Annotated in this window: 55 protein-coding genes and 1 tRNA gene (2 of these 56 only partly in view); 24 read left to right on the top strand and 32 right to left on the bottom strand. The window is 62.5% G+C overall.

Annotated elements, in window-relative coordinates:
* The 6 genes from acs to QF118_RS18030 all read right to left on the bottom strand — a co-directional run.
* Window positions 1-1,483, bottom strand: partial view of an acetate--CoA ligase gene (acs, locus tag QF118_RS18055; protein WP_282300425.1) — the 5' portion only. 464 nt of this gene lie to the left of the window's left edge; the window shows 1,483 of its 1,947 coding nt (coding positions 1-1,483); the start codon lies at window positions 1,481-1,483; its stop codon lies off the left edge, out of view.
* 91 nt (window positions 1,484-1,574) lie between these two features.
* Window positions 1,575-2,330, bottom strand: coding sequence for an ABC transporter ATP-binding protein (locus QF118_RS18050; protein WP_282300424.1), 756 nt, complete (start codon window positions 2,328-2,330; stop codon window positions 1,575-1,577).
* Between the two features lie 12 nt (window positions 2,331-2,342).
* On the bottom strand, window positions 2,343-3,098 hold the full coding sequence (locus QF118_RS18045) for an ABC transporter ATP-binding protein (protein WP_282300423.1): 756 nt from the start codon (window positions 3,096-3,098) through the stop codon (window positions 2,343-2,345).
* Window positions 3,099-3,110: 12 nt separating this feature from the next.
* Window positions 3,111-4,313, bottom strand: a complete 1,203-nt coding sequence (locus QF118_RS18040) for a branched-chain amino acid ABC transporter permease (RefSeq protein WP_282300422.1) — start codon at window positions 4,311-4,313, stop codon at window positions 3,111-3,113.
* A 4-nt stretch (window positions 4,314-4,317) separates the two neighbouring features.
* Entirely contained in the window at window positions 4,318-5,328 is a 1,011-nt protein-coding gene (locus QF118_RS18035; RefSeq protein ID WP_282300421.1) for a branched-chain amino acid ABC transporter permease, read from the bottom strand.
* A 162-nt stretch (window positions 5,329-5,490) separates the two neighbouring features.
* On the bottom strand, window positions 5,491-6,882 hold the full coding sequence (locus tag QF118_RS18030) for a substrate-binding protein (RefSeq protein ID WP_282300420.1): 1,392 nt from the start codon (window positions 6,880-6,882) through the stop codon (window positions 5,491-5,493).
* Window positions 6,883-7,100: 218 nt separating this feature from the next.
* On the opposite strand from QF118_RS18030, the gene QF118_RS18025 reads away from it, so the two are divergent.
* From QF118_RS18025 to QF118_RS18005, 5 genes are all read left to right on the top strand, one after another.
* Window positions 7,101-8,399, top strand: coding sequence for a helix-turn-helix transcriptional regulator (locus tag QF118_RS18025; RefSeq protein WP_282302509.1), 1,299 nt, complete (start codon window positions 7,101-7,103; stop codon window positions 8,397-8,399).
* Window positions 8,400-8,537: 138 nt separating this feature from the next.
* A complete protein-coding gene (locus QF118_RS18020; RefSeq protein WP_282300419.1) occupies window positions 8,538-8,909 on the top strand; it encodes a response regulator transcription factor in 372 nt (123 codons plus the stop codon).
* Window positions 8,902-9,210 (top strand): hypothetical protein, encoded by a 309-nt coding sequence (locus QF118_RS18015; protein WP_282300418.1) that lies wholly within the window; start codon window positions 8,902-8,904, stop codon window positions 9,208-9,210. The genes QF118_RS18020 and QF118_RS18015 overlap by 8 nt, the downstream gene beginning before the upstream one ends.
* Window positions 9,207-11,879 (top strand): ATP-binding protein, encoded by a 2,673-nt coding sequence (locus QF118_RS18010; protein ID WP_282300417.1) that lies wholly within the window; start codon window positions 9,207-9,209, stop codon window positions 11,877-11,879. Before QF118_RS18015 ends, QF118_RS18010 begins: the two co-directional genes overlap by 4 nt.
* A 159-nt stretch (window positions 11,880-12,038) precedes the next feature.
* A complete protein-coding gene (locus QF118_RS18005; RefSeq protein ID WP_282300416.1) occupies window positions 12,039-13,157 on the top strand; it encodes a FliM/FliN family flagellar motor C-terminal domain-containing protein in 1,119 nt (372 codons plus the stop codon).
* Window positions 13,158-13,163: 6 nt separating this feature from the next.
* Here QF118_RS18005 and QF118_RS18000 read toward each other — a convergent pair whose 3' ends face one another.
* The 4 genes from QF118_RS18000 to QF118_RS17985 form a co-directional block, all read right to left on the bottom strand.
* Entirely contained in the window at window positions 13,164-13,595 is a 432-nt protein-coding gene (locus tag QF118_RS18000; protein ID WP_282300415.1) for a protein tyrosine phosphatase family protein, read from the bottom strand.
* A 10-nt stretch (window positions 13,596-13,605) separates the two neighbouring features.
* A complete protein-coding gene (locus QF118_RS17995; protein WP_282300414.1) occupies window positions 13,606-14,043 on the bottom strand; it encodes a DUF6691 family protein in 438 nt (145 codons plus the stop codon).
* Window positions 14,043-14,468 (bottom strand): YeeE/YedE family protein, encoded by a 426-nt coding sequence (locus QF118_RS17990; protein ID WP_282300413.1) that lies wholly within the window; start codon window positions 14,466-14,468, stop codon window positions 14,043-14,045. Before QF118_RS17990 ends, QF118_RS17995 begins: the two co-directional genes overlap by 1 nt.
* A 124-nt stretch (window positions 14,469-14,592) precedes the next feature.
* Window positions 14,593-15,456 carry an MBL fold metallo-hydrolase gene (locus QF118_RS17985; protein ID WP_282300412.1) on the bottom strand — a complete coding sequence of 288 codons (864 nt, stop codon included), beginning with the start codon at window positions 15,454-15,456 and terminating at the stop codon, window positions 14,593-14,595.
* Between the two features lie 156 nt (window positions 15,457-15,612).
* On the opposite strand from QF118_RS17985, the gene QF118_RS17980 reads away from it, so the two are divergent.
* The 3 genes from QF118_RS17980 (at window position 15,613) to QF118_RS17970 (ending at window position 18,362) form a co-directional block, all read left to right on the top strand.
* Window positions 15,613-15,933 (top strand): TraR/DksA family transcriptional regulator, encoded by a 321-nt coding sequence (locus QF118_RS17980; protein ID WP_282300411.1) that lies wholly within the window; start codon window positions 15,613-15,615, stop codon window positions 15,931-15,933.
* Between the two features lie 53 nt (window positions 15,934-15,986).
* Window positions 15,987-16,199 (top strand): hypothetical protein, encoded by a 213-nt coding sequence (locus tag QF118_RS17975; RefSeq protein ID WP_282300410.1) that lies wholly within the window; start codon window positions 15,987-15,989, stop codon window positions 16,197-16,199.
* 201 nt (window positions 16,200-16,400) lie between these two features.
* Entirely contained in the window at window positions 16,401-18,362 is a 1,962-nt protein-coding gene (locus QF118_RS17970) for an enoyl-CoA hydratase/isomerase family protein (RefSeq protein ID WP_282300409.1), read from the top strand.
* Between the two features lie 19 nt (window positions 18,363-18,381).
* On the opposite strand, the gene QF118_RS17965 is transcribed toward QF118_RS17970, so the two are convergent.
* A complete protein-coding gene (locus tag QF118_RS17965; RefSeq protein WP_282300408.1) occupies window positions 18,382-18,597 on the bottom strand; it encodes a hypothetical protein in 216 nt (71 codons plus the stop codon).
* Window positions 18,598-18,735: 138 nt separating this feature from the next.
* Here QF118_RS17965 and QF118_RS17960 point away from each other — a divergent pair, with 138 nt between their 5' ends.
* On the top strand, window positions 18,736-18,993 hold the full coding sequence (locus QF118_RS17960; protein WP_282300407.1) for a DUF2312 domain-containing protein: 258 nt from the start codon (window positions 18,736-18,738) through the stop codon (window positions 18,991-18,993).
* A 219-nt stretch (window positions 18,994-19,212) separates the two neighbouring features.
* Here QF118_RS17960 and QF118_RS17955 read toward each other — a convergent pair whose 3' ends face one another.
* The 7 genes from QF118_RS17955 to QF118_RS17925 all read right to left on the bottom strand — a co-directional run bounded on the left by QF118_RS17955 (window position 19,213) and on the right by QF118_RS17925 (window position 26,324).
* Window positions 19,213-20,583: an FGGY-family carbohydrate kinase gene (locus QF118_RS17955; RefSeq protein ID WP_282300406.1), complete on the bottom strand. Its 1,371-nt coding sequence runs from the start codon at window positions 20,581-20,583 to the stop codon at window positions 19,213-19,215.
* On the bottom strand, window positions 20,580-20,894 hold the full coding sequence (gene rhaM / locus QF118_RS17950; protein ID WP_282302508.1) for an L-rhamnose mutarotase: 315 nt from the start codon (window positions 20,892-20,894) through the stop codon (window positions 20,580-20,582). Before rhaM ends, QF118_RS17955 begins: the two co-directional genes overlap by 4 nt.
* Window positions 20,894-21,877 (bottom strand): ABC transporter permease, encoded by a 984-nt coding sequence (locus QF118_RS17945; RefSeq protein ID WP_282300405.1) that lies wholly within the window; start codon window positions 21,875-21,877, stop codon window positions 20,894-20,896. The genes rhaM and QF118_RS17945 overlap by 1 nt, the downstream gene beginning before the upstream one ends.
* Window positions 21,874-22,857, bottom strand: coding sequence for an ABC transporter permease (locus QF118_RS17940; RefSeq protein WP_282300404.1), 984 nt, complete (start codon window positions 22,855-22,857; stop codon window positions 21,874-21,876). The genes QF118_RS17945 and QF118_RS17940 overlap by 4 nt, the downstream gene beginning before the upstream one ends.
* 7 nt (window positions 22,858-22,864) lie before the next feature.
* Window positions 22,865-24,391 carry a sugar ABC transporter ATP-binding protein gene (locus QF118_RS17935; protein WP_282300403.1) on the bottom strand — a complete coding sequence of 509 codons (1,527 nt, stop codon included), beginning with the start codon at window positions 24,389-24,391 and terminating at the stop codon, window positions 22,865-22,867.
* A gap of 86 nt (window positions 24,392-24,477) precedes the next feature.
* The gene (rhaS, locus tag QF118_RS17930) at window positions 24,478-25,422 is read right to left on the bottom strand and encodes a rhamnose ABC transporter substrate-binding protein (protein ID WP_394357099.1); all 945 of its coding nucleotides are present in this window, start codon (window positions 25,420-25,422) and stop codon (window positions 24,478-24,480) included.
* A gap of 95 nt (window positions 25,423-25,517) precedes the next feature.
* Window positions 25,518-26,324, bottom strand: a complete 807-nt coding sequence (locus QF118_RS17925) for a DeoR/GlpR family DNA-binding transcription regulator (protein WP_282300401.1) — start codon at window positions 26,322-26,324, stop codon at window positions 25,518-25,520.
* A 189-nt stretch (window positions 26,325-26,513) separates the two neighbouring features.
* On the opposite strand from QF118_RS17925, the gene QF118_RS17920 reads away from it, so the two are divergent.
* The gene (locus QF118_RS17920) at window positions 26,514-28,616 is read left to right on the top strand and encodes a bifunctional rhamnulose-1-phosphate aldolase/short-chain dehydrogenase (RefSeq protein ID WP_282300400.1); all 2,103 of its coding nucleotides are present in this window, start codon (window positions 26,514-26,516) and stop codon (window positions 28,614-28,616) included.
* A 24-nt stretch (window positions 28,617-28,640) separates the two neighbouring features.
* Window positions 28,641-29,879, top strand: a complete 1,239-nt coding sequence (locus QF118_RS17915; RefSeq protein ID WP_282300399.1) for an L-rhamnose isomerase — start codon at window positions 28,641-28,643, stop codon at window positions 29,877-29,879.
* A gap of 283 nt (window positions 29,880-30,162) precedes the next feature.
* Here the strand turns inward: QF118_RS17915 and QF118_RS17910 are convergent, their stop codons facing one another.
* Genes QF118_RS17910 through QF118_RS17900 form a run of 3 tightly spaced genes read right to left on the bottom strand, consistent with a single transcriptional unit; the run spans window position 30,163 to window position 31,489 of the window.
* Window positions 30,163-30,789: a LysE family translocator gene (locus QF118_RS17910; RefSeq protein WP_282300398.1), complete on the bottom strand. Its 627-nt coding sequence runs from the start codon at window positions 30,787-30,789 to the stop codon at window positions 30,163-30,165.
* A gap of 14 nt (window positions 30,790-30,803) precedes the next feature.
* Window positions 30,804-31,082, bottom strand: coding sequence for an anthrone oxygenase family protein (locus QF118_RS17905; protein ID WP_282300397.1), 279 nt, complete (start codon window positions 31,080-31,082; stop codon window positions 30,804-30,806).
* A complete protein-coding gene (locus tag QF118_RS17900; protein WP_282300396.1) occupies window positions 31,082-31,489 on the bottom strand; it encodes a hypothetical protein in 408 nt (135 codons plus the stop codon). The genes QF118_RS17905 and QF118_RS17900 overlap by 1 nt, the downstream gene beginning before the upstream one ends.
* 62 nt (window positions 31,490-31,551) lie before the next feature.
* Between QF118_RS17900 and QF118_RS17895 the strand changes: the two genes are divergently transcribed.
* Complete coding sequence (locus tag QF118_RS17895) at window positions 31,552-32,175, top strand: TetR/AcrR family transcriptional regulator (RefSeq protein ID WP_282300395.1); 624 nt, start codon at window positions 31,552-31,554, stop codon at window positions 32,173-32,175.
* Window positions 32,176-32,445: 270 nt separating this feature from the next.
* Here QF118_RS17895 and QF118_RS17890 read toward each other — a convergent pair whose 3' ends face one another.
* On the bottom strand, window positions 32,446-33,327 hold the full coding sequence (locus tag QF118_RS17890) for a hypothetical protein (RefSeq protein ID WP_282300394.1): 882 nt from the start codon (window positions 33,325-33,327) through the stop codon (window positions 32,446-32,448).
* A gap of 82 nt (window positions 33,328-33,409) precedes the next feature.
* Here QF118_RS17890 and QF118_RS17885 point away from each other — a divergent pair, with 82 nt between their 5' ends.
* The 8 genes from QF118_RS17885 to QF118_RS17850 all read left to right on the top strand — a co-directional run bounded on the left by QF118_RS17885 (window position 33,410) and on the right by QF118_RS17850 (window position 42,920).
* Complete coding sequence (locus QF118_RS17885) at window positions 33,410-35,062, top strand: ABC transporter permease (RefSeq protein ID WP_282300393.1); 1,653 nt, start codon at window positions 33,410-33,412, stop codon at window positions 35,060-35,062.
* A gap of 140 nt (window positions 35,063-35,202) precedes the next feature.
* Window positions 35,203-35,841, top strand: coding sequence for a paraquat-inducible protein A (locus QF118_RS17880; protein WP_282300392.1), 639 nt, complete (start codon window positions 35,203-35,205; stop codon window positions 35,839-35,841).
* On the top strand, window positions 35,838-36,452 hold the full coding sequence (locus QF118_RS17875; protein ID WP_282300391.1) for a paraquat-inducible protein A: 615 nt from the start codon (window positions 35,838-35,840) through the stop codon (window positions 36,450-36,452). Before QF118_RS17880 ends, QF118_RS17875 begins: the two co-directional genes overlap by 4 nt.
* A complete protein-coding gene (locus tag QF118_RS17870) occupies window positions 36,453-38,900 on the top strand; it encodes an MlaD family protein (protein WP_282300390.1) in 2,448 nt (815 codons plus the stop codon).
* Window position 38,901: 1 nt separating this feature from the next.
* Window positions 38,902-39,477, top strand: a complete 576-nt coding sequence (locus QF118_RS17865) for a PqiC family protein (RefSeq protein ID WP_282300389.1) — start codon at window positions 38,902-38,904, stop codon at window positions 39,475-39,477.
* Between the two features lie 818 nt (window positions 39,478-40,295).
* Window positions 40,296-41,336 carry an SIR2 family protein gene (locus QF118_RS17860; RefSeq protein WP_282300388.1) on the top strand — a complete coding sequence of 347 codons (1,041 nt, stop codon included), beginning with the start codon at window positions 40,296-40,298 and terminating at the stop codon, window positions 41,334-41,336.
* 158 nt (window positions 41,337-41,494) lie between these two features.
* Window positions 41,495-42,043 carry an Arm DNA-binding domain-containing protein gene (locus tag QF118_RS17855; RefSeq protein WP_282300387.1) on the top strand — a complete coding sequence of 183 codons (549 nt, stop codon included), beginning with the start codon at window positions 41,495-41,497 and terminating at the stop codon, window positions 42,041-42,043.
* On the top strand, window positions 41,988-42,920 hold the full coding sequence (locus QF118_RS17850) for an IS5 family transposase (protein WP_282299042.1): 933 nt from the start codon (window positions 41,988-41,990) through the stop codon (window positions 42,918-42,920). Before QF118_RS17855 ends, QF118_RS17850 begins: the two co-directional genes overlap by 56 nt.
* Here the strand turns inward: QF118_RS17850 and QF118_RS17845 are convergent.
* The 6 genes from QF118_RS17845 to QF118_RS17820 are packed head-to-tail and all read right to left on the bottom strand — an operon-like array spanning window position 42,901 to window position 48,726.
* Window positions 42,901-43,599: a restriction endonuclease gene (locus QF118_RS17845; protein ID WP_282300386.1), complete on the bottom strand. Its 699-nt coding sequence runs from the start codon at window positions 43,597-43,599 to the stop codon at window positions 42,901-42,903. The genes QF118_RS17850 and QF118_RS17845 overlap by 20 nt on opposite strands.
* An 18-nt stretch (window positions 43,600-43,617) precedes the next feature.
* Window positions 43,618-43,764, bottom strand: a complete 147-nt coding sequence (locus tag QF118_RS17840; RefSeq protein ID WP_282300385.1) for a hypothetical protein — start codon at window positions 43,762-43,764, stop codon at window positions 43,618-43,620.
* Between the two features lie 13 nt (window positions 43,765-43,777).
* Window positions 43,778-44,716, bottom strand: a complete 939-nt coding sequence (locus tag QF118_RS17835) for a GIY-YIG nuclease family protein (RefSeq protein WP_282300384.1) — start codon at window positions 44,714-44,716, stop codon at window positions 43,778-43,780.
* Between the two features lies 1 nt (window position 44,717).
* The gene (locus QF118_RS17830; protein WP_282300383.1) at window positions 44,718-47,978 is read right to left on the bottom strand and encodes an Eco57I restriction-modification methylase domain-containing protein; all 3,261 of its coding nucleotides are present in this window, start codon (window positions 47,976-47,978) and stop codon (window positions 44,718-44,720) included.
* A 15-nt stretch (window positions 47,979-47,993) separates the two neighbouring features.
* On the bottom strand, window positions 47,994-48,299 hold the full coding sequence (locus QF118_RS17825) for a hypothetical protein (protein ID WP_282300382.1): 306 nt from the start codon (window positions 48,297-48,299) through the stop codon (window positions 47,994-47,996).
* Window positions 48,300-48,303: 4 nt separating this feature from the next.
* Window positions 48,304-48,726: a helix-turn-helix domain-containing protein gene (locus QF118_RS17820; RefSeq protein WP_282300381.1), complete on the bottom strand. Its 423-nt coding sequence runs from the start codon at window positions 48,724-48,726 to the stop codon at window positions 48,304-48,306.
* A 141-nt stretch (window positions 48,727-48,867) separates the two neighbouring features.
* On the opposite strand from QF118_RS17820, the gene QF118_RS17815 reads away from it, so the two are divergent.
* The 3 genes from QF118_RS17815 to QF118_RS17805 are packed head-to-tail and all read left to right on the top strand — an operon-like array spanning window position 48,868 to window position 50,438.
* Window positions 48,868-49,074: a hypothetical protein gene (locus QF118_RS17815; RefSeq protein ID WP_282300380.1), complete on the top strand. Its 207-nt coding sequence runs from the start codon at window positions 48,868-48,870 to the stop codon at window positions 49,072-49,074.
* 15 nt (window positions 49,075-49,089) lie between these two features.
* Complete coding sequence (locus QF118_RS17810; RefSeq protein WP_282300379.1) at window positions 49,090-49,326, top strand: hypothetical protein; 237 nt, start codon at window positions 49,090-49,092, stop codon at window positions 49,324-49,326.
* Complete coding sequence (locus QF118_RS17805; RefSeq protein WP_282300378.1) at window positions 49,326-50,438, top strand: tyrosine-type recombinase/integrase; 1,113 nt, start codon at window positions 49,326-49,328, stop codon at window positions 50,436-50,438. Before QF118_RS17810 ends, QF118_RS17805 begins: the two co-directional genes overlap by 1 nt.
* Window positions 50,439-50,469: 31 nt before the next feature.
* Here QF118_RS17805 and QF118_RS17800 read toward each other — a convergent pair.
* Window positions 50,470-50,544: transfer RNA gene (locus tag QF118_RS17800), tRNA-Phe, on the bottom strand.
* Window positions 50,545-50,692: 148 nt separating this feature from the next.
* Here QF118_RS17800 and mnmH point away from each other — a divergent pair.
* Window positions 50,693-51,751 (top strand): tRNA 2-selenouridine(34) synthase MnmH, encoded by a 1,059-nt coding sequence (gene mnmH / locus QF118_RS17795; RefSeq protein WP_282300377.1) that lies wholly within the window; start codon window positions 50,693-50,695, stop codon window positions 51,749-51,751.
* Here mnmH and selD read toward each other — a convergent pair.
* The 3 genes from selD to QF118_RS17780 all read right to left on the bottom strand — a co-directional run.
* On the bottom strand, window positions 51,741-53,897 hold the full coding sequence (gene selD / locus QF118_RS17790; protein WP_282300376.1) for a selenide, water dikinase SelD: 2,157 nt from the start codon (window positions 53,895-53,897) through the stop codon (window positions 51,741-51,743). The genes mnmH and selD overlap by 11 nt on opposite strands.
* A 132-nt stretch (window positions 53,898-54,029) precedes the next feature.
* Window positions 54,030-54,560 carry a chemotaxis protein CheD gene (locus QF118_RS17785; protein ID WP_317133885.1) on the bottom strand — a complete coding sequence of 177 codons (531 nt, stop codon included), beginning with the start codon at window positions 54,558-54,560 and terminating at the stop codon, window positions 54,030-54,032.
* Window positions 54,560-55,067 carry the 3' portion of a CheB methylesterase domain-containing protein gene (locus QF118_RS17780; protein ID WP_282300375.1) on the bottom strand. 419 nt of this gene lie beyond the right edge of the window, so the window shows 508 of its 927 coding nt (coding positions 420-927); its start codon lies beyond the right edge, outside the window — the gene reads right to left on this strand; the stop codon is at window positions 54,560-54,562. Before QF118_RS17780 ends, QF118_RS17785 begins: the two co-directional genes overlap by 1 nt.

Here is a 55,067-nt window from a genome sequence, read left to right as displayed (position 1 = left end):
AATAGCCTTTGTAATCAGAGAAGTAGGTCTTTTCGAACCGCTCGTGATCACCCCAGACCGTGCGCATCTGGCCCGGCCAGCTGTCCTTGATGCACAGCACGCCCTCGGTCGGGCTGGCGTGGATTTCCTCGCCCGATTGCGGGTCCAGAACCACCGGCTGAACGCCAAAGAACGGCTTCATCGCCGCGCCCGGCTTGGTCGCATGGGCGCCCGGCAGCGGGGTCAGCAGGTGGCCGCCGGTTTCGGTCTGCCACCAGGTGTCGACGATCGGGCAGCGGCCGCCGCCGACCACGTCGTTGTACCAGTTCCAGGCCTCGGGGTTGATCGGCTCGCCGACGGTGCCAAGGATGCGCAGGCTGCTCAGGTCGCACTTGGTAACGAAATCGCTGCCCTGGCCCATCAGCGCGCGAATCGCGGTGGGGGCGGTGTAGAACTGGTTCACCTTGTGCTTTTCGCAGACCTGCCAGAACCGGCTGGCGTCGGGATAGGTCGGCACGCCTTCGAACATCACGGTCGTGGCGCCATTGGCCAAGGGCCCGTAAACAATATAGGAATGCCCGGTGACCCAGCCCACGTCGGCGGTGCACCAATAGATGTCGCCCTCTTTGTAATCAAAGACGACCTCGTGGGTCAGGCTGGCGTAAAGCAAATATCCACCAGTTGTGTGTACCACGCCCTTGGGCTGGCCGGTGCTGCCCGAGGTGTACAGGATGAACAGCGGGTCCTCGGCGTCCATTTCGACGGGGCGGCAATAGTCGTCGGCCTCCAGCGCCATTTCGTTGTAGTCGAAATCGCGCCCCTGGGTCCATGTGGTCTGGCCGCCGGTGCGCTTGACCACCAGGCATTTGACGCTGTCCTTGCAGTGCAGCAGGGCCTTGTCGGCATTGGTCTTGAGCGGGGTGTTGCGGCCGCCGCGCGGGGCTTCGTCGGCGGTGATCACCACCTTGGCGTCGCAGCCGTTGACCCGGGCGGCCAGGGCGTCGGGCGAAAAGCCGGCGAAGACGATGGAATGGATGGCGCCGATGCGCGCGCAGGCCAGCATGGCATAGGCGGCCTCGGGGATCATCGGCAGGTAGATGATGACCCGGTCGCCTTTGCGAACGCCCAGGCTTTCCAGCACGTTGGCCATGCGGCAGGTGTTCTTGTGCAGCTCTTTGTAGCTGATGTGTTTGGCGGGGGTGTCGGGGCTGTCGGGTTCCCAGATGATCGCGGTCTGGTCGCCGCGGGTTTCCAGGTGGCGGTCGATACAGTTGGCGGCGACGTTCAGTTTGCCGTCCTTGAACCATTCGATGGTGACATTGCCCAGGGTGAAATCGACGTTCTTGATCTGGGTCGGCTTGTGCATCCAGTCCAGCCGCTGCGCCTGTTCGGCCCAGAACCCTTCGGAGTCCGCAACCGACTGCGCATACATCGCGTCATACTGCGCCGCATCGACATTCGCAGACGCGGAAATCGACGCGCTGGGGGGGTAGGTGGTGGTCATGTGTGGCTCCTCCACAAGAATTTGGGGGCAGGGAATAGCTCCCGGCCCCCAAGATCAACTCCACTTTGGTCGTGGTGGGCCGGGTTTTTGCTTAAATAGCCAGATATTCCGCGCGCAGTTCTTCGTTTTCCAGCACCTCGGCGGCAGTGCCGTCAAAGACGATGGAACCGGTGTCCAGGATCACGGCGCGGTCGGCCAGTTGCAGGGCGCGCACGGCGTTCTGTTCGACGATGATCGTGGTCATGCCCTGTTCCTTGATGTGGCGCAGGGTCTTTTCGATCTCGTCGACGATGACCGGGGCCAGACCTTCGTAGGGTTCGTCCAGCAGCAGCACCTTGATGTCGCGCGCCAGCGCCCGGGCAATCGCCAGCATCTGCTGTTCGCCGCCCGACAGGGTCACGCCCTCCTGGTTGCGACGTTCGCCCAGACGCGGGAACAGCTCGTAGAGGCGTTCCAGCGACCAGCCGATGGGCGGGGCGATCTGCGCCAGCTTGAGGTTTTCCTCGACGGTCAAGCCAGGGATGATCCGGCGGTCTTCGGGCACAAGGCCCAGGCCGACGGTCGCCGCCTCGTAGGACTTCATCAGGTGCAGCGGCTTGTGATCCAGCCAGATCTCGCCCTTGTTCACCTGCGGGTTGTCAAGGCGCGCGATCGAGCGCAGCGTGGTGGTCTTGCCCGCGCCGTTGCGGCCCAGCAGGGCAAGGATCTCGCCTTCGTGGACGTTGAAGGAAATACCCTGCACGATATAGCTTTCGCCATAATAGCTGTGCATGTCCCAGACCGACAGGAAGGCGGGGGCGGTTTCGGCCAAATTGGCGTTCTTGGAGAAATCCGGACGTACGTTCATGTGTAGCTCTCCTTAGTGGGCTTCGCCAAGATAGGCTTCGCGGACCTTGGGATGGCCCTTGATGTTCTCGGGGCTGTCCTCGACCAGGGGGGTGCCCTGCGCCAGAACGGTGATCCGGTCGGCCAGCGAAAACACCACGTGCATATCGTGTTCGATGATCGCCATGGTGATGTCCCGCTCGGCCTTGATCTGCTTGAGAAGGTCGATGGTGTTGTTGGTGTCGGCGCGCGCCATGCCGGCGGTGGGTTCGTCCAGCAGCAGCAGCTTGGGTTCCTGGATCAGGCACATGGCCATTTCCAGGCGCCGCTTGTCGCCGCGCGACATCGAAGCCGTGTGCATGTTGCGCTTGTCCAGCATGTTCACGTCTTCGAGCATCTTCTCGGCCTTTTCGCGCAGCTCCTTTTCGTTCTGCACGCTTTCGATGGCGTGCAGACGGAAGGAACCGTCGCGGCGGGCAAAGATCGGTATCATCATGTTTTCAAAGACCGTGAGGTCTCCGAAAATCTCGGGGGTCTGGAAAACCCGGCTGATGCCCATCTGGTTGATCTCGAAGGGCTTGCGGCCCAGCACCGATTGACCGTCGAACATGACCGATCCGGTATCGGGGATCAGCTTGCCGACAAGGCAGTTCAGAAGCGTCGACTTGCCTGCGCCGTTGGGGCCGATGATCGCGTGAACCGTGTTTTCCTTGACGGAAAGGTTCACGTTTCCAAGGGCCTGCAACCCGCCGAAGCGTTTGTTGACGTCTTTGACTTCTAGAATTCCCATCTGTCCGTCTCCTTATTCCGCAGGCTCAGTGCTGGTGGATTTGTCGTTGTCCTCGGCCTTTTTGCGCTTGAACAGTCGGCCGATGCGCTGACCGCCTTCGACAAGGCCGCCGGGCAGGAAGATCACGACAAGCATGAAGATGATGCCAAGCGTCAGGTGCCAGCCCTTGCCCACAAAGGGGTGCACGATGGTGACAAGGAAATCCTCGATGCCATCGGGCAGGAAGCTGAACCAGCCGTGCAGGACGTTGTCGTTGATTTTCGAGAAGATGTTCTCGAAATACTTGATCATGCCTGCGCCCAGGACCGGGCCGATCAGGGTGCCGGCACCGCCAAGGATGGTCATCAGGACGACTTCGCCCGATGCGGTCCACTGCATACGCTCGGCGCCTGCCAGCGGGTCCATCGAGGCCATCAGCCCACCCGCCAGGCCAGCGTACATGCCAGAGATCACAAAGGCCGCCAGGGTGTAGGGCCGTGCGTTCAGACCGGTGTAGTACAGGCGCTGCTGGTTCGATTTGATCGCGCGCAGCATCATGCCAAAGGGCGACCGGAAGATGCGCACCGACAGGTAGAAGGCCAGCAGCATGACCACGGCGCAGACATAGTAGCCGGCCGAGAAGGTGAACAGCCAGTCACCCAGGTTCAGCTGGAAGGTCGAGCGCATTTCAAGGCCGAACAGGTTGGTCACGGGGATCGACCCGTCCGCCGTTGCCGACACGCCCAGGACGCGCGGGTCGTCCAGCGTCAGTTGCAGGCCGGTTTCGCCGTTGGTCAGCGGTGTCAGCACCGAATAGGCCAGGGCAAAGGACATCTGCGCAAAGGCCAGCGTCAGGATCGAAAAGTAGATCCCCGACCGGCGCAGCGACACATAGCCGATCAACAGGGCAAACAGGCCCGCGATGATGACCGACAGGATGATCGCCGGCAGGATGTTCATGCTGAGCAGTTTGAACATCCAGACCGCCGAGTAGGAGCCCACACCCAGAAAGGCCGCGTGCCCGAAGGACAGGTAACCGGTCAGGCCGAACATGATGTTGAAGCCGATGGCGAAGATCCCGAAGATCACGAAACGCTGCATCAGGTCCGGGTAACCGGCGTTGAACTGCGCAAGGCCGGAGCCTTCGGGGAAGGGGTTCAGGATGAAGGGTGCCAGCAGTACGAGCACCGCGACGATGAGCAGCAGTTTGCTGTCGTTTTTTTCGAGTCCGAACATGGGCTTAGTCCTCCATCACGCCTTTGCGACCCATCAGACCGCGCGGACGGGTCAGAAGGATGATAATGGCGACAAGGTAGATGATGATCTGGTTGATGCCGGGCAGGGTGGTGGTGGCCCAGGTGGTCGATGCAAAGCTTTCCAGGATTCCCAGGACAAAGCCGGCCAGAACGGCGCCAGGCAGGCTGCCCATGCCGCCCACGACGACCACGACGAAGGACAGCACAAGAAAGTCCATGCCCATGTGGTAGTTTGGTGCGTTGATTGGTCCGTACATCACCCCGGCAAGGCCCGCGACCGCGGCGGCAAGGCCGAACATGATGGTGAAACGCTTGTCGATGTCGATGCCTAGCAGGCCAACGGTTTCACGGTCGGCCATGCCCGCGCGCACCACCATCCCGAAGGTGGTGAACTGCAAAAAGGCAAAGACCGCGCCGATGATGACAACGGCAAAGCAGAAATAGACGATGCGCCAGACCGGATAGACGATCCCCTCGGCCAGCTGCGCCACGCCCGAAAGCGCTTCGGGGGCGGGGGTCTGGATGGGGTTCGCGCCAAAGAAATACTTGATGACTTCCTGCAGCACGATGGCCAGGCCAAAGGTCACCAGGATCTGGTCCGCATGGGGGCGTTTGTAGAAATGCTTGATCAGGCCGCGTTCCATGACATAGCCGATCACCAGCATGACCGGGATCGCGAACAAGATGGCCAGAGGCACCGACCAGTCGATGATGGTCGCGCCCATTTCGGGGCCGAACCAGCTTTCGACATAGGGGGTCTTTACCTTGAGCGGGTTGCCAAGAAAGTCCTTCTGGGTTTCGTCGATGACTTCGTACGACAGGTTGAATAGCCGTTGCAGCGTAACCGAGCAGAAGGCGCCGATCATGAAGATCGCGCCATGGGCAAAGTTCACCACGCCCAGCGTGCCGAAGATCAGTGTAAGCCCAAGCGCGATAAGCGCATAGGCCGAGCCCTTGTCGAGCCCGTTTAGAATTTGCAGGAGGATTGCGTCCATGGACCCCACCATCGGGTTGAGTGAGTAGAGCGCCCCCCGGGTATCAGCCAGGGGACGAGCGATTGAATTGCCAGTTTCTTCGGTTTGTAACCTGCGGAAATCACTTGGACATTCCGCTGAAAAAGGCGTTGGGGCGCGTGGTTTGCACGCGCCCCAGGGCCATTATGCGCCCGGGTTGCAGGAACCCAGCTGACCGCCCGCAAACATCGGGTGATCGGGCTCGTACCAGACCTGAGCGGCCGGGGTGACTTCGACGACTTCCAGAAGGTCGAACTCGGAGGTGGGGTTCTCTTTGCCCTTCACGACCAGCACGTCCTTGAAGCACTGGTGGTCAGCCGAACGATACAGCGTCTGGCCGTTGCCCAGACCGTCGAACAGGTAACCCTTGTTGGCCGGCGACGAGATGCCCGGCAGGCTGCTGTCGCCGCCTTCGAGGGCCTCGACAACCGCGCAGGGGTTGAACGAACCGGCACGCTGAACAGCGTCTGCATACAGCAGGGTCTGAACATAGCAGGTGTGCGCGGCCTGGCTCGGCGGGAAGCCGTACTTGGTGCCGAACGACTTGACGAATGCCTTGGAGCCTTCGTCCTGCAGCGACCAATGCCAGTTGGTGGACCCAACGATGCCCTTGATGTTTTCGCCGGCACCACGTGCCATCAGGCGCGAGAACAGCGGAACGACGATCTCGAAGTTCTTGCCGTTGACTTCCTTGTTGCGAAGGCCGAACTGAACGGCGTTGGTCAGCGAGTTGACCATGTTTCCGCCGTAGTGGTTCAGAACCAGAACATCGGCGCCCGAGTTCAGGACCGGCGCGATGTAGGATGAGAAGTCCGTCGCGGCCAGCGGGGTCAGCACGTTGTTGACGGTTTCCCAGCCCATGGCTTCGGTCGCGGCTGCGATCGATTCCTGCTGCGTCCAGCCCCAGGTGTAGTCGGCGGTCAGGTGATAGGCCTTGCGGTCATCGCCGTACAGGTTCTTGAGAACCGGCGCCAGCGCGGCCGCGGACATGTAACCGTTGAAGAAGTGACGGAAACCGTTCGCCTTCTTGTCCTTGCCGGTGGTGTCGTTCGAGTGGGTCAGACCCGCCATGAAGATCACGCCAGCTTCCTGGCACAGACCCTGCACGGCAACCGCCACGCCCGAGGACGAACCGCCGGTGATCATCACCGCGCCGTCTTTTTCGATCATCGACTTGGCCGATGCGCGGGCAGCGTCAGACTTGGTCTGCGTGTCGCCGGTCACATAGGCGACCTTTTTCCCGAGGATGCCGGTGCCGTCCAGAACCTTCGAGGAGAAGGTGTTCAGCATGCCGCCGTCGCCGCCGCCGTTCAGGTGCTCGACAGCCAGCTCGTAGGCGCGCAGTTCGTCGGCGCCTTCGTCAGCATAGGGGCCGGTCTGGGGCACGTTGAAGCCAAGGGTGACGGTGTCACCGGTCGGGTCGTTGGTAAAGGCGGACACCGACGAGCCGGTGAAGATCGTCGGCAGTGCGACGCCCGCACCGGCGACAGCGCCGGACTTGAGCACGCCACGACGTGTCAGGTTGGTTTTGGACATGTAATCCTCCCAATGTGTGAAATGCAAAGCCGAGCTCCTCAACTCGGGTTCGCGCACAAGTTTGTGCAAAGTCATTATCACCCAGAGACGTAAAGTTAGGCAACAAGCCTCTTTTAGATAACAATTATTTTGTCAATGAATGAACAATATACTAATGTATTCTGTAAATCTCTTTATGTCGCATCGCAGAAAACCCTTGAATCCGCAAAGGAATGCCCATGCCCCGTGACACGCTGACCGGATCGCGGATCCGCGAAAGACGCATCATGCGCGGCGTCAAGCAGGCCGATCTGGCGCGCAAGGCCGGGATCTCGGCCTCGTATCTGAACCTGATCGAACACAACCGGCGCAGAATCGGCGGCAAGCTTTTGCTGGATATCGCCGGGATTCTGGAGGTCGAGCCCACGGTCCTGAGCGAAGGCGCCGAGGCGACGCTGATCGCCACCCTGCGCGAGGCGGCCTCGGACGTGCCGCAGGCGGGGGCGGAAATGGACCGGGTCGAGGAATTTGCCGGGCGCTTTCCCGGCTGGGCCCAGCTGCTGGCGGACGGGCGGACGCGGATCGCGGCGCTGGAACGCACCGTCGAAACCCTGACCGACCGGATGACCCACGACCCGCACCTGGCCGCATCGCTGCATGAAATGCTGTCGACGGTGACCGCCATCCATTCCGCCGCCGCCATCCTTGCCGAACCCGGCGATGTCGATCCCGAATGGCAGGCGCGCTTTCACCGCAACATCCACGAAGACAGCGAAAGGCTGGCCGACACCTCGCGGGCGCTGGTCACCTATCTCGAAGCGGACAGCGAGGCGGCGACCGAACTGGGCGTGCCGCAGGAAGAACTGGATGCCACGCTTGAGGCGGCCGGCCATCAAGTGCCAGAACTGGAACAGGGCGGCACCGTCGATGCGGCGGCGGCGCGGCTGGGCCAAGGGCTGTCGACCGCCGCCCGCGCTCTGCTGGTGACCTGGTTGCAACGCTATGCCAGCGATGCGGCCGCACTGCCGATCGCGCGGCTTCAGGCGCCGCTGGACGACCTTGGCCCCGATCCGGCCCGCCTGGCACAGGCCCTGGCGGCCGATCCGGCACAGGTCATGCGGCGGCTGGCCGCGCTGCCGCCGCAGGTGCTGCCCGATCCTGTCGGGCTGGCGATCTGCGATGCCTCGGGGGTGCTGAGCTATCGCAAGCCGCTGCCGGATTTCCCGATGCCCCGCTTTGGCGCGGCCTGTCCGCTTTGGCCGCTGTACCGGGCGCTGAACCGCCCCTGGGTGATCCTGTCGCTGCCGGTGGTGCAGCCGGGCCGCCACGAAACCGTCTATCAGGCCCAGGCGCTGGCCAGCCCGGTCGGCGCCCACGCCGTAAACGCCGACCCGCTGTTCGAGGCGCACATGCTGATCCGCCCGCTGCCCGGCCGCCCCGAAGGCGCGGCGCCGCTGCCGGTGGGCACGGCCTGTCGCATCTGTCCGCGCGCCGGATGCCCGGGCCGCCGCGAACCTTCGGTGCTGGCCGAGGTGTGATCCCACCCACGGCCCGCCACCAAGGGACAACAAAGCCTCAACTGGGTTTTGACACCCCAAACCTATGGTCCTAAAGTCGCACAACCCGCAGGGAGGACCATCGGACAAAACGAGGGCTGCGGGGCAGGGGGGATGAAAATGGCAGGCAACGTGCTGCTGATCGAGGACGAGCCGAACATCATCGAAGCCATCCGCTTTATCCTGTCGCGGGATGGCTGGCAGGTGGACACTCATTCGAACGGGATCGATGCCGCAGATGTGGTGCGCAGCAAGCGCCCGGATGTGCTGATCCTGGATGTCATGCTGCCCGGGCGGTCGGGCTATGACATCCTGCGCGATCTGCGCGAGGCGCCGGAAACCTCGGGGTTGCCGGTGCTGATGCTGACCGCGCGCGGGCAAAGTAAGGATCGCGAACTGGCCGAACGGGCCGGGGTCAGCCGTTTCATGACCAAGCCCTTTTCCAACGCCGAGGTACTGGACGCGGTGCGCGCGCTGGGTGGACATGAGTGACCAGGGCGCCCCTGCGCTGACGCGCCTGGACAAGACGCCGCTGTTCGTCGAACGCCAGACCTATCGTCGCCGCCGCACCGTCGATGCGGCGCGGGCGCTGCCGGTGCTGGGGCTTTTGCTATGGTGGGTGCCGCTGCTTTGGGCTCTGCCAGAGCGGCCGCACAGCGCCTCGGGGGCGTTGATCTATATCTTCCTGGTCTGGCTGGGGCTGGTGGTGGGCGCCGGTCTGCTGATCCTGGCCCTGCGTCGGCGTGACAACGAAACGGCGCCCGACGGACCCAGGGGCGGAGAGGGCGCGTGACCGCGATCAACAGCCTGGCGGCGATTTCGGTCGCCTATGTCCTGATGCTGTTCGCCGTGGCCTTTGTCGCTGAACAGGCGGCGCGGCGCGGGCGCGGGGCCTGGCTCAGCTCTCCGATCATCTACACGCTGTCGCTGTCGATCTATTGCACGGCCTGGACCTTTTACGGGGCGGTCGGGGCGGCGGCGCGCAGCGGCTTTGAATACCTGACCATCTACCTTGGCCCCAGCCTCGTGCTGGTTGGCTGGTGGTGGGTGCTGCGCAAGCTGGTGCGCATCGGGCGCAGCCAGCGCATCACCTCGGTCGCGGACCTGATTTCGTCGCGCTACGGCAAATCCAACCTGCTGGGCGTCGGCGTGACGCTTTTGGCCGTGGTCGGAACCACGCCCTATATCGCGCTGCAATTGCAGTCGGTCACCCTGTCGGTCGAGGTCTTTGCCGATGCCGCCCCCGCGGGCGACGCGCCGCTGACCGCCTTTTGGGTCGCGGTGGGGCTGGCGATCTTTACCGTCATCTTCGGCACCCGCAACCTGGACGCAAACGAACGCCACCACGGGGTCGTCATGGCCATCGCGGTCGAGGCGATCGTCAAGCTGGCGGCGCTGCTGGCGGTGGGTGCCTTTGTGGTCTGGGGCGTGTCCGGAGGCATCGGCCCGACGCTGGAGCGGATCGACGCCAGCAGCCTGGGGCAATGGCAGGTTTCGGGCGGGCGCTGGGCCGGGCTGATGCTGCTGTCGGCGGCGGCCTTCCTGTGCCTGCCTCGGATGTTCCAGGTCATGGTGGTCGAAAACGACAACGACCGCCAGCTGCACATGGCCGCCTGGGCCTTTCCCTTGTACCTGATGCTGATGAGCCTGTTCATCGTGCCGATCGCCGTGGTCGGGCTGGACCTGCTGCCGGCGGGGTCGAACCCAGACCTTTTCGTGCTGACCGTGCCGCTGTCGCAGGGGCAGAACGGGTTGGCGATGCTGTCCTTTCTTGGCGGTTTCAGTTCCGCCACCTCGATGGTGATCGTCGCGGCGATTGCCCTGTCGACGATGGTGTCCAACCACATCGTCATGCCGCTGTGGCTGCGCTGGCGGGCAGGGGGCGCCAGCGTTTCCGGCGATGTGCGCAATGTGGTGCTGCTGTCGCGCCGCCTGTCGATTGCCGGGGTGCTGGCGCTGGGCTATTTCTATTATTCGCTGTCCGGCGGCGGCGAGGCGCTTTCGGTCATTGGACTGATTTCCTTTACCGGCGTGGCGCAGGTGTTGCCGGCGATGCTGGGCGGCATCTTTTGGCGTGGAGCCACGCGCAACGGCGCGCTGGCGGGGCTGACCGTGGGCTTTGCGGTCTGGCTGTATACCCTGTACCTGCCCAGTTTCGGCCCCGGCACCCTGCTGCCGGCCAGCCTGTTCGACAACGGCCCGCTGGGCATCGGCTGGCTGCGCCCGCGCGCGCTGTTCGGGATCGAAGGCATCGACCCCTTGCTGCATGCGGTCCTGTGGTCGCTGTCGCTGAACACCGTGGCCTTTTTCGCCGTCTCTTTGACCAGCTTTCCGACCCCGCTGGAACGGCTTCAGGGCGCGCAATTCGTCAATATTGGCCGCGCCGCCAGCCGCACGCGGCGCTGGTCCGGTGGCGCCGCCCAGTCCGAGGATCTGATGGTCATGGCGCAGCGCATCCTGGGGCCTTCGGATGCCCAGGCACTGTTCCTGCGCGAGGCACGCAAACAAGGTGTGTCCGGCCTTCTGCCCGACCCCACGCCCGAATTCCTCGAGGCGCTCGAACGCGAGCTGTCCGGCTCGGTCGGGGCGGCGACGGCCCATGCCATGGTCAGCCAGATCGTCGGCGGCGCCAGTGTCTCGGTCGAGGATCTGATGGCCGTGGCGGACGAGACCGCACAGATGATGGAATATTCCGCGCGGCTGGAAACCCAAAGCCACGAACTGACCCGCACCGCCCGCCAACTGCGCGAGGCGAACGAGAAACTGACCCGGCTGTCGGTGCAGAAGGATGCCTTTCTTTCGCAGATCAGCCACGAATTGCGCACGCCGATGACCTCGATCCGGGCCTTTTCGGAAATCCTGCGCGATGCCGAAGGCCTGGCCGCGCAGGACCGGATTCGCTATTCGTCGATCATCCACGACGAAGCGGTGCGCCTGACCCGCCTGCTGGACGATCTTCTGGATCTGTCGGTGCTGGAAAACGGCCAGGTCAGCCTGAACCTGCGGCGTGCGCAGCTGTCGGAACTGCTGGACCGGGCGGTGGCCTCGGCGACCCATGGCGAGACAGGCATGACGATCCGGCGCAACCTGGCCTCCGAAGCCTTCTGGCTGCACACCGATATCGACCGGCTGGCGCAGGTCTGCATCAACCTGATCGCCAATGCGCGCAAATACTGCGATGCGCCGCAGCCCGTTCTGGAAATCCGCGTTGGCCAAAGCGAAGGCCGCACCGTGGTTGATTTCATCGACAACGGGTCAGGTGTGGCGCAGGACCAGCAGGACGTCATCTTTGAAAAATTCGCCCGCGTCAGCGACCGCGAGGCTGGCGGCGCCGGGCTGGGCCTGGCCATCTGCCGCCAGATCATGGCGCGCCTTGGGGGGGATATTTCCTATCTGCCCGGGCAGGGCGGCGGTGCGTTCCGGGTTGTCCTGCCGCAGGATCAGGCCCTGGCCGCGCAATAAATTCCGACGCATTTAAAGTGGTTGGTAACCAAATCGCTTCATAACCAAAGCCTGAGGCAGAGGATGTGATGGGCGATTTCGTGAATGGCTGATGGCGCACAACAGGACGTTCTAGGGCAGAAAGCCCAGGCGGCACAGCGTGCTTTCGAAGCGCGCGGCATGTCGCCGGCCAAGGCGCTGCGCCGTGCACTGTCGCGCACCGCCGACGTCAACTGGGATCTGGCGCTGGTCACCCTGGCCGTCACCATCGACCAGCGCGATCAGGACGGCGTCATCGACGGGCTGGGCAAATCCGACCTGCTGATTCTGATCGACGGCCCCGAAGGCGCGCTGGGACTGGCTGTGCTGGACCGCGAGGTCATCACCGGCCTGATCGAGGTGCAGACCATCCAGCAGGTCACCCAGATGCCGGTCGACACCGACCGCGTTCTGACCCCGACCGATGCGGCGATGATGGCGCCGATGATCGACGGCACGATGGAACGCTTTGTCGAAAACCTTGGCGATCATCCGCTGCTGCCGCAGATCGAAGGCTATCGTTTCGGCGCCATGCTTGAGGATGCGCGCAGTGCCGGGCTGTTGCTGAACGCCGCCAACTACCGCGTCTTTCGCGCCGAGGTGGACATCGCCCTGGGGCGGCGCCGCGGCTTTGTCACCTTCATCCTTCCGGATCGGCGCAAGCCCAAGGGCAAAGGGCCGGAAAACGAGTCGGAAACCGGCCCGGGCCCCCATGCCGATGTCTTTGGCCGCGTGCCTGCGCGGCTGGATGCGGTCCTTGCGCATCTGTCGATGCCCTTGAACAAGGCGCAGGCGCTCAAACCCGGCGATCTTGTGCCCCTGCCGCATGATGCCCTGGACCGGGTCGAATTGTCCGCCGGTCGCGGCCGCAGCGTGGTGGTTGGCCGCCTGGGGCAGTTGAACGGGATGCGGGCCGTGCGGCTCAGCATGCCGCCCGCCAAGGGCGCGGCGGCCATGGCCAAACCGGCCGCCGATCAGGGCAAGGCGGATTTCTCGGCCGCCGCCCAAGCCGAAGAGCCGGGGCTGCCGGCGCTGGCAGAGGGGGGCGGTTTTGATGCCGGGGGTTTTGATGCGGACAGCCCCGAACCGCTGCCCGATCTGCCGGCCATGGATTTCGCCGCCGAAGCGGGCGAATTCGACATGGATTTCGGCGGAGGAGGCGGCGATTTCGACGCCGCCCCGGCCGAGGGCGGCGAAACGCTGCCCGCCATCGGGACCGATTTCGCCTCGGCCCCGGTGGAATTCGATTTCGAGGAATAGGGCCGGTCAGCCCTTTTGCGCGGCCAGGGCGTCCAGGGTTGGGCGCAGCCCGGCCAGATCGTACCCGGCCTGCGCGGCCTGGGTCAGGATCTCGTCAACGCCTTGCGCGCCAACCTGTCCCAGCGCCCAGATCACCGTGCAGCGCGTGCCGGACGCGCAATAGGCCAGAACCGGGCCTGCCGCATCGTCGATCAGCGCCTTTTGCCGCGCGACGTTTTCCGGCGTCATGGTCTGATGCGTCAGGGGCAGAACCTCGAACTCCAGCCCGGCGGCCTTGGCCGCCTCTGCCATCGCCTCGGCCTGCAGGGCAGGCGGGTTTTCGGCATCGGGCCGGTTGCAGATCACCCGGACAAACCCCGCCGCCTTGACGGCGGGCATGTCCTCGGGGGTGATCTGAGGGGTCACGTGATAGCGGGGGGTGATTTGGCGCGGTGTCATGCGCTGATCCTTATTCCGCCGGTACGGCTCTGTCCAGTCGCGCGCGCAGCACCGGCGCCACGACCATGCCCGTCACCATCGCGGCGACAAAGACATACAGCCCCGTGCCGCCATAGCTGAGCGCGGCAATCGACGGCCCCGGGCACAGCCCGACCAGGCCCCAGCCCATGCCGAACATGACCGAGCCAAGGATCAGCTTGCTGTCGATCTTGGTCGAGGCCGGCGGCGGCAGCGGCGTGCCGTTCAGCGCCATGGTGCGGCGGCGGCGGATCAGCCAGGCGACGGCCATGGGGATCATGGCGCCGCCCATCACGAAGGCCAGCGTCGGGTCCCAGGCGCCAAAGACGTCCAGCCAGCCCTGCACCTTGGTGGTGTCGGTCATGCCCGAAACAAACAGGCCCGCGCCGAAAAAGCCGCCTGCGATGAATGCGATGACAAGGGTCAGCATCAGATCACCCCCAGAATGTGACGGAACAGGATCACGCCGACACCGCCGGCACCGATATAGCAGCAGGTGGCGACAAAGCCGCGAATGGACAGCCGCGACATGCCGCAGACCCCGTGCCCCGAGGTACAGCCATTGGCGATCCGGGTGCCCACGCCGACCAGCAGGCCGGCCGCGACCAGAATAATGTAGTTGTCGGTGATATGCGGGTTCACCTCGCGGTAGAACGGCGCCAGCAGCACTGGCAGCACAGCGACCCCCAGCAGGAACACGATGCGTTCCCACTTGGTATCCAGCCCCGAGCCATCGACCAACCCGCCGATGATCCCCGAAGCGCCCATGATGCGGCCGTTCCCCAAAAGGTAGATGGCGCCGCCCGTCCCGATCAGCAAACCGCCGATCAGGCCCCAGATCCAGTCAATTGGCATAGTGGCGTTTCCTTGTGTCCTGTAAGACTTGCGGCCCCGTTCGCATGGGGGCCTTGTTCAGTGCGATGCCCGATCCCCTTTCCGGATGCCGAAAAAGGGGGTCGGGGTGGTCATGGCCTGCCGATCAAAGTTTGTTGACCGGCACCTTGAGAAAGACATCGCCCTTTTCGTCGGCCGGCGGCATCTGGCCGGCGCGCATGTTTACCTGCAGCGACGGGATGATCAGCTTGGGCATGGCCAGGGTCGCGTCGCGCGAATTGCGCATCTCGACGAACTGGTCCTTGGATTTGCCCGCGCCGACGTGGATGTTGGCGGCCTTCTGTTCGCCTACCGTCGTTTCCCAGGCATAGGTGTCGCGGCCCGGTGCCTTGTAGTCATGGCCCACGAAAATGCGGGTTTCGTCCGGCAACGCCAGGATCTTTTGCACCGAATCGAACAGCACCTCGGAGGAGCCGCCCGGGAAGTCGCAGCGCGCGGTGCCGAAATCGGGCATGAACAGCGTGTCGCCGACAAAGGCCGCGTCGCCGATGGTATAGGTCAGGCAGGCGGGGGTGTGGCCGGGCGTGTGCAGCACGTCGGCGCGCAACTGGCCGATGTGGATGCTGTCGCCCTCGACGAACAGTTTGTCGAACTGCGATCCGTCGCGCTGGAATTCGGTGCCTTCGTTGAAGACCTTGCCAAAGGTGTCCTGCACGATCTTGATGCGGTCACCGATGCCGATCTTGCCGCCCAGGGCCTCTTGCAGGTAGGGCGCGGCGCTCAGGTGGTCGGCGTGCACGTGGGTTTCCAGCAGCCACTGGACCTCATAGCCCTTGTCCTTGACAAAGGCGATGATCTCATCGGCCGAGGCCGTGTCGGTGCGGCCCGAAGAATAGTCGAAATCCAGGACCGAATCGATGATCGCGCAGGCCGAACCGTTCGGGTCGCGCACGACATAGGAAATGGTGTTGGTGGCGTCGTCGAAAAATGCTGTGACTTCAGGTTTCATGGTGGCGGTTCCCTCTGTTTCGACAGAACATATACTATTTGGTGAATGTGTTTCAAGTCCTTTGGCGCGATTGCCCTGCGATTGACCTGTGTCAACGATGCCGCAGGGGGGCTGGTGCACAGTCATGCACGAAATTGCACAGCAAAGGAGCGTCGGATGTCGCATCACAAATACAAGTTGGCCTTGCTCACACGGCTGCGCGAACTTGGCGGTCGGTTGGAGGATATCGGCGCCGCCTTGGCGGAAGAACACTCCAAGGACTGGGAAGACATGGCGATCGAAACCGAGGGTGAAGAGGTGCTCGAGGCCTTGGGCGAAAGCGGACAGGCGGAAATCGCCCGCATTCGCGCGGCGCTGCAACGGTTCTCGGATGGCGAATACGGCGCCTGCGTCAAATGCGGCGAGGAAATCTCGGCGGCGCGGCTGGACGTCGTGCCCGATGCCGCGCTGTGCCGCACCTGTGCCGCCGAAGGCTGAGCAGGGTTGAAATGGGCCCGTCGCGGCCCGCCATCCAAAAAGGGGGGCAGACAATGACCAATGAACTGAAAAAGCGTCTGGCCGAGCTGGAGGCCGAGCTGGTCACATCCACGCCTGCGCAACGCGAAGAGCTGATGGCCCATCTCGAAGAGGTGGTCACCGCGCTGGAGGACAAGGGGGTCGAAACACCGCAATGGGCGAAATCCCGTCTGAACGACCGCATCGACGAGGATGTCGAGGACCAGTTCGACAACATGCCGCTGTAGCATTTCGCTGCATCCGGGCGCGGGGCAGGGCGTGACTTTGCGGACTCGCCTTGTCAGCGATTCGCCCGATGCCCTTGCCGGTGCTTGTCTTGATGGTCCCTTTGGCCTTTTAATCCCTGCAAACGCGCGAAAAACCCGGGATGCGGGGCGCTGAACAGGCAAAAGGCGCGGTCTTTGGGGCCGCCCGGGGCAGGTGGGATCATGGTGGGTTACAAGGTCGAACAGGGCGTCGCGATCCTTGAGGTGGCGCAGCCGCCGTTGAACGGCCTGTCGCGGGCGGTGCGCGCGGCGCTGATGGATGCGGTGGACCGCGCCGAAGAGGATGACAGCGCCGGCGCGATCCTGCTGGTCGGCGCCGGGGCCAGCTTTCCGGCCGGGGCCGAGGTTTCCGAATACGACAGCCACCCGGTTGACCCCAGCCTGCGCGATCTGTGCGAAAGGGTCGAGTTTTCCGAAAAACCTGTGGTGGCGGCCTTGGCGGGCACGGTCCATGGCGGCGGGCTGGAACTGGCCCTGGCGGCGCATTACCGCGTGGCGCGCGCGGGCACGCGCCTTGGCTTTCCCGACATCCACCTTGGGCTGCCGCCTTGCGGTGGCGGATCGCAGCGGTTGCCGCGCCTTGTGGGGGCGGCGCAGGCGCTGGACATGCTGATCGGCGGGCGCCTTTACCCGGTCGACACCGCCGAGGGGCGAAAGCTGGTCGATACCCTGACCGATGGCGATGTGCGGCTTGCGGGCCTGGCCTTTTGTGCCAAGCTTCTGGCTGCGGACGGCGGCGCGCGTCCGCTGAGCGCGCGGATGCCGGGGGCGGATGATCCGATGCGCTTTCAACAGGAAATCGCGGCGCGCCGGGCAGGCTTTGACGGCGATCCAGACAGCGCCGAGGCGCAGATCCTGACGCTGGTCGAGGCATCGGCGCTGTTGCCGTTCCAGGCTGGGCTGGAGCTGGAGGGCGAGCTGTTCCAAGACTGCCTGACCTCGGAGCGTTCCCGCGGGTTGCGCCATGCCCATCTGGCCGAACGCCGCGCGGCGCGTTTTGACGGTGTGCCCAAGAACCCGTCCGGGGCCCAGGTGCTGGCGGTGCTGGGGGCCGGGTCGCTGGCGGTGCAGATCGTGCTGGCGGCGCTGAACGCAGGCCTGACCGTGCGTTGGGGTGGCAAGGACGCCGCCTTGATGCAGCGCAGCCAGGCCCAGCTGGACGAGGTCTTCGACAAGGCGGCGGCGCGCGGCGGCGGCGATGCGCAGGCCGCGCAGCAACGCCGCGCAAGGCTGACCACAGGCAGCAGCGAAGACATGGCGCAGGGCGCCGACACGGTGCTGATGGCGGTGCCGGGGCAGGCCAATGTGCCGCTGCAGAATGGCGCGGTGCGGCTTCAGGCCTTTGCAGCGCCGGTCAAGGGGACGGGCCTGCGCTTTGTGCCGCCGGTCCATGCCACGCGACTGGTCGAGGTGCTGCAAGGCCCGCAATCGCAACCGGCCGAACTGGCGCGGGCGGCGGCGCTGGCGGCGCAATTGGGCAAGGTGCCGGTGCATGTGCATTCGGACCATGACACCCTGGCCGGGCGTCTGGCGGCGGCGTTGCACCGGGCGGCGGACGGGCTGTTGGACATGGGCGCCAGCCCCTATGACATCGACGTGGCCCTGACCGGATGGGGGCTGCCCTCGGGGCCCTTTGCGGCGCGCGACCGGCGCGGCCTGGGCGATTTCGCCCGCATCACCCGGGTGCAGGGGCGCAACTGGTCGGCGCTTGTGCATGCGCAGGGCCGCACGGGCCGGGCCGAGGGCCGCGGTTTTTACGACTGGTCCGATGGTCAGCCCGAACCGGCGCAACCGGTGCAGGCCCTGCTGGCCGATCAGCGCCCGGATCAGGCGTTTTCATCGGGCCGGATCGTTTCGATCATGCTGGGGGCCATGGCCAACGAAGGGTTGCGCCTGATCACCGAGGGCAAGGCGCAGCGCGCCTCTGACCTGGATCTGGTCAGCCTGCTGGCGCTGGAAATCCCGCGCCATCGCGGCGGCGTGATGAAGGCCGTCAGCCTGCGCGGGCTGCTGTCCGTCAAGAAAGAGCTGGAGCGGCTGGACCATCGCGACCGCGCCTTTTGGGCGCTGCACCCCGACTGGGCGCGGCTGATCCGCAACGGCCAGGGCTTTGACGCCCTTTGACCGCCTGTGCGGCGGCGGCTCAGCTGAGGAAAACGCCCATGATCACCGTCATCAGGCCGATGACGGAACAGAACAGCGCGGCCATGTTCAGGGTCACGGTCTTGCGCACCACGTCGCGCAGGGCCTCGTCGTCCAGGCCTTTCTTGCGGGCGCGGGCGACGCGCAGGATGCACCAGACCAGACCGCCAAGCCCGGCCAGCGTGATCGCGGCGCCAATCCAGATCAGCCATTCCATCTTTTGCACCCTTCCAGAAATCCTGCAGACCGGGGGGTAAAGCAGCGCGGCCCCGCTGACAAGGCTTTGCGCCCTTGATGGCGCGCCCGTGCTTGGGTAGCTAGGGCAGGTTGAGGCCCATTTGGCAGGAGAAGACCCATGCAGGATACACCGTCCGACAGCTACGGCATCGCGGCAGGCGAATTGCGCCAGTTCATCGAACGTTACGAGCGGCTGGAAGAAGAAAAGAAAGAAGTTGCCGAGCAGCAAAAAGAGGTCATGGCCGAAGCCAAGGGGCGCGGCTACGACACCAAGGTGATGCGCAAGGTCATCGCTCTGCGCAAGCGCAGCGCCGACGACATCGCCGAGGAAGAGGCGGTTCTGGAGATGTACAAATCCGCGCTGGGAATGGCGTAAGGGCTGTCTAACCTTCGGATTTTATTAGCGAAATGTTGTAGTGTTGTGCAGGCGCTAAAAGCGCTTGTGCAGCGGCCGTTTCATGCAGGCAATGTCAGTGACGCTCATTTGGCAGTGCGGTTCGGGTCAGCGCAGTGGTCTTTCGCGCCCGTATGCGTGAATGCATGCAACAGATGTCGCGGAATGCAGCTTGGTCGGAACTCGGCCCGGCCAGCTATGTCAGCAACAGTTTTTGGCCCAACGACCGGCGTATTCCTTTAGCCGATTGCTATCCGGCCCCTGCGGACCCGTTGAACACACAGCCGCCTGCCGGAGGTCCGAGCAGTCCTTGACCAGCAGCGCCGCGCCTTGGCTCGTGCCCGTTGCGCTGACCATTGGGACCACGTTGCATCCTGTCGCGGCCGAGAGCATCTGCAGGTAGATGCGGTTCCTTGCAAACGGCCCTTCGACGATGATTACGCCGCGATGCCCGACAAGCTCGAGGCAGCGTTTGGTCACCAAGGCAAGATAGAGCGCCACCGCAACCCCGCGCTGGGCGCTTCCGACCCGGGGTTCCGGGCCGATCCAGCGAGAGGTGCAGCCGCGAAAGGGGCCAGTTTCGGGCACCACTGCGGGGGCTAGAATGATGCCTTTGTCAAGCACCTCGGCCAATGCGGCCTCTGTCGCCTCGGGGTAGGGGCCGCCAGTGGCAAGATCGTGTTCACGCCCTCCCATAAAGCGTGCGGAGGGCACGGCGGCGCCTTGCGCGTTGACGTTGATCAAGACGTCCTTGTCCGGGTCAAGGGGCACGGGTTGCCCGCCGATGGACATCGCGATGGTCCAGGTGCCGCTGGACACCACCGAAAATGGCGGCGTCTGTGTCAGGATGTGCGGCAGCAGCGAGGCATTGCTGTCGTGGATGCCGCAGTGGACCGGCGTATCGGCTGGCAGCCCGGTGCGCGTCGCGATTTCGGGCAGGATGGGTCCGAGGATATCGGCCGAGCGGTGCGCGGGCGCGATCTTGTCGGCGATCTCCAGCCGGTCGACCAGCGAAGAAAACCGCCCCTCGTGGGGGTTCCAGAGATCGGTGTGACAGCCCAGCGAGGTCACGTCTGTCGCGGCCACACCGGTAAGGCGGTGACCCCAGTATTGCGGGTAGGTGACGATGGTTTTCGTGCGCGCCTTGAGCCCGGGATCGCGCGAGAATTGCCAGTGCAGCTGCGCGCCGATGTTCAGCCCGCCTGCAAGGCGCGGCGAGCCGGTTTCGTCGAAGGGCGGGCGAAGGGCGTCGTAGGCGGCGGCCGTCTCGTCGGGACCGTCGAACTCGTAATCCAGAATCGGCGCGGCCAATTTGCCGTCTGCGTTCAAAAGCGCGGCACAGGCGCCATGCGTGGTGATCGAAATCGCGTCGATGCCATGCTCTGCCTGAAAGCGGGCCAGCCCGTCCAGCAGGAAGTCCCAATGCCCCTCTACGTCAAAATGCGGATAAGGCGGACCCTTGAGCACCCTGTTGGGGCGGGTGATGACGGCGATTTCGGACAGATCGGACAGGTTGACCAGCGCCAGCTTGGCGTTGGTCTTGCCGATGTCGATGACGGCAACGTGGCTCATGGCATGTGAAAGACGGCTTCCAGCGGCACGGCCACCGGTTCGTTGTCGGGGTGGGTCTCCATGATATCGGCCATATGGGCCCACCATTTGCGCATGACCGGGTGTTCTGGCAGTGCCGCCATTCCGTGATTTTCCGACCGCCAAAGCACGCCAAACAGCAGCCCCGTCTCGCGGTCGAGGTGGATGGAGTAATCCGACACCCCGGCCTCTTTCAGCAGCGTCACCAGCTCTGGCCAGATCGCATCATGCCGTTTGCGGTATTCGTCTTCGCAGCCCGGGATAAGCCGCATTCGAAAGGCGTATTTCTCCATCATGCCCGCCACATCTTCCAGAGCCGAGGCAGGGCAATCACCCAGATCAAGAGCGCGCCGATCACGATGGACATCACGATCCCCGGTACATTGAGCAGCCCCAGCCCAAAGGTGACCATCCCCATGACGAAGGCCGCGATCACAACGCCCGGAATGGTGCCCGAGCCGCCAAGGATATTGACCCCGCCCAGGACCACCATGGTGACCACTTCCAGCTCCCAGCCGGCGGCGATGGAGGGGCGGGTCGAGCCCAGCCGCGAGGTCAGGCACACTGCGGCAACGCCGGACATCAGCCCGGTCAGCAGGAACAAGATGAACTTTACACGCGCCACCCGGATGCCCGAGAAGAGCGCGCCGGTCGGGTTGTTGCCAATGGCATAGACCGCGCGGCCAAAGTTGGTCATGTGCAGGATCACGCCGTAGATCACCGCGATCACGGCAAAAAGCACCAGTTCAAAGGTGATCACCCAGAACACGTAACCCTGTCCGAAAAAGGCGAAATCCGACGGGTAACCCCGAAAGGCCTGATCGCCCAGAACGATATAGGAAATGCCGCGAAACAGGCTCATGGTGCCGATGGTCACGACGATCGAGGGCAGCCCGAAGCGCGTCACCAGCACGCCGTTGAAGGCGCCACAAAGCAGGCCGGTCCCCAGACCCACAAGGATCAGCACCGGGGTTCCGGCCCCCATCTGCACCGCCGCCCCCATCGCGGTCGAGGCCAGCGCGATGATCGACGCAACGGACAGGTCAATCTCGCCCGAGATGATCAGAAGCGCCATGGCAAAGGCGATCATCGCCTTTTCGGTAAAGTTGAAAGTGGCGTCCGAGAGGTTCCAGGCATCCAGAAAGTAGGGCGAGGCAAAGCTGTTGGCGACAAAGATGGCGATGGCCACCAGCAGCAGCAAGGATTCCCAGCTTTTCAGGCGTTTTTGCAGCGGCGATTGCAGCCGGTCGGGGATGAAACGGGTTGTATCGGTCATACCGCGTGCTCCGCTGATTTGAGGATGATCCGGCCCTTGGTACGCGAGGCCCGCGCATTGACCGCCACCGCGATGATGATCGCGCCGCCCGAGATGGCCAGTTGCCAGAAGGGCGAGACATTGATCACCGGAAGGGCATTCTTGATGACGCCGAGGAACAGAGCGCCCAGCAGCGCCCCACCGACCGAACCGATGCCGCCGGCGATGGAGATGCCGCCGATCACGCAGGCCGCAACCACGTCAAGCTCGAACCCGCCGGCGATGTCGACATAGGCCACCGCGTAGCGCGACACCCACAGGTAGCCCGTAAGCCCGGCAAGCGCGCCCGAGATGGTGAAGGCCCAGAACTGCGTGCGCCCCACGTCGATGCCTGTATAGGTCGCCGCGTGGGGGTTGCCGCCCACCGCATAGGCCGCCCGGCCCAGCGTGGTGCGCGACATGACAATGCTGAAGACGATCACCGCCAGGATTGCGGTCCAGCTCAGCATCGGCAGGCCCAAAAGCTCGAAGCGCGGGAAGGCCTTGAAGGCTGCGCTCATCTCGTGGCTGTTGACCCATTTGCCGTCGGAAATCAAAAAGATGATGCCGCGAAAGATGGTCATCGTGCCCAGCGTCACCACGATGGGCGGAATGTCCAGCTTCCACACCAGGATGCCGTTGAACATGCCCATCAGCGCGCCAAGCATGATGGCGATGACAAGGATCAGGGCGACAGGCAGGCCAGGGAAGGCGAGGTTGAGCATCGACACCACCATTCCGGTCAGCGCCAGGTTGGCGGCAACAGACAGGTCGATGCATTTGGTCAGGATCACGATCATCTGGCCGGTGGCCAGCAGGATCAGCGGCGAGGTGTCGTTAAGCACATCCGCAAGGTTGGACGGCGCCACAAAGCCCGGAAACCGGGTCGAGATCAGCGCCAGCAATACCGCGATGGCGCCCAGCAAAAGCGCCTCGCGCGAGGTTATCAATCGTTGCAGCATGGTGTCCTCATATCCCCGCCGCGTGGCGGACAAGCGTTTCGGGGGTCAGATCGTCACCGGTCAGTTCCGCGACCATGCGGCCTTCGCGCATCACGACGACACGGTCCGACATGCCAAGAACTTCCGGGATTTCCGAGCTGACCATGATGACGGCCAGACCCTCGGCGGCCAGTTCCGCCATGAATTCATGCACCGCGGCCTTGGAACCGATGTCGATGCCCTTTGTAGGCTCATCCAGGATGATGACCTTGGGCTGTGTCGCCAGCCATTTGGCAATCACCACCTTCTGCTGGTTGCCGCCCGAGAGGTTGCCGACCGCCGTGTCCAGCGATGCGGCGCGCAGATCGAGCCGCTGCGTGTATTCACGGGCCAGCTGGAATTCCTGCGCCAGCCGCAGGAACCCCTTGTGTGACGTGCGGCCCAACGAGGGCAGCGTAACGTTCTGAAAAATCGGCAGCGCGGTAATCGCGCCTTGCTTGCCGCGGTCCTCGGGCACATAGACGATGCCCGCATCCACCGCATCGGCGGGCGATTGGATCTCGGCCTGTGCGCCGTCGATTGTCACTTGTCCGGCGGACGGCCTTGTGATGCCGAACAGCGCCTGCATGAATTCCGACCGGCCCGCCCCGACAAGGCCGTAAAACCCAAGGATCTCGCCGCGTTTCAGGCTGAAGCCGATATCGGCGAATTCGGTCGGGTGGCTCATGCCCTCGACGCGCAAAACCTCGTTGCCGGGGATGTTGCTGCGCGTCGGGAAAATCTGATTGACGTCGCGCCCGACCATCATCTTGACCAGGTCGGACTCGGTCACATCGGCGATCTTGCCATCGGCAATGAACTGCCCGTCGCGGAACACCGTGAACCGGTCGGCGATGCGAAAGATCTCGTCGAACTTGTGGCTGATGAACAGGATCGCCTTGCCCTGCGCCTTCAGCGTTTCGACCAGCTCGTAAAGCTCCTGGATTTCCTTGTGGGACAGCGCCGCCGTGGGTTCGTCCATGATCACGACACGCGCGTCGATAGACAGCGCCCGGGCGATCGCGACAAGGTGCTTGTTGGCGATCCCGAGATCGCGCAGCTTGTGGGAAGGGTCGATTTCCGCCCCGATGCCGCGCAGGATTTCGGTGGCTTTTGCCTCCATCGCGGCCCAATCGATCAGCCCGAACCGCCCGCGCGGCGCGTGCCCCAGAAAGATGTTCTCGGCGACCGAAAGCTCATCGAACAGCACCGTTTCCTGATGGATTGCGGTGATCCCGGCCTTGGCCGCGTCCTGCGCCGTGGGAAAGCGCGTCGGCTTGCCATCGACAAGGATATCCCCGCCGTCCGGCTGGTAGATCCCGGTCAATGTCTTGACCACAGTGGATTTTCCGGCGCCGTTCTCGCCAATCAGCGCAGTCACCTGGCCGGGGTAAAGCCGCAGCGATACGCCATCCAGCGCCTTGACGCCCGGAAAGGTCTTGGTGATCCCGTCGAGGGCCAGAACCGGCGTTTCCGTCACCGCATCGGGCGTCTCGGCCTTGGTCTGCATCAACATGCGATCAGCCCTTCATCTGTTCGAAAAAACCTGGGGGTTCCGGGGGCATAGCCCCCGGATGGTCTGCCTGCGAAGGCAGGGCAACGTCAGAAGATCGACTTGAACTCGTCGATGTTCGAGCTGTCGTAGACGAACGGGTCAGCCATGGCGGCAGAGTTCGTCTCGTCCAGGGTGATCGTGCCCATGCGTCCGATGGAAATTTCGGCGCCCGGCTCGGCGGTGGCTGTTTCAGAGGCCAGTGCATGCGCGATCATCGCCGCCGAATAGCCCAGGTCGATCGGGTTCCAGATGGCAAAGCTTTTGGAGGCACCGCTTTCGATGGCGCCAGCCATTTCCGACGGAAGCCCAAGGCCGGTCACGTTGACCTGACCAATCTTGCCGGCGTCTTCCACGGCCTGCGCCGCAGCGACGATGCCCACCGATGTCGGCGCGATGATGGCGTCCAGGTCGGGATAGGACTGCATGAGGCCCTGCGCCTCGCGATAGGATTTGTCCGCCAGGTCGTCACCATAGACGGTCGAGACGACTTCGATGCCGGGGTAGTTGCCCATCACCTTGTTCATCTCTTCCATCCAGATGTTCTGATTGGTCGAGGTGGTGGTGGCGGAAAGCAGTGCAACCTGTCCGCCGTCGGGCAGATGATCGGCGGCCAGCTTGATGATCATGTTGCCGATCAGCGCGTTGGACGAGGGGTTCAAATGAACCTGACGGCCTTCTTCGGCAACGCCGCTGTCCCACGAGATCACGGTGATGCCGCGCTGCATCGCCTTTTTCAGCGTCGGCACCAGCGCGTCGGTGTCATTGGACGACACCGCAATCGCATCGACGCCTTGGGCGATCAGCGAGTTGATCACCTCGATCTGGCCTTCGGCGGTGGTGTCGGTCGGGCCGGTGTAGATGATCTCTACGTTCCCAAGCTCGGCAGCGGCCTCTTGTGCGCCCTTGTTTGCGGCTTCGAAGAAGCCGATGCCAAGCGCCTTGACCACCAGCGCGATGCGCATGTTGTCCTGCGCCATGGCCGATGTGCCCATGAGCGATGCGCCAAGGCCAAGGCCCAGTGCGAGTTTGGTGAAATTACGACGTTTCATGATGGTCTCCTCCCAAAAACATGAATGCTGAGGCGGGTCTACGAGGCCGCTTCATCCTCTTCCTGCGCCGCGCCCGATTGCGCGACGATCAGTTTGACGTCGGCGGCCTCCAACATGGCGGCCGCCTTGTCGGTGATGCCTTCATCGGTGATCACCGTGTCGATCCGGGCCAGCGGGCAAAGCACCAGGCTGGACCGGTTGTCGAATTTCGTGCTGTCGACCAGGAGCACCAGCTCGTCGGCCTGGCCGATCAGCTTCTGCTCGGCCTGGATCAGCAGCGGGTCGGCCTCCATCAGCCCGATGGGCCCAAGCCCCTGAGCGCCCATGAACATCCGCTTGGCATAGAAATTCCGGGTCACATCATTGTCGAAGGGCGACAGGATGATGTTCTGTTCGCGGTAGATCGCGCCCCCGGACAGCATGATGGTGTTCTTGGAATGCTTCAGCAGGTGCTCGGCGATCGGAAAGCTGTTGGTAAAGACCTGGCAGCGGCGCGAGGCCAGCGGATGCACCATCTGGAACGTCGTGGTGCCGCCGTTGATGATGATCGAGTCGCCGTCTTCGCACAGATCGACCGCCGCCCGGGCAATTGCCTGTTTCTGGCGGCTTTGCATCGTCTGGTTGACGGAAAACGGTCGGCCGGCCAGGCCCACGAACTGCGGCGGGGTGATCGCTTCGGCGCCGCCCCGGACACGGCGCAGTTTCTTTTGCATATGCAGCGCGGCGATGTCGCGTCGGATCGTCGCCTCGGAGGCTTCGGTCAGGTGGCACAGGTCGGCCACCGTCACCATAGGGCGATCCTGAACGGCGGAAAGAATGATCCTGTGGCGTTCTGTTTCGTGCATGTCGTCCTCCCTTGGTCGCTCACATTCCGCGAATCCCCTCAACCTGTCAATCACAAATAATCACAAACGATCATTCTGCAGCGCAGAATGATCAGTAATGATCGAAAATGATTGACTTGAGCAAAGCAAGGCAGCAGTGTCCGACCCAAGCCATTATGCAGGGCGCGCGGCGCCATATGGGAGGACACCATGCTGAAAACCGTTGAAACGCAGCTTCTTGAGAACCGCTGGAACGAGGCTGAGGCCGCCGGGAAAAGCGAATCGGAGCTGTTGCTGTATCGCTCCAATATCCTGGGTGCAGACAAGCGGGTGACCAATTATGGCGGTGGCAATACGTCGGCCAAGGTCATGGAGGTCGATCCGCTCACGGGCCAGCAGGTCGAGGTGCTTTGGGTCAAGGGCTCGGGCGGCGATATCGGCTCGATCACCATGGACGGTTTCGCCACGCTTTATATGGACAAGTTGGAGGCGTTGAAGGGGCTGTATCGCGGGGTGGATTTCGAAGACGAGATGGTGGGCTACCTGCCGCATTGCACCTACAAGCTGAACCCGCGCGCCGCCTCGATCGACACGCCTCTGCATGCCTATGTGCCGCGCAAGCACGTCGATCACGTCCACGCCGATGCGATCATCGCCATTGCCGCATCGAAGAATTCCAAAGACCTGACACAAGAGATCTTTGGCGACAAGATCGGCTGGTTGCCGTGGAAAAAGCCGGGCTACGAGTTGGGGCTGTGGCTGGGCAAGTTCTGCGAGGAAAACCCCGAGGCCGATGGCGTCGTACTCGAAAGCCACGGGCTGTTTACTTGGGGCGACACGGCCAAGGCCTGCTATGACAAGACGATCGAGGTGATCAACACGGCCAGCAAGTGGCTTGCAGACAAGACCGAGGGCGTCGCCCCATTTGGCGGCGCGAAACACCAGAGCCTGTCCGAGGCAGAGCGCCGCGCCGTGGCGGCCCGCCTGATGCCCGCCATCCGTGGGTTCGTTTCCGGCAACCAGCACATGGTCGGCCATTTCAACGACAGCGATGCGGTGCTTGAATTCGTCAATGCAAAGAACATGGAACCGCTGGCGGCGCTTGGCACCTCTTGTCCGGACCACTTTCTGCGCACGAAAATCCGCCCGCTGGTGGTGAACTTCGACCCGGCCAAGGGCAATCTTGATGAGGTGCTGACAGGTCTGCCAAAGCAGATCGAAGCCTACCGCGAGGATTACAAAGCCTATTACGACCGCTGCAAGCACGATGACAGTCCCGCGCTGCGCGACCCCAATGCCGTGGTCTATCTTGTTCCCGGCGTCGGCATGATCACCTTTGCCAAGGACAAGGCGACGGCCCGGATATCTGGCGAGTTCTACGTCAATGCGATCAACGTGATGCGCGGGGCGTCCTCGGTCAGCGAATACACCGGCCTGCCCGAGCAGGAGGCCTTTGACATCGAGTATTGGCTTCTGGAAGAGGCCAAGCTGCAACGCATGCCCAAGCCGAAATCGCTGGCGGGCCGGGTGGCGCTGGTCACCGGCGGGGCAGGCGGTATCGGCGCGGCCACGGCCGAGCGCTATCTGCGCGAAGGCGCCTGCGTGATGCTGGCCGACATCAATGACGAAGCCCTTGCGGCGACATCGGAGAACCTGACCGGGCGCTATGGCCGCGACGTGGTGCGCACGGTCAACATGAATGTCACCGACGAAACAGCGGTGGCGCGCGCCTATGCCGAGGTTTCGGTGGAATTCGGCGGCGTCGATATCCTGGTGTCCAACGCCGGTATCGCTTCGTCGGCCCCGATCGAAGAAACCTCGCTGGCGCTGTGGAACAAGAACATGGATATCCTGTCCACCGGGTATTTCCTGGTCAGCCGTGAAGCGTTCAAGTTGATGCGCGTTCAGAATATGGGCGGCGCGGTGGTCTTTGTCGCCTCCAAGAATGGTCTGGCGGCCAGTCCCAATGCGGCGGCCTATTGCACCGCCAAGGCGAGCGAGATTCACCTTGCCCGCTGTCTTGCGCTGGAAGGTGCCGAGGCCGGTATCCGGGTCAACGTGGTCAACCCCGACGCGGTGCTGCGCGGATCGAAGATCTGGGAAGGCGACTGGCTGGAACAGCGCGCGGGCACCTATGGCACCGACAAGGAGGGGCTGGAGGAGATGTACCGCCAGCGCTCGATGCTGAAACGCTCGGTCCTGCCCGAGGATATTGCCGAGGCCGCCTATTTCCTGGCATCGGACCTTTCGGCGAAATCCACCGGCAACATCCTGAACGTGGATGCCGGCAACGTTCAGGCGTTCACGCGCTGAGCGCGGGCTGGGGAGGAGCAGACAATGAGCACCTATGACAGCGCCAAGGCGCAGTTTGCCGATTGGGGCATCGACACCGAAGCCGCAATCAACCGGCTTAAGGACATCCCGATTTCCATGCACTGCTGGCAAGGCGATGACGTGGTCGGTTTCGAGAAGAAGACCGGGACATCCGGCGGCGGCATTCAGGCGACCGGCAATTACCCGGGCCGCGCCCGCACCCCGGACGAATTGCGCGCCGATCTGGATTTTGCCTATGGCATGATCCCCGGGTCGCATCGGCTAAACCTGCACGCAATGTATCTGGATACCGACGAGACGCCGGACCGGGACGAAATCGAATACAAGCATTTCGCGCCTTGGGTCGATTGGGCAAAGGCGCAGGGCATTGGGCTGGACTTCAACCCAACCTTCTTTGCCCATGAAAAGGCCGACGACAACCTGACCCTGTCGCACCCCGACAAGGGGGTCCGCGACTTTTGGATCGAGCATGGGCAGCGGTCGCGCGACATCGCGGCGAGAATGGGCAACGAATTGGGCAGCGCCTGTGTCAACAATATCTGGGTGCCGGATGGTTACAAGGACGTCCCAATCGACCGTATGGCGGCGCGGCAGCGGCTGCAGGCGTCGCTGGATGCGATGCTGTCGCCGAAGCAGGACAAAGGTCTGATGCTCGATGCGGTGGAAAGCAAGCTTTTCGGCATCGGCGTCGAGGCCTGCACCGTCGGCAGCCACGAATTCTACATGGGCTATGCCATCCGCAAGGGGACGCTGCTGTGTCTCGACATGGGCCACTTTCACCCGACCGAGAACATTGCCGACAAACTATCGGCCTGCGCCCTGTCGCTGGATGAAATCCTGCTGCACGTCTCGCGCCCGATGCGCTGGGACAGCGATCACGTGATCCTGCTGAACGATGATATCCAGGCGATGGCCAACGAACTGGTCACCGCGGATCTGCTGGGCCGCACCCGTATCGGGCTGGATTTCTTCGACGCAACAATCTCGCGGACTGCCGCCTGGGTGATCGGCACACGCAACATGCAAAAGGCACTTTTGCGCGCTTTGCTTTTGCCGCTCGACCAATTGCGCAAGGCGGAAGAGGCGCTCGATTTCACCACGCGCTTCATGCTGACAGAAGAATTCAAGGACCTGCCCTTCGGCGCGGTCTGGGCCGAGTTCTGTGCGCGCAACGATGCCCCGACCGGGACAACGCTGATCAATGATCTTGAGGCGTATCAATCGTCGGTGTCGGCGCGCTGAAATACAGCCGCCGCCCTGAAGAGGGGCGGCGGCGCTGGTCATGCTGCCTAGGCTTGCGCGGACCGCGAAATCGGCGCTACGCATTTGCGAAAGGTGCCGTCACACAGCAATTAGGCAAAAGCCCTGATTTGAATGTCGTCGGAACGTCAGCTTTCGCTCAAACGATCCAATCTTTCATCCGTGCGACACGGGTCTATCGGCAAAGTGCTGCGCGCGCTCAGGGCCCGAATTGACCGATGCTGCCCAATGCACCAACGACCGCGCCGGTAAGGTTCTTGGCCGATCAAACCTCGGTGCGGCGCACGAATGTCAAAGCGATGCCAAGGGCGACCAGGAAGCCGCCACTGGTGCGATCAATCCAAAGTGCGCCCCTTTCGCTGAGAACCTTCATGGCAGTTGCCCCAAGGCATGCGTAGGCGACCATCACGGCCACATCTACGACAATGAAGATCAGCGCCAGCGTAAGGTATTGAGGCACCAAAGGACCTGACAGGATCACGAACTGCGGCAGGAAAGCCGTGAAGAACAGATACCCTTTCGGATTTGTCACGGCCACAAGAAGGCTTTTGCGAAACAGCGCCAAGGCACCGTCTGCCCCATCCCCCCAGTTGGCGGCCCTGTCCACAGATGCCGGGTCAAGTTTGCCCAGGGACCGCATCATCTGGACACCAAGCCAGATCAGATAGGCGGCACCGATTGTCTTCATGACCGTGAACCAAAAGGCGGATGCCGCAAGGATGACCCCCAATCCAAGCGCCGCCGCGGCGATAAGCACAGCGTCTGAAAATGCCGCTCCGACAATGCCAAAGCCCGCACGGCCAAGTCCGAACTGTGATCCGTTTGACAGCGCCAGCAAAACGGTCGGCCCTGGCGTTGCGACAACAACCAAAGCCATCAGGCCAAAGGTCAAAAGCGAAACATCCATCAGGCTCTCTCCGAATTCAGAAAATGGACAGCAAGGCCGGTCAGGATGAGTGCAGCCCCACTGGCGTTCATTCCGAGTGTGTTCCAGAATTGCCATTGAGGCGAATAGGCTTGCCAAACCGTGCGCGCCGCTTCGCTATCGGCTGGGACAGCCACGTCTTCGGGATCAATCGCATCAAGCCCCCACATGGTGGAACAAGCCCAGGCATAGAAGAACCCGAAAATCGCGCCGATGCTCAACAGCGACAACATCGACATGGGCAACAGCAAACGACCCATCAGGCTGCTCCGGCGCGGGCGGGGTTTGCGGTGCTGGTTTCGCTGCGCGCACGGACAACTCCGAACACCTGTGCAAAAATGACCAATGCGGAAACCTGACCCAAAAGGACCGCAGGCCAGATCAGCGCAAATTGCGGATCAAGGTACTTTTGCGGCCCGAAAGACACCAATGCCATCAGCGCGGCCAGAACGCTGAGAAACCGACCGGCGGTGCTGGCCAGGGGCTGCACAATCACGGCCCACAGGGCAATGGCAAGCGAAGCCCCCAGAAACGGCGCGATGCCAAACAGGGGCGTGGCGATCGGCGGATGCGGTTTGATGCCCGCATACAGCGCGGACAGCATGATGGTTTGCAGTACGATCAATGTGGCCAAAGCAGCATGGGTATGGCGGTCGGACGGGGTCATTGTGGGCTCCTCAAAAGTGTAATTTGTATTACGGTTGCAGTTATCCGTAATCTTGGTTACGGATGCGAGTCAACAGAAAAGAGGTGAAAGTGCGACAAGAGAAACGTTCGCTGCGCCAAGAGCAGATCGAGGCGGCGGCTTATGAGGTCCTGGAAGTCAAAGGCTATGGCGGCACGTCGATGCTTGGCATTGCGAAACAAGCGCGCGCCTCGAACGAAACGCTGTACAAATGGTATGGCGACAAGCAGGGGTTGTTTCATGCGCTCGTCACCCGCAATGCCGAGGAGGTGAAAAAGCACCTCGAAGCCGAGTTGCAAACCGACCATGACGCCCTGACGATTTTGGGCACGCTTGGCCCGAAACTGCTGACCTTGCTGATCGGTGACCGCGCCGTTGCCCTGAATCGCGCGGCTGCGGCGGACAATACCGGAGAGCTGGGCGCGACCCTTTCCAAGGCGGGTCGCGAAGCCGTATTTCCCTTGCTGGAACAGGTGCTTATGCGCGCCAGAAATGACGGCCAACTTGCGTTCGAAGAGACTGGCGAAGCCGTCGGCCTTTACTTAGATCTGTTGATCGGGGACCAACAAATTCGTCGCGTCATAGGACGTCAGCCAAGCCCCTCACCGGAGTTTTGTCAGGAACGGGCAAGTCGCGCCGTGCGTCATCTTTGCCGCCTTCTTGGCTAAGCAAATCCCTTTTGAAAATTCTGTGGCCGTGAATGTAATCGCCACAGGGCTTACGGAGGGAAAATTGCACAAACGGATTCAAGATTTCCACGTATCCAAATCTTTGAAATGAAATGAAAACAGGTGCTTGGGTGACGTCTTGATTTCACGCGCGCAATGTCCGCAGGGGCTGGACATGTACAAATCCGCGCTGAAAATTTCCTGAACCGGCGCCCTTGCCCGGGCCGGCTGGGGGAGGAGGCCCCGGATCAGGTCCGGGGCGCGTTGCCCTCAGGGGCTGACAAAGGTGACCCCGTCCAGCCGCGCGATCTGGTACATGTCCTCGTCGTATAGCTCGGTCAGCATGTCGACATAGGCGGTGTCCCAACCGGGCAGGTCCAACTCCTGCTCGACCTCTTCGTCCAGCGCATATTTGCCCATGAAAGCGGCCATGACCTTGCGCTTTTGCGGTTCGGGCACGTCGGGGTTTTCCTTGAGAAAGGCGCGAAACCGCTGCATCCCCTCGGGGGCGATCACCGCCTGAAGCATGTCAAAGGCGCCGATGATCTTGCGGTCCAGCGCGATCCCGGCCAGCCGGCGCAGCAGTTGCCCCCAGATCAGCGGCGTGTCCTCGTTGGCCCAGACGGTGATCGGCACCTCGGGCAGGGCGGTGCGGATGCGGCGGATCAGGTCGGACCAGCGCAGCTGCATCGGATCGGCGCCGTGCAGCAGCTCCAGGTAATTGTCGACCGGCGTGGTGGCCAGGATCGCCGGTATCCAGGTGGCGAAATCGCGTAGCCCGATGTGCACCTCCAGATCGTCCTGCGCAAAGACCGCGCGCAGCGTGCGCAGGCGGCGCTCGGCGTGGCGGTACAGCATGCCGTCCTGCATCGCCAGTTTCGGCACGCAGAAGAAATTCGGATGGCTCAGCACCAGCCGCTTCACGTCCTCGGGGTCCTGCGACAGGATCGCGTCCAGCAGGACCTCGCGGGCGGCGGGGGTCGGGCGGCCATCGGCGATGGAATTCACCGCCTCGAACAGCAGTTGGCGATAGTTGCTGGGGCCGGGGATCGAGATCCCCTCGTGACGCCAGGCGTCGGCGTTGCGCAACAGGCCCTTGAGCAGCCTGTCGTCATCGGTGCAATGCACACCTGTGTGAAGGATAACCTGCATGGCGGGGTCTTTTTGTTGGCTCGCCGCTGGACTATAAGCCCTTTTGTTGCGAGGGAAACCACGAACAAAGGAAGGCCATCAGATGAGTGTCACCGAAAGCACGCCCGCCGGATTGCGGCTTTCGCGTCCCAGCCTGTGGTCGCTGGGCGCGGTGGTGATCGCGCTGATCGTTGTGGCGCCGATCCTGTCGGTGCTGTGGCTGGCGCTGTTCCCGTCGGAAAACATCTGGCCGCACCTGCTGTCGACGACGTTGCCGCGCTACCTGGTGAACACCGGCATCCTGATGTTCGGGGTCGGCCTACTGTCGGCGGTGGTCGGCACCGGGGCGGCCTGGCTGGTGGCGCGCTATGATTTCCCGGGGCGGCGCTGGCTGGAGTGGCTTTTGCTGCTGCCTCTGGCGATCCCGGCCTATGTCGGCGCCTATGCGCTGGTGGATTTCCTGGAATACGCCGGGCCGGTGCAGACCGCGCTGCGCGGGCTGTTCGGCTGGAACAATGCGCAGGACTACTGGTTCCCGCAGATCCGCAGCATGGGCGCGGCGATCCTGGTGCTGGCGGCCTCGTTGTTTCCCTATGTCTACCTGCTGACGCGGGCGGCCTTTCGCGAACAATCCGGCGCCTCCGAGGAAGTGGCCCAGTCGCTGGGCTGCGGCGCCTTTGGCCGGTTCTGGCGGGTCGGCCTGCCGCTGGCCCGGCCGGCGATTGCCGCCGGGATGGCTATCGTGATGATGGAAAGCGTCAATGATTTCGGCACGGTGGATTATTTCGCTGTGCAGACCCTGACCACGGGCATCTTCAACACCTGGCTTCAGGCCAACAACGCCGGCGGCGCGGCGCAGATCGCCAGTGTCGTGCTGTTCCTGGTGATCTTCCTTGTGCTGATGGAAAAGGTGTCGCGCCGCAAGATGCGCTTTTTCAACCTGTCGACCCGGCACCGCCCGGTGGCGCGCAAGGCGCTGCAGGGGCGCCAGGCCTGGACCGCGACGCTGGCCTGCGCGCTGCCCTTCGGGCTGGGCTTTGTGCTGCCGGCCTCGGTGATCTTTTCCCACGCCTGGGACAATGCCGAAAACTGGCGCGACGCCGAGCTGTGGCAGGCCGGTCTGAACACGCTGAGCGTCGGCGGTCTGGCGGCGGTGATCACCGTCGGGGCAGGGGTGTTCCTGGTCTACGGCGTGCGGCTGTCGGGGCGGCGCTTGCCACGGCTTTTGCTGCCGGTGACGACCATCGGCTATGCCGCGCCAGGGGCGGTTCTGGGGGTAGGCATCCTGATCCCGTTGGCGGCACTGGACAACAGCGTTGCCGATGCGATCCTGGCCACCACCGGCTGGGATCCGGGTCTGGTCATGACCGGGACAGCCTTTGCGCTGGTGCTGGCCTATTGCGTGCGCTTCTTTGCCATCGGGCAGGGGGCGGCGGATGCGGCCATGGGCCGGGTGTCGCCCAACCTGGCGGCGGCGGCGCGTTCGCTTGGGCGCAATCAGGGGCAGACGCTGGCGCAGGTCTACTATCCGCTGATGCGCGCCTCGATCGCCTCGGCGCTGCTGCTGGTCTTTGTCGACTGCGTCAAGGAACTGCCCGCGACGCTGCTGCTGCGCCCGTTCAACTATGACACGCTGGCCACGCGGGTGCATGAACAGGCCTCGCTTGAAAACCTTGGCGATGCGGCACCGGCGGCGATGTTGGTGATCCTTGTCGGGCTTCTGGCGGTCGGGCTGTTGGCGCGGGCAAACCGCTAGCGCACGCGGGCGTTGCAAAAATACGAGGATACGGCAGCCTCATCCAGTGTGCCGCAGGCCGTGCCGTTGCACAGGGGGCGCAAGGGGGCTATCTAGCGCGCTTGAAGAGGCGCGCAGCGCCTTGCGAGTCAGGAGTCGCCGTGGCGCATGATGTTCGGGATACCGGGGTTGACCCATCGGTACTGATCGGCTGCCCCGGCTGTGACGCGGTCTATGTCGCGCGCAGCCCGTCCGAGGGCGAAAAGGCCGTCTGCAGCCGCTGCTCAACCGTGCTGATCACCAACCGCAAGGGCGCCGGCGTGCGCATCCTGGCGCTGTCCGTGGCGATCCTGGTGCTGGTCGTGGCGGCCACCTTTCACCCGTTCCTGTCGATCAACGCCGCCGGGCTGGGCAACCGCGTGTCACTGCTGGACGTTGCCTTCAGCTTTGGATCGGGATTCCTGGTGCTGGTATCGCTGGCCACGGTGATGCTGATCGTGCTGGTGCCGCTGATGCGGGTGGTTCTGCTGATCTATGTCATCGCGCCGATCGAATTCGGCCTGCGCCCGGCGCGCCACAGTCGCGGCGCCTTTCGTCTTGCGCAAGAGCTCAAGCCCTGGGCCATGACCGAGATCTTCTCGATCGGCTGCGCCGTGGCGCTGGTCAAGGTGGCCGGCATCGCGCGGCTGGAATTCGGCCCTGCCTTCTGGATGTTCGCGGCGCTGTCGGTGATCGTGGTGATTTCCGACAGATACCTGTGCAGCTGGTCGATCTGGCGCGCGCTCGAGGCCGGGCAATGACCACCGCGCGCGAACTGGGATTTGTGACCTGCACCGCCTGCGCCAAGGTCTGGCCGGGCGGCACGCCGCGCTGCGAATGCTGCGGGCACCGCCTGCAATCGCGGCACCCCAACAACCTGCAGGTGGTCTGGGCCTTCTGGCTGACCGGGCTTTTGTGCTATATCCCTGCCAACATGTATCCCATGCTGGTGACCTCGACCCTTGTTGGGACGGACTCCAGCACCATCATCGGCGGCGCGGTGGCCATCGCCCAGCATGGCGACCTGGCCATCGCCGCCATCGTCCTGATCGCCTCGGTGGTCATTCCGGTGGCCAAGTTCATCGCGATCGCGCACCTGGCCCTGTCGGTCAAGCGCGGGTCGCGCCAAAGCGAACATGGCCGCCAACATCTGTACGAAGTCGTTGAGTTCATTGGCCGGTGGTCGATGATCGACGTCTTTGTGGTGGCCATCCTCAGCGCGCTTGTGCAGCTGTCGGTGGTTGCCTCGATCCATCCTGGCCCCGCGGCCCTGACATTCGCCCTGTCAGTTGTTTTCACCATGCTCGCTGCCCGATCCTTCGACACTCGACTGATCTGGGACAGCATCGGCCCTGAAAGTTCGGAAACGTAAATGAACGATGATTCCACGCCCCGCGTCGGCACCCCCGGCGAGGTCCCGCTGAAGCCCGCCGTCGACAAGCCTTCGGGCGTATCGCTGATCTGGGTGATCCCGGCCATCGCCATTCTGGCCGCCATCGGCGTGGCCTGGCAGAACTACACCAGCCGCGGCCCGCTGATCCAGGTCACCTTTGCCCGCGCCGACGGCGTGCGCCCGCTGGAAACCGAACTGCGCTACCGCGACATTCCCGTCGGGCTGGTCGAGGATGTGCATTTCTCGGACGACCTGGGCCAGGTCGTGGCCGAGATCCGGCTGGACAAGGACATCGCGCCCAATGTCGATGCGGATGCGGAATTCTGGATCGTGCGCCCCAAGGTGACGGCACAGGGGGTTTCGGGGCTCGATACGGTGCTGTCCGGCGTCTATATCAACGGTTCCTGGGATGGAGAGCCGGGCCCCGCCAAGACCGCCTTTCAGGGCGCCGAGAACGCGCCGCTGCTGGCGCTGGGCGAGGCAGGCGTGACCTTTACGCTGCGTTCCGACACCGGGCTGCCGGCCGAAGGCACGCCGATCCTGTATCGCGGTGTCCAGGTGGGCCGCATCGGCCGGACCGAGCTGACCCCCGAAGGTCTGGCCGTCCAGGCGCAGGCGGTGATCCTTGAACCCCATACTTCGTTGGTCTCGTCGTCGTCGCGGTTCTGGGACATCTCGGGCTTCAGCCTGTCGCTGGATTCCTCGGGGGCCAGCCTGAACTTTACCTCGCTGGCATCGCTGATTTCCGGCGGCATGACCTTTGAAACCCTGGCCTCGGGCGGTCAGCCGCTCAGCGCCGATTCCGAATTCACGCTGCACCCCAACGAAGACACCGCCCGCGAGGAATTCCTGCTTGAAGGCGACGGCAGCACCGTCAGCCTGATGATGGTTTTCGAAGAAAACATCGCCGGACTTCAGGCCGGTGCCCCGGTGACGCTGGGCGGTTTGCGCCTGGGCGAGGTGGAAACCATTTCCGGCATCGTCGACCAGGCTCGCTTTGGCGACAACGAAGCGCGCCTGCTGGCCACCGTGCGGCTGAACCCCGGGCGGCTGGGGCTGGAAACCGGCGGCGACGATTCGATCTTTCTGGAATACCTCGACGAGCGCATCGCCGAAGGCCTGCGCGCGCGTCTGACCAATGCCTCGATCCTGACCGGCGGGCTCAAGGTCGAACTGATCCTGGATGACACGGCCCCGCAGGCGACGCTGGATCGCGACGCCTCGCCCTATCCTCGTATCCCGACCGCGCCGTCCAGCGTGACCAACGTCGCGGCCAGCGCGCAGGGGCTGATCCAGCGTATCGACGCGCTGCCGGTCGAAGAGCTGATGGATGAGATCATCAACACCCTTGCCGACATCCGCGGCGTCGTCGGGTCCGAAGAAATCCAGGCCGCCCCCGAGGCGCTGCTGGCAACGCTGGAATCCGTGCGCAAGCTGGCCGAAAGCGAAGAGGTCGCCGCACTTCCGGCGCAGGTCGGCGCGCTGGCCGATGGTCTGAACGCGGCCTCGGACAAGCTGAACGTGCTGCTGGGGCAGGTCCAGGACGAAGCGGTGGTTGCCGCCGTCTCCGAGCTGATCGCCTCGCTGGACAGTGCCGCGCAGACCCTGCCGGGGTTGGCCGAAAGCGCCGGCGCGGTGCTGGGCAAGGCCGAAGCGCTGCCGCTGGACGATCTGTCGGCGCAGCTGTCGGCGCTGGTCGGCAATGCCGATGCGCTGCTGACGAACCCCGACCTGACGGCGCTGCCGGGCGACCTGCGCGCCGCCATGGACGGTCTGCGCAGCGTGGTCGAAAGCGGCGAATTCACTGCCCTGCCGGGGCAGGTGGGCGACTTGGCCACCAGTCTTCAACAGGCCTCGGACAAGTTGAACGCCCTGCTGGAAGAAGCCCAGCAGGAACGCATCGTTGCCGCCATGTCCGAGGTCATCACCTCGTTCGGGACGACCGCCGACAGGCTGCCGGGACTGGCCGACCAGGCCAGCGCGGTGCTGAGCGACGCGGAAAACCTGTCGCTTGACGAACTGGCGGCGCAGGCCCGCGACCTGCTGGCCAGCATCGACACGGTCGTCAACCAGGACAGCACCCGCCAGCTGCCATCGGAACTGAACGGTGCCCTGGCCGAACTGCGCCTGGCGCTTGAGGAACTGCGCAACGGCGGGGTGGTGGCCAATGCCAATGCCGCGCTTGCCTCGGCCCGCGAAGCCGCCGAGGCGGTGGCCGAAGCCAGCCGCAGCCTGCCGGCCCTGTCCGACCGTTTGCGCGCTGTCGCCACTCAGGCCGGCACGACCATCTCCGATTTCGGCCGCGGCAGCGACTTTGGCCGCGAGCTGTCCGGCGCGATCCGCCAGATCGACGCGGCGGCCCAATCCATCGACAGGCTGGCCCGCCAGATCCAGCGTAATCCCAATTCCCTGATTACAGGACGGTGACATGACCAAGTTTTCCCTGACCCTTGCCCCTTTGGCGTTTTCGATGCTTGCGCTGGGCGCCTGCAGCGGCGTCGAGCAACGCTTTGACGCGCCTGTGGCGGCCGAAATCAAGGCCGAGCGTGTCTCGTCCCGTTATGCCCGCATCGAGGTGGCGGCCGTGACCCTGCCGACCTATGCCCAGGCCGAGGAAATCCATGTCCGCGACGCCAGCGGGGCCATCACCCCGACGGATGCGCTTTGGGCGGATGAACCCGGCCGCGCCGTGACCCTGCAGATCGCGCGTGAACTGGACGCCATCACCGGGCGTCTGGTGGCGCCCGAACCCTGGCCCTTCCGCGATATTCCCGACGTCAAGGTCGACGTGCGGGTGCAGGATTTCTATGCCACTGAAACCGGCGCGTTCCGGATTTCCGGGCAGGTCTTTGTCGCGCCCGAGGAACAGGGCCCGGATCGCGCCAAGCGTTTCGAGATCGAAGCCCTGATCACCGGCGAACCCGGCCCGGCCCAGATCGCCGCCGCCCGCGCCGAGGCTGTCGCCCAACTGTCGGTCTTTATCGCCAAGAACGGGCTGCGCTGACGCGACTGCCCACCGCCGCGCGGTCGCTCGCCGCGACCACCGGTTTGCGGTATTTTAGGCGGGGGCCTGCGCCATACCGGCCCCATGCCGTGCCCTGCGACACCGTTGACGGGCACCTGCGGGCTGCGACGATCCTGAAGACTGCCGCCATTACTGACACGCTGACGCAGGCCGATCCGATGCGCTGGGATTGGGCGCTGTCAGGGATCTTGCAACACGGTGAGGGATTGTCCGGGGGCGAGACCATGCCTCGTCTTCAACTCTGTTTGGTTGACCTGAAGCGGATATGACGCTGTCTTGAAGGTGTCGGAACCGCGGCAACTCAGAATCCGGTGTTCAACCCAAAGGATTGCAGGCGGGAAGCCTGTCGCCCCGCGGCAAATACCCATCTCCGCAGAGGAAGAATGGCGTCCCAAAAGTTTTCGCTTCAAAGAGTTGAAGTGGTGCCCGGGGGCGGAATCGAACCACCGACACGAGGATTTTCAATTTTCCTAGGAGACGGGTCACCTCTCTTCAAAGCGGCGCAGCCCGTGCTAGAAATCTATCCCACGCAATGTCTTAGTGCTTTCAAGCTTTGCCAGCGCGCTTCATACCATTTCACCTTAGCCCACCGTCCGCGACACCCATTGTGCACCCAACCAAAGCGCCTGCCTCAGAGTCAGGGCCGTCTTTTTGCCCGCGGCCATTCGATGCAAGTATGTTTAGCTGGACGGATTTTGCGCATATGCCAGTCTTGCGAAAGAGCGCAGCAAGAGCGAAGTTGGGCCAAACACAGAGAACCGCCACGTCCTCTTAGGGGGGTGCCAGAAGAAGATGCTATGTCTAGAAAGTTAGTTCTGTTCGGAAACGGATTGGGGAGAGCAATAGATAACGATTTCTATCGCTTAGATTTGGCATTCAAAGCAATTTGGGCTGGAGACTTGCTCGATGCTCAAGAGAAGGAACTCATCAGAAAGCTCGTGCCCGGGTACGAAGATGGAACGCCTCCTAGCGATGAGGCTGAGTTGATGAATGCTCAGCTAGCAATACAATCCGTACAAACCCTTGAAAGCGTTCTGCCAGCCGGGATTGCATCCCAATGGCTCTCTGATGAAGCGCGATCTGTGGCCAAAACAATTTTTAAACTAAACGCTCATGTCGCTCGCTACTTTCACAGTACTAGCAATTCTTTACCGAAACGGTTTTCGCAAGACTTGGTTCGCTTTGTGAACAGTAGGCGGCCTCATATTGCTAATTTGAACTATGACCCCCTTCTATACGATGCATTTTGCAGGAAAACCCGCGTTGGTAAATTCCCTCCGGTAAGGATTTGCGATGACTTCGACGGTGCTTTGATCGACGGCTTCACAAGAACAGGAGGTTTCATACGTGAAAACTTCCATCTAATTTATGGGGAACCGAAGGGTTATTTGCTCCACTTGCACGGTACGCCTCTCTACTCTGACGCCGAGGTGGAGGTGGCTGGCAAGATGGTGAACCGGCCTACCAAGCTGAACCGCGAAGAGATGCGATCTGGAAAGAGCTCGGGGCGCCATATCGTACTAAATCATTCGGAACAAAAGCGTTCGATAATCGCTAGCTCAGAAATTCTTTCCCTGTACTGGGAGGCGTTTCGTGAAGCTTTGGCTGAGTCCAAAGAGGTACTTCTATTTGGATATTCTGGGTTTGACGATCACGTCAACCAGGAGATTTCTAAACTTGCACGCGGCAGCAAGAAAACAATTGTGGAGTGGAGCGGTATCTCGGGTAGCGCGAGAGACAGGCAGAGATTTTGGGGAAATCGATTGGGTGACCAACTTAATGTCATTAGACTTGATAATATTCTGGATTTCTCAGACTGGGACAGTGAAGCATACTAGAGCCTGAAAAAGGGGCTCAGGCTAAGTGGTCTCAACTGCTCGCATTGGCCAGAGGAGTTTCAAATCCTTCGCACCCCGTTTCAGAATCTGCTAGCACTCTGCAAACCCTCCCAAGCTATACCCTGACACGCGGATTCTGGGTGTCTTACGATGTCGGCATGAAACAGATGCTGACAACCAAAACACTCGATGCGATGCCTCCGGCGACTGCCAAACGGTACGAGGTCCGCGACCAGAAGGTAAACGGCCTGCATGTGCGTGTGTCGACCACAGGTGCCAAGGTGTTCTACACGTTGGTCCGACCGAACGGTGCGCGCAGGCGCATCAAAATCGGCCCTTACACTGTGGTCTCCCTTGCCGATGCCAGACGGCGCGCGATGGAAATCGCTCGCGATGTCGAATTGGGCGAGTTCGACAAGCCCTCCGAGGTGCCCGAGGCATCAGCTGACACATTGGGTGAGATGATCCCCAAGTTCATCGAGCTTCACGCCAAGCCCAACACCAAGGACTGGAAACGCACCGAAAGCGTTCTGCATAAGTTCGACGGCTTGAAGGATCGGCCTATCGACCAGATCCAGCGGCAGGATGGGCTCTGTTGCACAAATCGCGTGAGGGATTCATCTCGTGAATCCAGCGTGGTAGCTGGGATGCATGAGCAGACCCATACCCCCGACCTACAAGACCAGAAACTGGCCAGCCTACAATGAAGCGCTCAAGCGCCGGGGCTCGCTGACGATCTGGTTCGACCCTGAGATGATCTGGGATGCCGTGCCGACAGGCAGGCGTGGCCGCCAGCAGAGCTATAGCGACGCCGCCATACAGACGTGCCTCTCGATGAAAGTGCTGTTCGGCATGGCGCTCCGGCAGACGACCGGGTTCGTCGAGAGCCTGCTGCAGCTGGTCGGTCTGAACTGGACGGTGCCCGACTTCAGCACGCTATCTCGCCGCCAGAAGACCTTGGCCGTCAACATCCCATACCGCGGCTCCAAGGGGCCGTTGCACCTGTTGATAGACAGCACCGGGATCAAGGTCGAGGGCGAAGGCGAGTGGCACGCCCGCAAGCATGGCGGCCCTAAACGCCGCGTCTGGCGCAAGATCCACTTGGGGATTGATGAGGAAACGCTGGAGGTTCGGGCCGTCGAAATCACCGGGAGCCACATCGGTGATGCGCCGATCCTACCCGACCTTCTCGACCAAATCCCGCAGGACCAGGAAATCGGTAGCGTCACGGCTGATGGCGCCTACGACACGCGCAAATGCCACGATGCGATTGCAGATCGCGGCGCCCATGCCGTCATCCCGCCCCGCAAAAACGCGAAGCCCTGGAAGACGATCACCGCCGGAGCCGTGGCGCGAAACGAGGCCTTGCGCGCGGCGAAATACCTGGGCCGCGCACTCTGGCGACGATGGAGCGGATACCACCGCCGAAGCCGCGTCGAGACAAAAATGCATTGTATGAAGTTGCTGGGCCAGCGGCTCATGGCGCGGGACTTCGACCGCCAGGTCGCGGAACTCCAGGTCCGCATTGCCGTCCTGAACGGCTACACCGCGCTCGGCATGCCCGTCACGGAAGTCGTAGGATAAGTCCGCCCGGGGAAAGGGGAAACTCGGCGTTCAGCCGATTTGTGCAACAGAGCCTCGCAATCGCTCCGTCGCGGGTGGCTTCGTCCGAAGCTTGGCTGGTAAAGTGGCCAGTGGTGATGAACAGCCCTTTGTCTGCGCGACCCTGCAAAGCTCCCCGGAAGTCGCGGATTTCCTTGGAGCCGACGCTGCCCTTCCAACGCTTGCACTGAAAATAGACTTGAAACGACACAAGATTGACGCGCAGCACCCCAACACCGTCGATCCCGCCGTCGCCGGACTTCCCGCGCACTTCGACCTTCGTGAAGCCCGCCTCACGCAAGAGGCGCTGCGCAAGTCGTTCGAATCCGTCCGGGGTCATCTTGCCCAGCACGGCCAGAAGAGCCGATTTCCAGTCTTCCTCATCAGCGGGGCCATCTTCGGCCATGACTTCGATTTCTTCGCCTCTATCCGCGTCGGCCTTTTTGGCGGCCAGACGCTTCATGCGGGCGCGCTCGCGTTCTTCCTGCGTCACCTGATCGTAGATCGCTTGCGTCGCACTCAGGTCCGAGATCGCGGAACCTGATTCTGTCAGCGCCCAGACCCCGCGCTTCGAGTTGTTCAGCGCGTCACCCCGTTTCAGATAGGTTCGCGCCCAAGCGAGGTAGTAATTCACACGCGTCCGGTTCTCATCCCGTGGCATGGTGAAGGCCTGTTCGGCCTAGGTCACACCTTCCAGCTCGATCACCTTCTCATCAAGCTCCTGGATCGTTGCCGACCCGCCGAGGTCCTTCAGAGCCTCGACCGTGACAAGCATCATTCCAGGAAGGTCCGGGAGCGTCTCTGCATCAATCTCAAATCGTCTCATCAAAATCCCTCTTTCAAAACCGCGACACGCCTGGGATCGATGAGAACAGCAAGACCGCGTCCATACTATCGCCCCAGAAAAACTCCCCGCCCAGACTTTCCAGCTTGCCGGATTTATCCTTGAACACCTGCTCTGCCGCTTCAGCCGCCTTGCGATCCGCGAACGGGGCCCGCAGCTCGATCCGCCACCGCCCCTTCGCAGCGGGCGGAATGCCTGCGTTCAACTGGTCCGAGCGTGATGCCGGATCGTTCGAGACACCGATCTTCAGTGCAACCGACTTACCGCCAAAAGACTGGGAGCGCCCCAGCAATGCAGCGCCGTCACCGTCGAACTTGGCCAGGTACAAGAACGTTTCGCCATCGGTGTAGGTGGACGTCCGTTCGCCGCTCGACCCCGGAAACGCTTTTGACGGAAAAAACTCCTCTTTGAACGCGGTATTGGACAGACCGCTATTACCGACCGGTTCTTCGCCGAATACGTTGACCTCAGTCACTTTGATCTTCAGCGCTGTTTCGATCTCGGCTGCTGTTAGGGCACGCCCCCAGACGCCGATGCCTTGGCCCGCGTCCTTGTCATAAGTGTCAGGTGCAATGCGCTCGATCGACATCTTGTCGAGCGCGCGCCACGCGCGGCGGATAGGCAAGCCATAGGTCCACTTCCCTCTGTCACCGTTCGCCTTCTTCGCTCGCTGCGCGGCTTCGGAGGCCTTCTCGTCATCGCGGATTGGGCGGGCCTCGATCTCTACGAACCCGAGGATGTGAGAGCGCATGGCCTTCTTCGTCTGCCCCGATGATGCGCCGTAGATCATCATCAGGTCGCCGTCTTTCAGCTCCCGCAGCGCTCTCGCCTGACCGCTTTCCATGGTCCAGCCGACATAACCCGCTTCTTCGGGGTTGAAGTCATAGAAGGCGCGTATCCACATGTTGCGCCCGTCGGGCAGACCAGAACTCATGTCACACCACGCTTTCCAGAAGGGCGATTTCGTCGGGGGTGAGGTCGAAGAGGTCGTAGACGATGCCGTCGATCTTGGATTCGGCTTGCGCGATTTCGGCGGTGAGGCGGGCTATTTCGGCGCGGTCGCGGGTGATCCAATCTTCCCAGTCGGAGCGTTCGGAGAGCGGGATATCGGCCTTGAAGGCTTTCCTCACCTCAGCCCGGAAGGCGGCGAAGTCTGGCAGGGTCCACCATTCCTTGAGCTTGGTATTGAGCTTTGGTTCCCTGTCTGGCGGGCAGAGGTCGGGGATGCGGCGGGTGAGAGATGTTTGGAGCTTTAGCCGCTGTTGCGCGAGATCACCACACTTTGCGACCTGCGCGGCCAGTTTGGATCGTGCCTCTGTGGACGCATTTGGAATCGGTACCTGCTCAATATACTGGTTCTTTTTTCTTCGATAACCGCCTTGAGCCAAAGGAGTTAGAGCGGAAAGAACAAACCAGAACACTTTGGAATTCAGAATCGCGAGTAGAAACGGATCATCCGCATCGACAAACGAGGCGGTTGAATCTAGATGAAGTCCGCTTCTGTCGAGCGCGAACGAAGCTTGCCGCGACACGTCCCGATAGATGATTTTGTTGTGGGCGAAAGACGCATGGTAGCCAATTGTGTCTTGCACTTCGAACCACTGATAAGTGCCCGATTTTCTGCCTGGCCATTTGTCTCGTGGCTTTGTCGGCGTCCAGCCTTCAGGTTTCGGTTCAAGTTTTTCGCGATGGCGCTGCAAGTAGGCTTTGACTGCTGGATAACAATCAATATCGAGGCCGCGTCTTGTGAAAATCAGCCACCTATCGCTTGGCTCAGCCCGCCAGCGTTTCAAGTCTTTCCCCTCAAGAAACGGCTTCAACAACTCTGCAGATCGCGGGTCTTCTGCGCAGAGCTGTTCCTTGGTTGCAGTATCGACGACAAAGACAGGGTTTGCGCCTGTCACGATCCCACGAAACGGTGCTCCATAGACCTCCTTCAATGTACTCTTTCCAGCCCAAATCTTTTCTCTCAGGGCTCTGAGTGACCTGTTTTCCAACTGCCATGACCCAGAATCCAGTCCGGATTGTGTGAACGGTCCCGCAGCGGCTTCCCAGCTTGCAATGAAGTTCGTTTCTGGGAGCGCGTCCACTTTCCAGAACCTAAGTTCATGGTCTTCGGGCGCGGAACCGTTCTTGAGCACAAGGATCGCGGGGTAGGTTGTGACGCCTTCGAACACTTGCAGGTCGCCAAAATCGACAACCCCTTCAATCGTCGCATCTCGCAACAGGTATTCGCGTAGTGGTTTGCCTGACCCTGTTTTGAAGAAGGTGTTAGACGAGATGTAGCCCAAGCGCCCGCCTGGCTTCAGCAAGCGAAGGCCCCGCTCGTAAAAGTAGCAAAATAGATCGGCCACACCATGGTAGCTTTCAAAGCGCCTTTGCAGATATGGCTTGAGGTCCGAGATAAGCTCTTGGCGCACATAGGGTGGGTTGCCCAGAACAACATCGAAGCCGCCTTCTGCGAATACCTCAGGAAAGGCGGTTTCCCAAGTGAAAGCGTGATCGAGATAGGCGAAGTTGCTGTCTTCGATCAGGCTGTCACCGACACGGATACTGCCCGACAGGCTGTCCAGCACCTTGCCGCGCCGCGCGGTCTTGATCCAAAGCGACAGCTTGGTGATCTCGACGCTTTCCGCGTTCACATCGACGCCGAAGAGGTTGTTCGACAGGATTTCACTGTCAGGATCGAGAAGGTCCTGGATGTGCTGATCCTTGCCTTGCAGCTCAGCGATCTTGTCGTTCACGCGGGACAGTTCGGCCTTGAGGAAGTCGAAGGCCATGATGAGGAACACGCCCGAGCCGCAAGCAGGATCGACAATACGCAGCGTTTTGATCCGGTCGCGGTAGGCCTGCCAGGCTTCCAGCTCAGCCGACTTCCTGCGCCACGGGATGGCGGCATAGTCGGAGACGTCCGCCCCCTTCTTGGCGTGATCACGCAGGATGGTTACAAAGACTTCCTTGAGGTGCGCGCCAAGGGTTTCGACCACTATGAACCGCGCGATGTAGTCGGGCGTGTAGACCACCCCATCGCGCTTGCGCCGCCCGCTGGTGCCGTTGGTCTTTTCCGGTTCTTCCTCTTCGCCCCGCGCGATGGCTTGCAAGCGTTCCACATCGGCAATGGATTGTTCGAAGATGTGGCCGAGTACGGTGACAGAGACTTCGGAAGCGAAGTCATACTCACCCAGCGTCTTGAACCCTTCGCAGATGGCATCCGGCAGGGTGAGGCCGTCGATAAGATCATCAGTGCGGAACAGCCCGCCGTTGTAGCGGGGGATGGCTGGCACCAGGACCTTGCCTTCTGCATCCCTGACCTCATTGCGGCCTGCATCGATGGCGCGGAACAGGCCCTTGAAATTCTCCCAAACCGGGCGCGGATTGTATGGATCGATGTGAGAGAACGCGTCACTGAGCGTGTTGTCAGGTAGTAGGCCCGCGTCTTCAGAAAAAGCGATGAAGAGCACTCGGTCGAGGATCTTCTGCGCAAGGGCAATCGCGTCGAGCGGGTCGATGGAGGCGTCGGCCTCTTGCACCGCGTGGAGCAGTTTCAGCCGAAGGTCTTTGTAGTCCTGGTAGAGCTTGTCCGTGATGTCCTTGTCTTCGCGGCGGCTTTCCTTGAGCAGGTCAAGCGTTCGACCCGACAGCAGATTTTCCGCCGAGATCAGGAGCATGAAGCGGGCGTATTCGTCCGGGTTGGTCAGTTGGTCTAGGCGGAACACCTCGTAAGCCGAGGTTCCTTCGCCAAACCCGTAGAGACGCAACTCGATGTAGTTGGATACCAGGACCCATTTCACGCCGCGGGCGTTCATGGCGTATTCCCACGCCTGTTGAACGGGACTCTTGTTCCGGCCAGGCATGATCGCATCGAGGTCGCGCGTATCCGCGCCCTTCAGTTCGAATGGTGCGAGGATTTCAGGCTTAGGGCCACCGAACCGCCCGAGGGCAAGATCGACACTGCCCCTTAGGATCGTTTGTTCCGTTGCTACAGTGTAATCAGCACCGCCAGCGGGACCGTGATAGCCGAGAACACCTTCAACGATCTTCGCGGTAAACTGGCCGTGCAGAGCGGTTTCCTTGAGAGAGTAAATCCTCCCATCGCGGATCATGTCGGACCATGCGGTCAGGGCCTCCTGATGGTCAGCAGGCACAGTTTCAGGCTTCAAATGTCGCGCAATAGTCTTCTTGTTAAACAGGTTCATTCGGTAATTTACGGCTCATGAAATTGATTGAAGGTATCTGTGGGAACGCCATTGAAGAATGGCAACTGGACCTGAAAACGCCGCCAGTCCGACGAAGGACGCCATGGCGAGGCCGGCGAGTAGAATCTCTATGGTAGAAAAGATGGTTAAGTTGGAAGCATCGAAATCGAATGTGTTCAGCCATGCAAAAGCGAACAGATAAACGACTCCCGCAATGCAAGCGCGCAGGTAGGTAAGCTCTGCAAACCGGAAGATGTAACGATGCGAAGCTTCCAAGGCCGCAAATTTCGTGCTGCGCCATTTTTTGGTTGGTGGTGTCATAGTCCTACTCCCTCAATAGCTCGATCCATGTATGGACGTCGTCCATGGCGATCTCTTTCCCTTCCAGGAAAGAGCGGTACCAGCGCGCAGAGATTGCGCCCCGCTTTTCACTTTTCAGTTTGATCCCGTTCTCCGACAGGTATCGGTCCAGCTCGACCTCAAATTCTTCCAGCTTGTCCAAGTCGTGCTTCAATCGCACAGCCTCAACGCCAAGCAGTATCCAGCTCAAATCGACGTCAAACTGGCGATGAAGTTTGATCAGAGCTTCAACCGGGATCGACCGCTTGCCCAGCTCGTAGCTCTGATACGCACGCAAAGACATTCCGAGAGCTTCCGCCATCTTTGCCTGGGACAACGCCTTCTCGTTTCTGGTGATGGCGAGGCGCGCTCCAAGCGCAGTTAGGTAATTTTCCGCACGTTCTGCCATTGCCTAGGCAATCCACTTGTGTTTACGCTCAATTGAATGCTATACGCACAAATGAACGTCATTAGTTGTGTTTCGTTATCGGAGCACGGCTCGTCGAAGCAATCAACCTGATTCACGCTAACTTCTGAAAAGGAGAGGGTTTTGGCTCACGAAAAGCTACTATCGCCGAAAGAGCTTAGTTCAATGGTTGGCCTAAGCGTTGCGCAAGTTCGAGCGTTGATGAACAGCGGAAAGCTCGAGTTTGTAGAAATATCCCCTAAGACCAAGCTCTTGACGATGAGCGGCTGGGAACGGTTTCAGAAGAACGCGACCAAGGTCAAAGGGGCCGAGCGTTCGGCGGCGAATTGATGGGGGTATCAGGCCATGGCGACGACCAATCTGAATATCAGCGTGATCGACAAGCGCATGCTGAAGCAGTCCGAGGCCGCGAGTTATGCCGGGTTGCCTGTGAAGCACTTCAAGTCGACCTGCCCTGTTCGGCCCGTTGAGTTGAAGCAAGGCACGCTTCTCTGGGATCGCCGTGATCTCGATCTCTGGATCGATGATGTAAAGTCTGGGTCCGTGACCGACACGCGCGAAACCATTCTGGACCGTCTTTAATGACACAGGTGCGAGTCAAAGGGTTCAAGATTTTCAAGGACCGGCACGGCAAGCAGCGATGTTACCACCGCGAGACCGGCCACAAGGTTGACCTGACCCATGCGCCTATCGGCTCTGCCGAGTTCTTTGCGGAGTGTGAGACGATCCGTGCCATCGCCGAGGCGCAGCGAGCGAAGGCACCAAAGGCCGGAACGCTTGGTGGGTTGATCCAGTCCTACTTTGAAACCGAGCACTATCAGAACCTGGCCGAAGCCACCCGCCGTGACTATCGCAAGTGCGCCGACTTCCTTGAGCCGATCCGCGACAGGCCGATCCATGTGATCGACACGCCTCTGATTGCAGGCATCCATGACAAGGCGGCGAAGAAGATTGGCTGGCGGCGGGCGAATATGGTGCGCACGCTTCTAAGCGAGGTCTTCCGTTACAACATTCCGAAGGGTCTGATCTCAGCCAACTTCGCCAAAGACGTCATTCCCAAGCGCCGCCCTCGCGACCGTGCCTATGCGAACCGCCCATGGACCATCGAAGAACGCGACACTGTTTTGGGGAAAGCGAAGTCCCATGTGCGCGTGGCCCTCGCCTTGATGATGAACACGGGCATCGATCCGTCCGACGCCCTGCGACTGCGAAAGGATCAGGTTGATGGTAGCACTATCTGGGGCGTGCGCGGGAAGACGGGCGAAGAGGTCGCGATTCCGGTCAGTCCGACGCTTCAGGCCGCGCTGGACCGTATGCCCGACCACGACGCCGAGACGGTGCTTTCCAATTCCAGAGGAGAAGCTTGGACTTACAACGGCTTCTCGACTGTTTGGCACCGCTTCAAGACCGCCCTCGAGAATGAAGGCCTTATCGAAAAAGGCCTGACCCTCAAGGGCTTGCGGCACACGGTCGCCACAACTTTGCGCGAAGCAGGCCTCGATGAACGCCGTATCGCGGACCTTCTGGGACAGAAAACTCCGTCCATGGCGCGGCACTATTCGAGGTCTGCGAACCTTGCCGACAAGAACCGCGAGACGATGGCGACATTGGAAGAAGAGAACCGAAGGCGGGCCGAAAGTGTCAAACCTTCGCAGAAAAGCGTCAAACCTGACCGAAACGAGGATCAGTCATGATCATAAAATTCAATTATATCAGCTTGTTAAGTGGTGCCCGGGGGCGGAATCGAACCACCGACACGAGGATTTTCAATCCACTGCTCTACCCCTGAGCTACCCGGGCACGGGGAAGGGCGACGCCCTTCGGGTGCAGGCGGAATAGCCGAGCTGATAACGGGTGTCCAGTGCCTTTTTCGACGTTTTTTGCTTCTGATGATATTCCGTGTTGCCAGCCCTTCCGGAAGCCGCCCTTAAAAGGTAAACCGCGCAGCATGGCTCTTTGCTTTGAAACACTTGGCGACCTTCTGAACCACGACTTTGACACGGTCATCGACGTGCGCAGCCCTGCCGAATTCGCCGAGGATCATGTGCCCGGGGCGATCAACCTGCCGGTGCTGGACAACGAGGAACGCGCCCGCGTCGGGACCATGTACAAACAGGTTTCGCCCTTCAAGGCGCGCAAGATCGGCGCCGCCCTCGTGTTCCGCAACGCCTCGGCGCATATCGAAGGACCGCTGGCCCATCACGAGGGCGACTGGCGGCCGCTGGTCTATTGCTGGCGCGGCGGGCAACGCTCGGGGTCGTTCGCCTGGATGCTGCGCGAAATCGGCTGGCGGTCAGAGACCATCCAGGGCGGCTACAAATCCTTTCGCCGGCTGGTGACCGCCGCGCTGTACGACAACCCGTTGCCGCACCGGCTGATCCAGCTGGGCGGCTATACGGGCACCGCCAAGACTGCGCTTTTGCCGCGTTTGCAGGCGCTGGGGGTGCAGGTGCTGGACCTTGAGGGGATCGCGCGGCATCGCGGGTCCTTGCTGGGGGGGATGCCGGGGGGGCAGCCCAGCCAGAAGGCCTTTGAGGCGGACCTGGCCGGTCAGTTGCACGCGCTTGACCCGGCAAGGCCGGTGCTGGTCGAGGCGGAAAGCAGCAAGATCGGAGAGATCAACCTGCCGCCCAGCCTGTGGGACGCGATGAAAAGCGCCCCCTGGATCGAGGTGAGCGCCCCGGTCGAGGCGCGCGCGCGCTACCTGGCCGAGGCTTACGAGGATATCCTGGCCGATGCGGATCGGCTGCGCGCCCGGCTGGCGCCGCTGCGCTATCACCGCGGCCATGCGTTGGTGGACCATTGGGACAGCCTGATTGCCGCCAACGACCGGCTGGGGCTTTGCGCCTCGTTGGCCGCCGATCACTATGATCCGGCCTATGAACGGTCGATGCGGGCCATCGCGCCAAGCGTGGCCGAACGGGTCCCGACACAGAGCCTGGATGATGCGGCGCTGACCGATCTGGCCGGGCGGCTTGCCCAGGCCGTGCAGCGCATCAGCGGATAAGCATCTGGCCGGGGTGCTCGGTGATTTCGCCGATGATCGCGGCCTCGTACCCGGCCTGGCGCAGAGCCTGCAGGGCCTGGGGCGCGCCTGTTGGCAGGCAGGCCAGAAGGCCACCGGCGGTTTGCGGATCGAACAGAAGATCGCTGCGCGGGCTTTGCGGCACAAAGGGCAGCGCGGCACGGTTTTCGGGGTAAAGCGTTGAGCGCACGCCGTTTTCCGATAGCTCGAGCGCGCCTTGCAGGAACGGAACGGCGTTTAGCGACAGGGCGGCGCCGACCTGCGATGCCTCGCAGATGTTCAGCAGGTGACCGGCCAGACCAAAGCCGGTGACATCGGTCATGGCCGAAGCGCCGCGCAGGATCTGCGCCGCCCGGGCCTGCGGCTGCACCATCGCGTCATAGGCGGCAGCGACCCAGTCGCCGTTTGCCTGACCGGCCATTTCCGCCGCCATCAACACGCCCGAGCCGATCGGCTTGGTCAGGATCAGGGTGTCGCCGGGGCGGGCGCCGGCCAGGGTGATCGGGTCTTTTTCGCACAGGCCTGTGACGGTAAAGCCGATCGTCAGCTCCGAGCCAAGCGAGGTATGGCCGCCGACGATGGCCGCGCCCGCGTCATGCATGACCTCATGCGCGGCCTGCATGATTTCCGACAGGCTGCGGCGGGCCAGCGCCGGCGCCATGCGGGGCAGGATGATCGTTGCGGTGGCGGCCTGCGGCGCGGCGCCCATGGCCCAGATGTCCCCCAGCGCGTGGATGGCGGCGATGCGGGTCATCAGGACGGGGTCGGGCATCATGGCGCGCAGGTGATCGGTGCTGATGACCTGCCGCGCGCCGCCGGTTTTCAGCATGGCGGCATCGTCGCCCTTGACGCTGACTACGTCGTCGCGGCCGTGCTCTGGCAGATCGGCCAGGGCCTGGGACAGCGCATCGCGCCCCACCTTGGACCCGCACCCGCCGCACATCGGTTTCGGGCCGATCGCCTCGGCCATGCCGGCGGCATGGCGGTCGGGCAGGGGCGGCGGAGCCATCTGCGGCAGGCTGCGGAACCCTTGCATGAATGTCTGGTCGATATGGTCTTTCCAGCGCCACATGACGGGGCCGGACAGCGTGACGCCAAAACGGTCGGCAAGTGCGGATTTTTCGCCAAGCGAGATCAGCTTGAGATAGTCGTCCTGCGGCTGATAGGGGCGCAGGGTGGTCTTGCCAGCCAGCAGGCTTTGCAGGTTTTCGAACAGGATCGGCGCCTGGCGGACGGCATAGACCCCGGCCTTGGGGCGGGGGGCATGTTGCATGTGGGCGCAATCGCCGACCGCGAAAACCTGCGGGTCCGAGCTGCGCAACGTCGCGTCGACGGTGACGAAGCCCTGTTCATGCGCCAGACCGGTGTCCGCCAGCCAACCATGGGGCAGGGCCCCGGCCGCACCGGTGATGAACTGCGCCTCGATCTTCTCGCCATTGGTCAGTTCCAGCCCCTGCGCGGTCACCCGCGTGATCTGTGTCTGTTCAAGCAAGGTCACATCCTCGGCGATCAGCGCCTTGCGCAGCCGGGCCGCCGCCGGGGGGCGCAAGGCTGCAAGCGCCGTGCCGCGATCGATCAGCCAGACCCGGGCGCGGCGACCATCGCGGCGCATGGCGTGGGCCAGCGCCATGGCGATTTCCGCCCCGGCGACGCCGCCGCCGATGACGGCAATCGAGGCCGCACCGGCGGTCTTGCGAAAATCGGCCCAGCGGGCGGCAAAGGTGCCCAGCGGCTTGGCCGGAACCGCATGTTCGGCAAAGCCGGGCAGGGTCGGCATGCGGCTGGTGATGCCGATGTCGATCGAGGCCAGGTCATAGCCGATGGGCGGGCGGCCGGGCACGTGGATTTCGCGTTTTTGCAGGTCGATCCCCTGCGCTGCGCCCAGGATCACCCGGGCCTGGGCAAAACGCGCCAGCCGGATCAGGTCGATATCCAGCGCCTCGCGGTCGTAGTGACCGGCCAGAAAGCCGGGCAGCATCCCCGAATAGGGCGCAGTCGGCCCGGGGTTGATGACCGTCAGGCGTACGCCGGGCAGGGGCGACATACCCCATTTGCGCAGGACCAGCGCATGGGTATGGCCACCGCCGACAAACACGAGATCACGGGTGAACGGCAGACTGGGGTGCATGGTCACGCCTTTCCTGAAGTCGCGGCGCCGATCGCCGCAGCTGCAGGACAGGAATGCCACAAGGCGGGCGTGATTGTCGCCGGTCCGTCATGTCGCATGATCGGGATTTGCCTGCTTGGCCGGCGTGCGCGGTCAGAACAACAGGATGTCCTCGGGTGTCTTGACGGGCGGCGCGACGGGTTTGACCGGGGCGACCTGGTCTATGTTGCCCTGCACCAGTAACTGCCGGACCAGCCCGGTGGTCGGCCAGAACCGGATGCGCCGCGCCGAGGTACCGCCGACGCTTTCGGCGAGGCAGGGAATCCCCTCGTCCTTCAGGAACTTGTGGGCAAAGGCGGCATTGGATGCGCCGATGTTGCGCAGGTTGCACATCATCTTTGCGCCGCCAAAGATCTTGGCCTCGAGCCGGTGACGTTCGGCGCCTTTTTTCAGCAGGCCGTTGATCAGCAATTCCATGGCATTGGCGCCATAGCGCACATTGCCGGCATTGCTGGCGTCGCCTTCGGGCAAAAGGAAATGGTTCATGCCGCCGGCCTTGAGCACCGGATCGCACAGGCACACGGCGATACAGGACCCAAGAACCGTGGTCAGGACGGCGTTCGGGTCGGTGCTGATGACATAATCGCCCTGGATCACGTTGATGAGGGTTTCTTGTGTCTGCATCAGTGGTGCGCCTCGTGTCTGGATTTGGAAGGGGCCAGAAGGCTGGGCCCAATGCGGTTCAGCGGCAGGCTGACCTCGGCGGCGCCCAGTTCGACGGCGGCGCGGGGCATTCCATAGACGACCGAGGTCGCCTGGTTCTGCGCGATGGTGCGGGCGCCGGCGTCGCGCAGTTCCTTGAGCCCCTCGGCGCCGTCGCGCCCCATTCCGGTCAGGATGGCCGCCGATACCTTTTTCGCAAAGGGCACGGCCGAGCGGAACAGGACGTCGACCGAGGGCAGGTGGCCCGACACAGGGGGGCCTTGTTCCATGGTCGCACGCCGCGGATTGGTCTTGTCCAGCACCAGGTGGGCACGGATGCCTGCCCCGATCAGGATTTCACCCCGGCGCAGCTCGTGCGTGCCGCTGGCCAGCGTCACGCGCGCCGCGCATTGCCGGTTCAAAAGCCCCGCAAGGCTGTCGCCAAAGCCAAGGCCCGTGTGCTGCACGATCAATGTCGGCGGGCAATCG

The sequence above is a fragment of the Tropicibacter oceani genome (assembly GCF_029958925.1).
Lineage (GTDB): Bacteria > Pseudomonadota > Alphaproteobacteria > Rhodobacterales > Rhodobacteraceae > Pacificoceanicola > Pacificoceanicola oceani.
Note: the sequence above shows the minus strand (reverse complement) of the source record. Positions and strands in the feature narration are given on the sequence as shown.

What these genes read in the sequence shown, in the direction of transcription:
- QF118_RS18050 (WP_282300424.1), bottom strand. Translation starts at nt 2,330, where the DNA reads ATGAACGTACGTCCGGATTTCTCCAAGAACGCCAATTTGGCCGAAACC.
- QF118_RS18045 (WP_282300423.1), bottom strand. Translation starts at nt 3,098, where the DNA reads ATGGGAATTCTAGAAGTCAAAGACGTCAACAAACGCTTCGGCGGGTTG.
- QF118_RS18040 (WP_282300422.1), bottom strand. Translation starts at nt 4,313, where the DNA reads ATGTTCGGACTCGAAAAAAACGACAGCAAACTGCTGCTCATCGTCGCG.
- QF118_RS18035 (WP_282300421.1), bottom strand. Translation starts at nt 5,328, where the DNA reads ATGGACGCAATCCTCCTGCAAATTCTAAACGGGCTCGACAAGGGCTCG.
- QF118_RS18030 (WP_282300420.1), bottom strand. Translation starts at nt 6,882, where the DNA reads ATGTCCAAAACCAACCTGACACGTCGTGGCGTGCTCAAGTCCGGCGCT.
- QF118_RS18025 (WP_282302509.1), top strand. Translation starts at nt 7,101, where the DNA reads ATGCCCCGTGACACGCTGACCGGATCGCGGATCCGCGAAAGACGCATC.
- QF118_RS18020 (WP_282300419.1), top strand. Translation starts at nt 8,538, where the DNA reads ATGGCAGGCAACGTGCTGCTGATCGAGGACGAGCCGAACATCATCGAA.
- QF118_RS18015 (WP_282300418.1), top strand. Translation starts at nt 8,902, where the DNA reads ATGAGTGACCAGGGCGCCCCTGCGCTGACGCGCCTGGACAAGACGCCG.
- QF118_RS18005 (WP_282300416.1), top strand. Translation starts at nt 12,039, where the DNA reads ATGTCGCCGGCCAAGGCGCTGCGCCGTGCACTGTCGCGCACCGCCGAC.
- QF118_RS18000 (WP_282300415.1), bottom strand. Translation starts at nt 13,595, where the DNA reads ATGACACCGCGCCAAATCACCCCCCGCTATCACGTGACCCCTCAGATC.
- QF118_RS17995 (WP_282300414.1), bottom strand. Translation starts at nt 14,043, where the DNA reads ATGCTGACCCTTGTCATCGCATTCATCGCAGGCGGCTTTTTCGGCGCG.
- QF118_RS17990 (WP_282300413.1), bottom strand. Translation starts at nt 14,468, where the DNA reads ATGCCAATTGACTGGATCTGGGGCCTGATCGGCGGTTTGCTGATCGGG.
- QF118_RS17985 (WP_282300412.1), bottom strand. Translation starts at nt 15,456, where the DNA reads ATGAAACCTGAAGTCACAGCATTTTTCGACGACGCCACCAACACCATT.
- QF118_RS17980 (WP_282300411.1), top strand. Translation starts at nt 15,613, where the DNA reads ATGTCGCATCACAAATACAAGTTGGCCTTGCTCACACGGCTGCGCGAA.
- QF118_RS17975 (WP_282300410.1), top strand. Translation starts at nt 15,987, where the DNA reads ATGACCAATGAACTGAAAAAGCGTCTGGCCGAGCTGGAGGCCGAGCTG.
- QF118_RS17970 (WP_282300409.1), top strand. Translation starts at nt 16,401, where the DNA reads ATGGTGGGTTACAAGGTCGAACAGGGCGTCGCGATCCTTGAGGTGGCG.
- QF118_RS17965 (WP_282300408.1), bottom strand. Translation starts at nt 18,597, where the DNA reads ATGGAATGGCTGATCTGGATTGGCGCCGCGATCACGCTGGCCGGGCTT.
- QF118_RS17960 (WP_282300407.1), top strand. Translation starts at nt 18,736, where the DNA reads ATGCAGGATACACCGTCCGACAGCTACGGCATCGCGGCAGGCGAATTG.
- QF118_RS17955 (WP_282300406.1), bottom strand. Translation starts at nt 20,583, where the DNA reads ATGAGCCACGTTGCCGTCATCGACATCGGCAAGACCAACGCCAAGCTG.
- rhaM (WP_282302508.1), bottom strand. Translation starts at nt 20,894, where the DNA reads ATGGAGAAATACGCCTTTCGAATGCGGCTTATCCCGGGCTGCGAAGAC.
- QF118_RS17945 (WP_282300405.1), bottom strand. Translation starts at nt 21,877, where the DNA reads ATGACCGATACAACCCGTTTCATCCCCGACCGGCTGCAATCGCCGCTG.
- QF118_RS17940 (WP_282300404.1), bottom strand. Translation starts at nt 22,857, where the DNA reads ATGCTGCAACGATTGATAACCTCGCGCGAGGCGCTTTTGCTGGGCGCC.
- QF118_RS17935 (WP_282300403.1), bottom strand. Translation starts at nt 24,391, where the DNA reads ATGTTGATGCAGACCAAGGCCGAGACGCCCGATGCGGTGACGGAAACG.
- rhaS (WP_394357099.1), bottom strand. Translation starts at nt 25,422, where the DNA reads ATGGGCACATCGGCCATGGCGCAGGACAACATGCGCATCGCGCTGGTG.
- QF118_RS17925 (WP_282300401.1), bottom strand. Translation starts at nt 26,324, where the DNA reads ATGCACGAAACAGAACGCCACAGGATCATTCTTTCCGCCGTTCAGGAT.
- QF118_RS17920 (WP_282300400.1), top strand. Translation starts at nt 26,514, where the DNA reads ATGCTGAAAACCGTTGAAACGCAGCTTCTTGAGAACCGCTGGAACGAG.
- QF118_RS17915 (WP_282300399.1), top strand. Translation starts at nt 28,641, where the DNA reads ATGAGCACCTATGACAGCGCCAAGGCGCAGTTTGCCGATTGGGGCATC.
- QF118_RS17905 (WP_282300397.1), bottom strand. Translation starts at nt 31,082, where the DNA reads ATGGGTCGTTTGCTGTTGCCCATGTCGATGTTGTCGCTGTTGAGCATC.
- QF118_RS17900 (WP_282300396.1), bottom strand. Translation starts at nt 31,489, where the DNA reads ATGACCCCGTCCGACCGCCATACCCATGCTGCTTTGGCCACATTGATC.
- QF118_RS17895 (WP_282300395.1), top strand. Translation starts at nt 31,552, where the DNA reads ATGCGAGTCAACAGAAAAGAGGTGAAAGTGCGACAAGAGAAACGTTCG.
- QF118_RS17890 (WP_282300394.1), bottom strand. Translation starts at nt 33,327, where the DNA reads ATGCAGGTTATCCTTCACACAGGTGTGCATTGCACCGATGACGACAGG.
- QF118_RS17885 (WP_282300393.1), top strand. Translation starts at nt 33,410, where the DNA reads ATGAGTGTCACCGAAAGCACGCCCGCCGGATTGCGGCTTTCGCGTCCC.
- QF118_RS17875 (WP_282300391.1), top strand. Translation starts at nt 35,838, where the DNA reads ATGACCACCGCGCGCGAACTGGGATTTGTGACCTGCACCGCCTGCGCC.
- QF118_RS17870 (WP_282300390.1), top strand. Translation starts at nt 36,453, where the DNA reads ATGAACGATGATTCCACGCCCCGCGTCGGCACCCCCGGCGAGGTCCCG.
- QF118_RS17865 (WP_282300389.1), top strand. Translation starts at nt 38,902, where the DNA reads ATGACCAAGTTTTCCCTGACCCTTGCCCCTTTGGCGTTTTCGATGCTT.
- QF118_RS17860 (WP_282300388.1), top strand. Translation starts at nt 40,296, where the DNA reads ATGTCTAGAAAGTTAGTTCTGTTCGGAAACGGATTGGGGAGAGCAATA.
- QF118_RS17855 (WP_282300387.1), top strand. Translation starts at nt 41,495, where the DNA reads ATGAAACAGATGCTGACAACCAAAACACTCGATGCGATGCCTCCGGCG.
- QF118_RS17850 (WP_282299042.1), top strand. Translation starts at nt 41,988, where the DNA reads ATGAGCAGACCCATACCCCCGACCTACAAGACCAGAAACTGGCCAGCC.
- QF118_RS17845 (WP_282300386.1), bottom strand. Translation starts at nt 43,599, where the DNA reads ATGCCACGGGATGAGAACCGGACGCGTGTGAATTACTACCTCGCTTGG.
- QF118_RS17840 (WP_282300385.1), bottom strand. Translation starts at nt 43,764, where the DNA reads ATGAGACGATTTGAGATTGATGCAGAGACGCTCCCGGACCTTCCTGGA.
- QF118_RS17835 (WP_282300384.1), bottom strand. Translation starts at nt 44,716, where the DNA reads ATGAGTTCTGGTCTGCCCGACGGGCGCAACATGTGGATACGCGCCTTC.
- QF118_RS17830 (WP_282300383.1), bottom strand. Translation starts at nt 47,978, where the DNA reads ATGAACCTGTTTAACAAGAAGACTATTGCGCGACATTTGAAGCCTGAA.
- QF118_RS17825 (WP_282300382.1), bottom strand. Translation starts at nt 48,299, where the DNA reads ATGACACCACCAACCAAAAAATGGCGCAGCACGAAATTTGCGGCCTTG.
- QF118_RS17820 (WP_282300381.1), bottom strand. Translation starts at nt 48,726, where the DNA reads ATGGCAGAACGTGCGGAAAATTACCTAACTGCGCTTGGAGCGCGCCTC.
- QF118_RS17810 (WP_282300379.1), top strand. Translation starts at nt 49,090, where the DNA reads ATGGCGACGACCAATCTGAATATCAGCGTGATCGACAAGCGCATGCTG.
- QF118_RS17805 (WP_282300378.1), top strand. Translation starts at nt 49,326, where the DNA reads ATGACACAGGTGCGAGTCAAAGGGTTCAAGATTTTCAAGGACCGGCAC.
- mnmH (WP_282300377.1), top strand. Translation starts at nt 50,693, where the DNA reads ATGGCTCTTTGCTTTGAAACACTTGGCGACCTTCTGAACCACGACTTT.
- selD (WP_282300376.1), bottom strand. Translation starts at nt 53,897, where the DNA reads ATGCACCCCAGTCTGCCGTTCACCCGTGATCTCGTGTTTGTCGGCGGT.
- QF118_RS17785 (WP_317133885.1), bottom strand. Translation starts at nt 54,560, where the DNA reads ATGCAGACACAAGAAACCCTCATCAACGTGATCCAGGGCGATTATGTC.